Annotated in this window: 49 protein-coding genes and 2 pseudogenes (1 of these 51 cut by a window edge); 34 read left to right on the plus strand and 17 right to left on the minus strand. The window is 59.5% G+C overall.

The window, feature by feature from the left end; translation table 11 throughout:
• A protein-coding gene (locus AC1MDT_RS23415; protein WP_480419159.1) for an AsmA family protein crosses the window boundary here: on the minus strand, positions 1-345 show its start. It extends 1,881 nt beyond the left edge of the window; 345 of the gene's 2,226 nt are visible here — the first part of the coding sequence; the start codon lies at positions 343-345; the stop codon falls past the left edge of the window.
• Positions 346-423: 78 nt separating this feature from the next.
• Positions 424-828 (minus strand): acetyl-CoA sensor PanZ family protein, encoded by a 405-nt coding sequence (locus AC1MDT_RS23420; protein ID WP_480419160.1) that lies wholly within the window; start codon positions 826-828, stop codon positions 424-426.
• A 269-nt stretch (positions 829-1,097) separates the two neighbouring features.
• On the opposite strand from AC1MDT_RS23420, the gene AC1MDT_RS23425 reads away from it, so the two are divergent.
• From AC1MDT_RS23425 to AC1MDT_RS23455, 7 genes are all read left to right on the plus strand, one after another.
• Positions 1,098-2,762 carry an OFA family MFS transporter gene (locus AC1MDT_RS23425; RefSeq protein WP_480419161.1) on the plus strand — a complete coding sequence of 555 codons (1,665 nt, stop codon included), beginning with the start codon at positions 1,098-1,100 and terminating at the stop codon, positions 2,760-2,762.
• A gap of 271 nt (positions 2,763-3,033) precedes the next feature.
• Positions 3,034-3,627, plus strand: coding sequence for an imidazoleglycerol-phosphate dehydratase HisB (gene hisB / locus AC1MDT_RS23430; protein ID WP_129439274.1), 594 nt, complete (start codon positions 3,034-3,036; stop codon positions 3,625-3,627).
• A complete protein-coding gene (gene hisH, locus AC1MDT_RS23435) occupies positions 3,627-4,265 on the plus strand; it encodes an imidazole glycerol phosphate synthase subunit HisH (RefSeq protein WP_480419162.1) in 639 nt (212 codons plus the stop codon). The genes hisB and hisH overlap by 1 nt, the downstream gene beginning before the upstream one ends.
• Positions 4,266-4,523: a DUF2164 domain-containing protein gene (locus tag AC1MDT_RS23440; RefSeq protein WP_008024930.1), complete on the plus strand. Its 258-nt coding sequence runs from the start codon at positions 4,266-4,268 to the stop codon at positions 4,521-4,523.
• Positions 4,524-4,565: 42 nt separating this feature from the next.
• Positions 4,566-5,303, plus strand: coding sequence for a 1-(5-phosphoribosyl)-5-[(5-phosphoribosylamino)methylideneamino]imidazole-4-carboxamide isomerase (gene hisA, locus AC1MDT_RS23445; protein ID WP_008149420.1), 738 nt, complete (start codon positions 4,566-4,568; stop codon positions 5,301-5,303).
• 9 nt (positions 5,304-5,312) lie between these two features.
• Positions 5,313-6,083 carry an imidazole glycerol phosphate synthase subunit HisF gene (gene hisF / locus AC1MDT_RS23450; protein WP_007949037.1) on the plus strand — a complete coding sequence of 257 codons (771 nt, stop codon included), beginning with the start codon at positions 5,313-5,315 and terminating at the stop codon, positions 6,081-6,083.
• Between the two features lie 168 nt (positions 6,084-6,251).
• Positions 6,252-7,007: a substrate-binding periplasmic protein gene (locus tag AC1MDT_RS23455; protein WP_480419163.1), complete on the plus strand. Its 756-nt coding sequence runs from the start codon at positions 6,252-6,254 to the stop codon at positions 7,005-7,007.
• Here the strand turns inward: AC1MDT_RS23455 and AC1MDT_RS23460 are convergent.
• The 5 genes from AC1MDT_RS23460 to gpmI form a co-directional block, all read right to left on the minus strand.
• The gene (locus AC1MDT_RS23460) at positions 6,988-8,250 is read right to left on the minus strand and encodes a trypsin-like peptidase domain-containing protein (protein ID WP_480419164.1); all 1,263 of its coding nucleotides are present in this window, start codon (positions 8,248-8,250) and stop codon (positions 6,988-6,990) included. The genes AC1MDT_RS23455 and AC1MDT_RS23460 overlap by 20 nt on opposite strands.
• A gap of 104 nt (positions 8,251-8,354) precedes the next feature.
• The gene (locus tag AC1MDT_RS23465) at positions 8,355-9,146 is read right to left on the minus strand and encodes a divergent polysaccharide deacetylase family protein (RefSeq protein ID WP_480419165.1); all 792 of its coding nucleotides are present in this window, start codon (positions 9,144-9,146) and stop codon (positions 8,355-8,357) included.
• Between the two features lies 1 nt (position 9,147).
• Positions 9,148-10,467, minus strand: a complete 1,320-nt coding sequence (locus AC1MDT_RS23470) for a S41 family peptidase (RefSeq protein ID WP_480419166.1) — start codon at positions 10,465-10,467, stop codon at positions 9,148-9,150.
• A gap of 34 nt (positions 10,468-10,501) precedes the next feature.
• Positions 10,502-11,797 (minus strand): murein hydrolase activator EnvC family protein, encoded by a 1,296-nt coding sequence (locus tag AC1MDT_RS23475; protein ID WP_480419167.1) that lies wholly within the window; start codon positions 11,795-11,797, stop codon positions 10,502-10,504.
• Between the two features lie 227 nt (positions 11,798-12,024).
• Positions 12,025-13,554 (minus strand): 2,3-bisphosphoglycerate-independent phosphoglycerate mutase, encoded by a 1,530-nt coding sequence (gene gpmI / locus AC1MDT_RS23480; protein ID WP_480419168.1) that lies wholly within the window; start codon positions 13,552-13,554, stop codon positions 12,025-12,027.
• A gap of 153 nt (positions 13,555-13,707) precedes the next feature.
• On the opposite strand from gpmI, the gene AC1MDT_RS23485 reads away from it, so the two are divergent.
• From AC1MDT_RS23485 to secB, 3 genes are read left to right on the plus strand one after another with little or no spacing between them, the layout of a single operon-like run.
• Complete coding sequence (locus tag AC1MDT_RS23485; protein ID WP_480419169.1) at positions 13,708-14,121, plus strand: rhodanese-like domain-containing protein; 414 nt, start codon at positions 13,708-13,710, stop codon at positions 14,119-14,121.
• A gap of 1 nt (position 14,122) precedes the next feature.
• The gene (grxC, locus tag AC1MDT_RS23490) at positions 14,123-14,377 is read left to right on the plus strand and encodes a glutaredoxin 3 (RefSeq protein ID WP_414908979.1); all 255 of its coding nucleotides are present in this window, start codon (positions 14,123-14,125) and stop codon (positions 14,375-14,377) included.
• Between the two features lie 40 nt (positions 14,378-14,417).
• On the plus strand, positions 14,418-14,903 hold the full coding sequence (gene secB, locus AC1MDT_RS23495; RefSeq protein ID WP_480419170.1) for a protein-export chaperone SecB: 486 nt from the start codon (positions 14,418-14,420) through the stop codon (positions 14,901-14,903).
• Between the two features lie 131 nt (positions 14,904-15,034).
• On the opposite strand, the gene AC1MDT_RS23500 is transcribed toward secB, so the two are convergent.
• Positions 15,035-15,490, minus strand: a complete 456-nt coding sequence (locus AC1MDT_RS23500) for a tRNA (cytidine(34)-2'-O)-methyltransferase (RefSeq protein ID WP_007949025.1) — start codon at positions 15,488-15,490, stop codon at positions 15,035-15,037.
• Between AC1MDT_RS23500 and AC1MDT_RS23505 the strand changes: the two genes are divergently transcribed.
• Complete coding sequence (locus AC1MDT_RS23505) at positions 15,489-15,929, plus strand: hypothetical protein (protein ID WP_480419171.1); 441 nt, start codon at positions 15,489-15,491, stop codon at positions 15,927-15,929. The two genes, AC1MDT_RS23500 and AC1MDT_RS23505, sit on opposite strands and share 2 nt — an antisense overlap.
• 603 nt (positions 15,930-16,532) lie before the next feature.
• Here AC1MDT_RS23505 and ntrC read toward each other — a convergent pair.
• From ntrC to glnA, 5 genes and pseudogenes are all read right to left on the minus strand, one after another.
• On the minus strand, positions 16,533-17,969 hold the full coding sequence (gene ntrC / locus AC1MDT_RS23510; protein ID WP_480419172.1) for a nitrogen regulation protein NR(I): 1,437 nt from the start codon (positions 17,967-17,969) through the stop codon (positions 16,533-16,535).
• On the minus strand, positions 17,966-19,051 hold the full coding sequence (gene glnL, locus AC1MDT_RS23515; protein WP_480419173.1) for a nitrogen regulation protein NR(II): 1,086 nt from the start codon (positions 19,049-19,051) through the stop codon (positions 17,966-17,968). The genes ntrC and glnL overlap by 4 nt, the downstream gene beginning before the upstream one ends.
• A gap of 232 nt (positions 19,052-19,283) precedes the next feature.
• A pseudogene (locus AC1MDT_RS23520) lies at positions 19,284-19,899 on the minus strand (DUF4124 domain-containing protein); the annotation flags it as partial.
• Positions 19,896-20,405: a DUF4124 domain-containing protein gene (locus tag AC1MDT_RS23525; RefSeq protein WP_480419174.1), complete on the minus strand. Its 510-nt coding sequence runs from the start codon at positions 20,403-20,405 to the stop codon at positions 19,896-19,898. The gene AC1MDT_RS23525 and the pseudogene AC1MDT_RS23520, both read right to left, overlap by 4 nt.
• Before the next feature lie 295 nt (positions 20,406-20,700).
• Positions 20,701-22,107, minus strand: coding sequence for a glutamate--ammonia ligase (gene glnA / locus AC1MDT_RS23530; protein ID WP_201115331.1), 1,407 nt, complete (start codon positions 22,105-22,107; stop codon positions 20,701-20,703).
• A gap of 330 nt (positions 22,108-22,437) precedes the next feature.
• Between glnA and thiI the strand changes: the two genes are divergently transcribed.
• A complete protein-coding gene (gene thiI / locus AC1MDT_RS23535; protein ID WP_480419175.1) occupies positions 22,438-23,892 on the plus strand; it encodes a tRNA uracil 4-sulfurtransferase ThiI in 1,455 nt (484 codons plus the stop codon).
• A 139-nt stretch (positions 23,893-24,031) separates the two neighbouring features.
• A complete protein-coding gene (gene typA, locus AC1MDT_RS23540; protein WP_480419176.1) occupies positions 24,032-25,852 on the plus strand; it encodes a translational GTPase TypA in 1,821 nt (606 codons plus the stop codon).
• A 245-nt stretch (positions 25,853-26,097) separates the two neighbouring features.
• On the opposite strand, the gene AC1MDT_RS23545 is transcribed toward typA, so the two are convergent.
• A complete protein-coding gene (locus AC1MDT_RS23545) occupies positions 26,098-26,538 on the minus strand; it encodes a YkgJ family cysteine cluster protein (protein ID WP_480422856.1) in 441 nt (146 codons plus the stop codon).
• Positions 26,539-26,797: 259 nt separating this feature from the next.
• Between AC1MDT_RS23545 and AC1MDT_RS23550 the strand changes: the two genes are divergently transcribed.
• From AC1MDT_RS23550 to AC1MDT_RS23570, 5 genes are all read left to right on the plus strand, one after another.
• Entirely contained in the window at positions 26,798-29,248 is a 2,451-nt protein-coding gene (locus AC1MDT_RS23550) for a glycogen/starch/alpha-glucan phosphorylase (RefSeq protein WP_480419177.1), read from the plus strand.
• 268 nt (positions 29,249-29,516) lie between these two features.
• Positions 29,517-33,104, plus strand: a complete 3,588-nt coding sequence (locus tag AC1MDT_RS23555; protein ID WP_480419178.1) for a DUF2339 domain-containing protein — start codon at positions 29,517-29,519, stop codon at positions 33,102-33,104.
• Positions 33,101-34,474 (plus strand): DUF3999 domain-containing protein, encoded by a 1,374-nt coding sequence (locus AC1MDT_RS23560; protein WP_480419179.1) that lies wholly within the window; start codon positions 33,101-33,103, stop codon positions 34,472-34,474. Before AC1MDT_RS23555 ends, AC1MDT_RS23560 begins: the two co-directional genes overlap by 4 nt.
• A gap of 239 nt (positions 34,475-34,713) precedes the next feature.
• Positions 34,714-35,724, plus strand: coding sequence for a class 1 fructose-bisphosphatase (locus AC1MDT_RS23565; protein ID WP_480419180.1), 1,011 nt, complete (start codon positions 34,714-34,716; stop codon positions 35,722-35,724).
• 3 nt (positions 35,725-35,727) lie between these two features.
• Positions 35,728-36,330, plus strand: coding sequence for a DUF924 family protein (locus tag AC1MDT_RS23570; protein ID WP_480419181.1), 603 nt, complete (start codon positions 35,728-35,730; stop codon positions 36,328-36,330).
• Positions 36,331-36,447: 117 nt separating this feature from the next.
• Here the strand turns inward: AC1MDT_RS23570 and AC1MDT_RS23575 are convergent, their stop codons facing one another.
• Together AC1MDT_RS23575 and AC1MDT_RS23580 are read right to left on the minus strand one after the other, a co-directional pair.
• Positions 36,448-37,212, minus strand: a complete 765-nt coding sequence (locus tag AC1MDT_RS23575) for a methyl-accepting chemotaxis protein (protein ID WP_414909658.1) — start codon at positions 37,210-37,212, stop codon at positions 36,448-36,450.
• A 93-nt stretch (positions 37,213-37,305) separates the two neighbouring features.
• Positions 37,306-38,646: pseudogene (locus tag AC1MDT_RS23580) on the minus strand (HAMP domain-containing protein); the annotation flags it as partial.
• A 30-nt stretch (positions 38,647-38,676) separates the two neighbouring features.
• Between AC1MDT_RS23580 and AC1MDT_RS23585 the strand changes: the two are divergent.
• Together AC1MDT_RS23585 and AC1MDT_RS23590 are read left to right on the plus strand one after the other, a co-directional pair.
• Positions 38,677-38,931, plus strand: coding sequence for a hypothetical protein (locus AC1MDT_RS23585; RefSeq protein WP_480419182.1), 255 nt, complete (start codon positions 38,677-38,679; stop codon positions 38,929-38,931).
• Between the two features lie 31 nt (positions 38,932-38,962).
• Positions 38,963-39,532, plus strand: coding sequence for a lipocalin family protein (locus AC1MDT_RS23590; RefSeq protein WP_480419183.1), 570 nt, complete (start codon positions 38,963-38,965; stop codon positions 39,530-39,532).
• 115 nt (positions 39,533-39,647) lie between these two features.
• Here AC1MDT_RS23590 and AC1MDT_RS23595 read toward each other — a convergent pair whose 3' ends face one another.
• Positions 39,648-41,012: a formimidoylglutamate deiminase gene (locus tag AC1MDT_RS23595; protein WP_480419184.1), complete on the minus strand. Its 1,365-nt coding sequence runs from the start codon at positions 41,010-41,012 to the stop codon at positions 39,648-39,650.
• A 146-nt stretch (positions 41,013-41,158) separates the two neighbouring features.
• On the opposite strand from AC1MDT_RS23595, the gene hutC reads away from it, so the two are divergent.
• The 14 genes from hutC (at position 41,159) to dtd (ending at position 57,574) form a co-directional block, all read left to right on the plus strand.
• A complete protein-coding gene (gene hutC, locus AC1MDT_RS23600) occupies positions 41,159-41,869 on the plus strand; it encodes a histidine utilization repressor (RefSeq protein ID WP_480422857.1) in 711 nt (236 codons plus the stop codon).
• A gap of 10 nt (positions 41,870-41,879) precedes the next feature.
• Entirely contained in the window at positions 41,880-42,449 is a 570-nt protein-coding gene (locus AC1MDT_RS23605; protein ID WP_480419185.1) for a HutD/Ves family protein, read from the plus strand.
• A 515-nt stretch (positions 42,450-42,964) separates the two neighbouring features.
• Positions 42,965-44,647, plus strand: a complete 1,683-nt coding sequence (hutU, locus tag AC1MDT_RS23610; RefSeq protein WP_480419186.1) for a urocanate hydratase — start codon at positions 42,965-42,967, stop codon at positions 44,645-44,647.
• A 164-nt stretch (positions 44,648-44,811) separates the two neighbouring features.
• Positions 44,812-46,284 (plus strand): purine-cytosine permease family protein, encoded by a 1,473-nt coding sequence (locus AC1MDT_RS23615; protein WP_480419187.1) that lies wholly within the window; start codon positions 44,812-44,814, stop codon positions 46,282-46,284.
• Between the two features lie 68 nt (positions 46,285-46,352).
• Complete coding sequence (locus AC1MDT_RS23620; RefSeq protein WP_480419188.1) at positions 46,353-47,321, plus strand: ABC transporter substrate-binding protein; 969 nt, start codon at positions 46,353-46,355, stop codon at positions 47,319-47,321.
• 70 nt (positions 47,322-47,391) lie between these two features.
• Positions 47,392-48,243 (plus strand): ABC transporter permease, encoded by an 852-nt coding sequence (locus AC1MDT_RS23625; protein ID WP_480419189.1) that lies wholly within the window; start codon positions 47,392-47,394, stop codon positions 48,241-48,243.
• A complete protein-coding gene (locus tag AC1MDT_RS23630; RefSeq protein WP_480419190.1) occupies positions 48,240-49,070 on the plus strand; it encodes a quaternary amine ABC transporter ATP-binding protein in 831 nt (276 codons plus the stop codon). The genes AC1MDT_RS23625 and AC1MDT_RS23630 overlap by 4 nt, the downstream gene beginning before the upstream one ends.
• Before the next feature lie 142 nt (positions 49,071-49,212).
• Positions 49,213-50,736, plus strand: a complete 1,524-nt coding sequence (hutH, locus tag AC1MDT_RS23635; RefSeq protein WP_480419191.1) for a histidine ammonia-lyase — start codon at positions 49,213-49,215, stop codon at positions 50,734-50,736.
• A gap of 118 nt (positions 50,737-50,854) precedes the next feature.
• Positions 50,855-52,387: a histidine ammonia-lyase gene (gene hutH / locus AC1MDT_RS23640; protein WP_480419192.1), complete on the plus strand. Its 1,533-nt coding sequence runs from the start codon at positions 50,855-50,857 to the stop codon at positions 52,385-52,387.
• A 109-nt stretch (positions 52,388-52,496) separates the two neighbouring features.
• Positions 52,497-53,903: an amino acid permease gene (locus tag AC1MDT_RS23645; protein ID WP_414905919.1), complete on the plus strand. Its 1,407-nt coding sequence runs from the start codon at positions 52,497-52,499 to the stop codon at positions 53,901-53,903.
• Between the two features lie 20 nt (positions 53,904-53,923).
• A complete protein-coding gene (gene hutI / locus AC1MDT_RS23650) occupies positions 53,924-55,129 on the plus strand; it encodes an imidazolonepropionase (protein ID WP_480419193.1) in 1,206 nt (401 codons plus the stop codon).
• A 10-nt stretch (positions 55,130-55,139) separates the two neighbouring features.
• Positions 55,140-55,943, plus strand: a complete 804-nt coding sequence (gene hutG, locus AC1MDT_RS23655) for an N-formylglutamate deformylase (protein ID WP_480419194.1) — start codon at positions 55,140-55,142, stop codon at positions 55,941-55,943.
• A 225-nt stretch (positions 55,944-56,168) separates the two neighbouring features.
• The gene (gene pip / locus AC1MDT_RS23660) at positions 56,169-57,140 is read left to right on the plus strand and encodes a prolyl aminopeptidase (protein ID WP_480419195.1); all 972 of its coding nucleotides are present in this window, start codon (positions 56,169-56,171) and stop codon (positions 57,138-57,140) included.
• Entirely contained in the window at positions 57,137-57,574 is a 438-nt protein-coding gene (dtd, locus tag AC1MDT_RS23665; protein WP_480419196.1) for a D-aminoacyl-tRNA deacylase, read from the plus strand. The genes pip and dtd overlap by 4 nt, the downstream gene beginning before the upstream one ends.
• The last annotated feature ends 97 nt before the right edge of the window (positions 57,575-57,671 follow it).

Genomic DNA, 57,671 nt, shown 5'->3' on the forward strand with positions numbered 1-57,671 from the left:
GTTCAAGCCTTCGACGCGCACATCGCTCATTTGTACTTCACGGCGCAGCAGCGGCAGCACACGTACGGAGAGGCCGAGCATCTGCAAATCTGCGAACGGCTCGGTGGGTTTGACCAGGGTCGCGACACTGGCTTCGTGCAATTCCAGGCCCAGCCATGGGAACAGGCTCCAGCCGATATCGCCATTGAGCGTCAGCTCGATGTGGGCCTTGTCGCGGGCAATCTGGCGAATCTCGTCTTTATAGTCGTTGGGATCGAAGAGGTGCGTCAGGGCAAAGCCCAGCGCCACAATGATCAGCAACAGCCCGAGAAGTACCAGACCCAGGATTTTGCCGAACGCTTTCATGGGCGAGTCCTTGTAGTTAAACGAATTCGAAATATAGCCGGGGAGTATAGCGCTCCAAAACGGACGACCGGTCAGCGATCACGTCGGCAGTACATCCAGCGGCACTTTCAGTTTTGCCGCAAGTGCCTGAGCTTCAAGGTGCCCGGCAGGGGCCAGCAAGCGCAAGGTTGCACACGATTGCAACGCCATGTTCTGCGCTTCGCTCACCAGGCGCTCGGCGACGCCACGGCGACGGGTGATTTTTCTTACACATAGGTGGGACAGATGCCATACGTCCTGGTGCCGTTGCAGGCGTGCCGCGCCCAACAGGCGATCGTTGAAACGACCGCCAATCAGCGAACCATCGCGCAAGCAGGCTTCGATCAACTGCACATCCCCGGCAAATGGGGCGAACAGCCAGTCCGGCGCATCGCGGTAGATCTTCTGCAGATCCTGCTGATCCTGGTAAGTGGCTTCGTTCAGCGGCTCGACAATGATAGGCATGGTGATTTCCGTGAGTTTTACGCGGTTCGCACACCGTAGGCTGCCGATGGCAGCTTCTACAGGTGGGACATCAGATAACGTACAAAAGGTGACATCAGTTTGGTTTTTCTGTCACGTGCAAATGGTAACCTCTGCCCGTTCGTCCGTCCTTGTGTGACGTGATGTCGCACGGAAATGAAGCTTCATCCAGAAAACAGTCATGCCTGCGTGCATAAAGGCTGGGAATGAGGAGCGACTGGCGAGCCCTACTAATAATTGGGGGATACACAATGACCACGAGCATCTCGGCGGACGGCTTCAATGCCGCCCCGCCCGCGTTCCTGTCCAAGGAACGCATTATCGCCAAGCCCGGTTTTAACCGTTGGCTGGTACCGCCGGCCGCGCTGGCAATCCACCTGTGCATTGGCATGGCGTACGGCTTCTCGGTGTTCTGGCTGCCACTGTCCAAAGCCTTGGGTGTCACCAAGTCTGTAACCTGTGCCCCGGACATGAGCTTCATTTCGCAAATCTTCTCGTCGCAATGCGATTGGCCGATCTCGATGCTCGGCTGGATCTACACCCTTTTCTTCATCTTCCTTGGCTGCTCGGCCGCAATCTGGGGTGGCTGGCTGGAGCACGCCGGTCCGCGCAAGGCTGGTGTCGTATCGGCACTGTGCTGGTGCGGTGGTCTGCTGATTTCGGCGCTGGGGATTTATACCCACCAGATCTGGCTGATGTGGGTCGGTTCCGGGGTCATTGGCGGTATCGGCCTGGGCCTGGGGTACATCTCGCCTGTCTCGACCCTGATCAAGTGGTTCCCGGACAAGCGTGGCATGGCGACCGGCATGGCGATCATGGGTTTCGGGGGTGGCGCGATGGTGGGTGCTCCACTGGCAGCAGCGCTGATGGGCCACTTCGCATCGGCAGACAGCGTAGGCGTGTGGCAGAGCTTTCTGGTGATGGCCGCGATTTACTTTGTGTTCATGATCGGCGGCGCGTTGTCCTACCGCGTTCCGCCAACCGGATGGAAGCCTGAGGGCTGGACCGCTCCGGCGAAAAAAGCGTCGAACGCAATGATTACGCACCGTCACGTCCATGTGAACGTGGCATGGAAGACTCCGCAATTCCGTCTGGTGTGGCTGGTGTTGTGCCTGAACGTGTCCGCCGGGATCGGCATCCTCGGCATGGCGTCACCACTGTTGCAGGAAGTGTTCGCCGGTAAATTACTCGGTAACGACCTGACGTTCGGTCAGCTGGACGCGTCGCAGCTGGCCTCGATTGCGGCGATTGCGGCCGGTTTCACCGGTTTACTGAGTCTGTTCAACATCGGCGGCCGCTTTTTCTGGGCTTCGTTCTCGGATTATCTGGGCCGCAAAAATACTTATTTCGTGTTCTTCGCCCTGGGTTTTGCACTGTATGCGCTGATCCCGAACCTGGGTCACCTGGGCAATGTTGCACTGTTCGTGGCAGCGTTCTGCATCATCCTGTCGATGTACGGCGGTGGTTTTGCGACCGTTCCGGCCTATCTTGCGGACCTGTTCGGCACACAAATGGTCGGCGCGATCCATGGCCGTCTGCTGACTGCCTGGGCAGCCGCGGGCGTGTTGGGTCCGGTGTTGGTGAACTACCTGCGCGAATATCAGTTGAGCATCGGCGTGGAGCGCGCAGCGGCTTACGACATCACGCTGTACATCCTGGCGGGCCTGCTGGTGCTGGGTTTCATCTGTAACCTGCTGGTGCGTCCGGTGGCCGACAAGTACTTCATGACCGACGCTGAACTGGCCGCCGAACAGGCGCTGGGCCACGATAAAGGGGCTGACAACAGCACCGTGCTGGAGTGGAAAGCGGCGGCGGGCACCAAGCCGTTGGCGGTGGCTGCCTGGCTGGTGGTGGGTATTCCGTTGGCGTGGGGTGTTTGGGTGACCTTGCAGAAGACGGCGGTCCTGTTCCACTAACGCAAAAAACCTGTAGGAGCGAGCTTGCTCGCGAATGACGTTAACGATAATGCGTTCTTCCTGAACAAACGCGTTGCGCTCACGTCCTTCGCGAGCAAGCTCGCTCCTACATTTGATCCGCTCAAGGCGCAGAATCTGGCTTGTACTGACATGTATATCGCTGACAGCGCCGGATTCACTCCGTCAGTGATATCACCTCTCGTGTTTCTGTTTCCCGTCCGCGCCCCTATAATGGCTGCCTTTTTCGCCCAATGATTTTGCGGAGCTGGTGATGGCCGAACGTAAGGCGTCTGTCGAGCGCGACACTCTGGAAACCCAGATCAAAGCCTCGATCAACCTGGATGGCACCGGAAAGGCCCGATTTGATATCGGTGTACCTTTTCTTGAGCACATGCTGGACCAGATCGCCCGTCACGGGCTGATCGACCTGGATATTGTCAGCAAGGGTGACTTGCATATCGACGACCACCACACCGTGGAAGACGTCGGTATCACCTTGGGTCAAGCTTTCACCAAAGCCATCGGCGACAAGAAAGGCATCCGTCGTTACGGCCACGCCTACGTGCCGCTCGATGAAGCGCTGTCGCGCGTGGTGATCGACTTCTCCGGCCGTCCTGGCCTGCAGATGCATGTTCCTTACACCCGCGCCACCGTCGGCGGTTTTGACGTTGACCTGTTCCAGGAGTTTTTCCAGGGCTTCGTCAATCACGCCAACGTGAGCTTGCACATCGACAATCTGCGTGGGCACAACACCCACCACCAGATCGAGACCGTGTTCAAGGCTTTCGGCCGTGCACTGCGCATGGCGGTAGAGCTCGATGACCGCATGGCCGGTCAGATGCCATCGACCAAAGGCGTTCTGTAATGCAGACGGTCGCGGTTATCGATTACGGCATGGGCAACCTGCACTCGGTGGCCAAGGCCCTTGAGCACGTCGGTGCCGGCAAGGTCTTGATCACCAGCGATGCGGACGTGATTCGCGAAGCCGACCGGGTGGTTTTCCCCGGCGTCGGCGCGATTCGCGACTGCATGGCGGAAATTCGTCGCCTGGGCTTCGATTCGCTGGTACGTGAAGTCAGCCAGGACCGCCCGTTCCTCGGCATCTGCGTGGGCATGCAAGCCTTGCTCGACAGCAGTGAAGAGAACGACGGCGTCGACTGCATCGGCCTGTTTCCGGGTGCGGTGAAGTTCTTCGGCAAAGACCTGCATGAAGACGGCGAACACCTGAAAGTCCCGCACATGGGCTGGAACGAAGTGAAGCAGATGGTGAGTCACCCGCTCTGGCACAACATTCCGGACCTGGCGCGTTTCTATTTCGTGCACAGCTACTACATCGCGGCCGGCAACGCCCGGCAGGTGGTGGGTGGCGGTCACTACGGTGTTGATTTTGCCGCGGCGCTGGCCGATGGCTCGCGTTTCGCCGTGCAATTCCACCCGGAGAAAAGCCATACCCATGGCCTGCAATTGCTGCAGAACTTCGCGGCGTGGGATGGTCGCTGGTAAATGGCCGTCAAGAAGAAGCCGCCGATCCTGACCCTCACTCCCGAACAGGAGAACGAGGCCAATCACAAGATCAAACGCTTCATGGAAGACCGCTTCGAACTGGACCTGGGTTCGTTCGAAGCGGCCGAAATCCTTGAGCTGTTTACCCGTGAAATTGCGCCGCACTATTACAACAGGGCGATTTTCGATGTGCAGACGCACCTTAAAGAAAGGTTCGAAAGCATCGAAAGCGACTTGTGGGCGCTCGAGAAAAACTGATTTCCGAGCGAAGCTGAACACTCGAATTTGAAGGTTTGCCAGATGCTGATTATTCCCGCTATCGATCTCAAAGACGGTGCCTGTGTTCGTCTGCGCCAGGGCCGCATGGAAGATTCCACAGTGTTCTCCGATGACCCGGTGAGCATGGCTGCCAAGTGGGTGGAGGGCGGTTGCCGTCGTCTGCATCTGGTCGACCTGAATGGCGCCTTCGAAGGCCAGCCAGTCAATGGCGAAGTCGTCACGGCCATCGCCAAACGCTACCCGAACCTGCCGATCCAGATCGGTGGCGGTATTCGCTCGCTGGAAACCATCGAGCACTACGTGAAGGCGGGCGTGAGCTACGTGATCATCGGTACCAAAGCGGTGAAAGATCCGGCCTTCGTTGCTGAAGCCTGCCGCGCGTTCCCGGGCAAGGTTATTGTCGGCCTGGACGCCAAGGATGGATTCGTTGCCACCGACGGCTGGGCTGAAATCAGCACCATTCAGGTGATCGACCTGGCCAGGCAATTCGAAGCCGACGGCGTGTCCGCGATCGTTTATACCGACATCGCCAAAGACGGCATGATGCAAGGCTGCAACGTACCGTTTACCGCTGCTCTGGCCGCCGCGACGAAGATTCCGGTGATCGCTTCCGGCGGTATTCACAACCTCGGTGACATCAAGTCGCTGCTCGACGCCAAGGCGCCAGGCATCATCGGCGCGATCACCGGCCGGGCGATCTATGAAGGCACCCTCGACGTCGCTGAAGCGCAAGCTTTCTGCGATTCGTACAAAGGCTGAGGACTGACCATGGCGCTGGCCAAACGCATCATCCCTTGCCTGGACGTGGATAACGGCCGGGTCGTTAAAGGTGTGAAGTTCGAGAACATTCGTGACGCCGGCGACCCGGTGGAAATCGCCCGTCGTTACGACGAGCAGGGCGCCGACGAGATTACCTTTCTCGACATCACCGCCAGCGTCGACGGCCGCGACACCACGCTGCACACCGTCGAGCGCATGGCCAGCCAGGTGTTCATCCCGCTGACCGTGGGCGGTGGCGTGCGCACCGTGCAGGACATTCGCAACTTGCTGAATGCCGGCGCGGACAAGGTATCGATCAACACCGCAGCCGTGTTCAACCCGGAATTCGTTGGCGAAGCGGCGCAACATTTCGGTTCGCAGTGCATCGTCGTCGCTATCGACGCGAAGAAAGTTTCACTGCCGGGCGAAACCCCGCGCTGGGAAATTTTCACTCACGGTGGTCGCAAGCCGACGGGGCTCGACGCCGTTGAATGGGCGAAGAAGATGGAAGGCCTCGGTGCCGGTGAAATCCTGCTGACCAGCATGGACCAGGACGGCATGAAAAACGGCTTCGACCTGGGTGTTACCCGCGCCATCAGCGATGCTTTGGGTATTCCGGTGATTGCTTCCGGCGGTGTGGGCAATTTGCAGCACTTGGCCGATGGCATTCTCGAAGGCCACGCCAGCGCGGTATTGGCGGCGAGTATTTTCCACTTCGGCGAATACACCGTGCAGGAAGCCAAGGCCTACATGGCGCATCGCGGCATCGTGATGCGTTAGGCGTCTGCGAAAACTGCCTTCGCGACGCTCATGCGGTGTTGGAAGGCGGGCCCGCCTGATCGCCGCTCGGCGAGTTTTCGTACAGCGTTTCACAAACGATACAGGCCAGTGGACATCATGGCGGGCTCAAGGCACTCTTGGGTACGCCATGGATTTCGGTAGCCAGACATGCTCAAACGCCTTTTTCTTGTCCTTGCCAGCGTTTCTCTATTGCTCATCAATGGGGCGCATGCTGCAGAAAACCCCGGCCCCGACCTGGTGTTGCTGACGGAAAACTTCCCTCCGTACAACATGGCAAAGAACGGCAAAAACTTCGCTCAGGACGAGAACATCAACGGCATTGCCGTCGACATCGTCCGCGAGATGTTCAAGCGCGCCGAAATCACCTACAGCCTGACGCTGCGTTTTCCTTGGGAGCGGATCTACAAAATCGCCCTCGAGAAACCCGGTTACGGCGTATTCGTGATGGCGCGGCTGCCGGACCGCGAGAATCTGTTCAAGTGGGTCGGCCCTATCGGCCCGGACGATTGGATCATGCTGGCCAAGGCGGATAGCAAGATCAATCTGGAAACCCTGGACGATGCGCGCAAATACAAGATCGGCGCGTACAAGGGCGATGCGATTGCCGAGACATTGGCCAAGCAGGGTCTCAGCCCCGTCGTTGTGCTACGCGATCAAGATAACGCGAAGAAGCTGGTGAGCGGGCAGATTGATCTGTGGGCTACCGGCGACCCGGCCGGGCGCTATCTGGCGCGCCAGGACGGGATCACCGGGCTCAAAACGGTGCTTCGTTTCAACAGCGCCGAGTTGTACCTGGCGCTGAACAAGGAGGTGCCGGACGAAATCGTCACCAAGTTGCAGGCTGCGCTGGATCAGTTGCGCAAGGAAGGTGTGGTCGACGAGATCATGGGGCGGTATCTGTAGGTATTGATCTTGGCATTGCCTGTGGCGAACTGTTCGGAGTCGCGCTTAAGGACACGGCCATGGTGAATGCGTTATTCAATGTTGCCCGTGTCAGGCCTTGATCCGCCGCGCGAACGCCGATCACACAGAGTGCATGCACGCCGTTATGTGGCCCGATTGGCGTGTTGATATAGGCATCTTCAGTGCTGATGGCTTCGCTGTATTGAGCGGGTGTCTTGCAGTCTTCGGCGTCACGAACAATTTTGAATCGATAATAGGGCGTCTCGAGGGAAAACCTGAAGTCCCACCTGGGCAACTCTATTTGTCCGGTCGCACCGTGCGCTCTATAAACGTATGACTTGATATTCCAGGGTTCCATCACGGTCAAGTTGACCGTTTCCAGGGAGCAGTCCGCGCCATTGCTGGTAAAGATGCCATCGATGAAACAGTGATGCAGGAAGTTGACGGAGTAGCTGTAGTTGAAACGTGCCGCTTGGCACGAGGACGAGCGTTCGCAACCGGAAGCTGTAGGCGTGTGACGGGAAGCTTCAACTTTACTGACGATGCCGGTGATTGCATTGGTGCGTCGGTCCAGCATCGGGCTGCCGGAACCGCCTGCGTAAAGATCGCAACGGTTTCTCATGGCCAGGGGAAACACGCCAGGATGGTCAATAAACGTTCCGGCGGTTTGTTCATCGCAAACGCTTAATCGAAGTCCGTTTTCACTGAAGCCGCCAGGCGCGCCCACGTTGAGTACATCATGACTCTCTCGGGTTAGATGGGACGCCAGCTTGAGCGGATTGATCCCGGCTTGAATCAGCGAGGCCAGCGTGGCGTCCACTTCAAGCACTGCCAGATCAGTCCCCACCAGGCTGCTCCACCTGGCGCTGCGTACTGCGTAACGGCGATGGCGCTGGGGCGTGTCATGAAAGTAGTGGAAGGTTACGCTTGCCTCCATGGGCAGATCGGTCCGTGAAGAACCGAACTCGAACAGTACGCAATGCCCACTGGTGAGCAGGTAAGCAGGACCGGTGGCCAGGCCTTGTCTGTTTCGCGTGTTGAGGAGAACGGCAGTGCAGCGTTCTCCCGATTGAAGAGTGAGCCGTCCGATGCCGCTCCAGAGTTCGTAAGTGCGTTCGCTGTTTTGCAGGGCTCTCGACATTGAGCCGTTGGCGGCACCTTCTCCGAGGTCACGGGCGTGTGCGGCGGTATTTGGCAGAAGGCTGATGAGGGCGGTCAGGTAAACGTAGCTGAAGCATTTCATGTCCATTCCTTGGTGATGAAATTCAGGTGTGCCCCAGCGTGGCACGGCGCTGACTACCAAGAGACATACATAGTTATCGAACGACGGATTGGAGGGGGGATCAATTATCGCGGGGCCGGGAGGCGATACTGCCCATCCTTGCCGTGTGCAGCCGTTGCGCGATTGCCGCGCACGCTGATCATCATTTTGATATCGATCCAGTCGATTCCCTGCGCTTTGAGCTTGGGCAGTTCCCGCTCGAGAACGGCCAGCGTCTGCGGATACGGATGCCCGATCATCACGGCTGAACCCTGCTTGTGTGCCAGGTTTATCGCCGTCTGCAGCTGAGTGAAGATCGCCGCTTCAGTGCGCTCATCATCGAGAAACACATCCCGCGAAACGCTTGCCAACCCAATTTTCTGCGCCTCGGCCGCCGCGACTGTCTGCGCGCTGGTGCGGCTGTCGACGAAGAACTTGTTCCGGCGCTGCAAGTCCGCCATCAGCCAGGTCATGGCGGCCGGCTGAGCGGTCATGCGGCTGCCCATGTGATTGTTGATGCCCGCCGTAAAGGGCACGGCCTTGAACGCCGCGTTCAGGCGTTTTTCCAATTCATCGATGGGCAAGTCGGGATGCCAGGCAAATGGCCCGGTGGCCGGGTCCATGGGCATGTGCAGGATGACAATCTTGCCGGCGCGATGGGCTTCGCGGGCGAATTCACTGGCGTGGGGCGTGTCGGGCATGATCGCTGTGGTTACCGGGCCGGGCAAGGCCAGCACGCGGCGATCCCGGGGCAGGTCCTGCCCCAGATCATCGATGATCAGACTTAGATAGGCCTTTGGAGGCGCCGTCGCGACGGGCGCTGCATGAGCAACACCCGCCAGACAGCACAGCAGGCCGAGGATCAACCGCAGAGGCATCTCAGCGGCCGGAGGTGATGCTCAGCCCTTTGAGCAGACTCAGCGCCTGGGCCAATTGGTAATCATCATCCTGTGGCATCGGTTTGGCCTTGCCGCTGGAACCGGTCGGTTTGTCGGCGCCGCCGTTGCCATTGCCCAAGTGACCTTGCAGATCGGCTTCCTTGAAGTACTCGCCGTCCTGTTCGCTGGTGATCTTGGCCTTGCGCACTTCGATGTCCGGGACGATGCCCTGTGCCTGAATCGAGCGGCCGTTCGGCGTGAAGTACAGCGCCGTGGTGATCTTCAATGCGCGGTCGTTGTTCAACGGCAACACGGTTTGCACCGAGCCTTTGCCGAAACTGGTAGTGCCCATGACCACTGCGCGTTTTTGATCCTGCAAGGCACCCGCGACAATTTCCGAGGCCGAGGCGCTGCCGCCGTTGATCAGAACGACCATTGGCACGCCCTCGCTTTCGTCTTTGCCGGTGGCAGAGAAGCGCAGTTCGGAGTTGGCGATGCGGCCCTTGGTGTAGACGATCAAGCCCTTGGTGATGAAGTCGTCAACCACTTCCACCGCCGCTTGCAGCACGCCGCCGGGGTTGTTACGCAGGTCGAGGATGATACCTTTGAGTTTCTTGCCGTTTTCCTTGCGCAGCTTGGCCAGGGCCTTGGAGACCTCTTCGCCGGTCTTGACCTGGAACTGGGTGATCCGGATGTAGGCGTAACCCGACTCCAGCAGCTGGGCCTTCACGCTCTTCACTTGAATGACGGCGCGGGCCAGTGTTACGTCGAACGGCGTGCCGCCATCGCGTACCAGGGTCAGGGTGATTTTCTGGCCGATCTTGCCGCGCATTTTGTCGACGGCTTCGGTCATGCTTTGGCCGCGAGTCGGTTGGCCATTGATTTTGACGATGAAGTCGCCCGCCTGGATGCCCGCTTTGGAGGCCGGGGTGTCATCGATCGGCGAAACCACCTTGATGAAACCGTCTTCGGCGCCCACTTCGATGCCCAGGCCGCCAAACTCGCCGCTGGTGCTCTCCTGCAACTCGGCGAAGTCTTCCGGGCCCAGGTAGGCGGAGTGCGGGTCGAGGTTGCTGAGCATGCCCTTGATGGCGTTTTCCAGCAGGGTCTTGTCGTCTACCGGTTCGACATAGGCGGCCTTGATCCGGTCCATGACCTCGGCAAAGGTGCGCAACTCTTCCAGAGGCAACGGCGCCTTGGTGGTCGCGGCGGTGCCCGCAGGCGCGACAGCCGGGGCCGGTTGAGCGGCAAACGCCAGAGGCGCGCCGATCACCAGGGCGATCGTCAGGGCCAGCGAGGTAAGGCGAGACAAATGCAGCATGTCGAACGAACTCCTAATGTAGGTGACTCAACGCCTATCCCTGCGCGCGGCACCATTGCGCCGGATCACTCGGGTGACCCTGCTGACGAATAGCGAAATACAGCGCTGGTGTGTCCTGCCCGCCACTGTTGCCGACAGTGGAGATGGACTCACCGGCTTTTACCACGTCACCCGCAGACTTGAGCAGCGTCTGGTTGTGACCATACAGACTCAAAAAACCGTTGCCGTGGTCGAGAATCACCAGCAGTCCGGCACCGCGCAACCAGTCGGCAAACACCACGCGACCGCCATGTACGGCATGCACCTGACTGCCTGCCGCCGCGCTGATCATCACGCCGTCCCACTTGGTGCGGGCGTCGTCGCCTCGGGTTTCGCCAAAGCGTGCCAGCAGTCGACCATCAACGGGCCACGGAAGTTTTCCCCGGGTTGAAGCAAACGGGCCGCCAAAGGTCTCGCCTGAACTTGAAACCAGCGCGCCGGGTGTCGGTTTAGCGGGTTTGCGTGGGGCGTCAGTGGCAGCGTCTGCTTCAGCCTGAGCCTCACGTAAACGCTTTTTTTCAGCTTCCTGCTGGGCGATCAGCGCTTTTTGTCGCGCTTCTTCTGCCTCACGGGCCTGGCGGGCCAAGGTTTCTTCAATGGTTTTAAGGACTTTAGACAGGTCTGCCTGATCCTGCTCGCGAACGGCCAGTTTCTGATCGCGAGCCTTCACGTCTTCATTCAGCTTGGCCAGAACTTGCTGGCGCTCCTGGCGGACTTTGTCGAGTTCGTCGCGCTGGCTGTCGAGGCTGCTTTTTTGCACCAGCAATTGGGCCTGCTGCAGGGCGATGTCTTTTTCGACATTGGCCAGTTGGCGCAGGGTTTCGTTGAAGTTCTTCAGCTGCTCCAGGCGGGCCTGGCTCAGGTAGTCGTAATAAGTGAGGGTGCGGGCGAATTTTTCCGGGTTTTGCTGGTTAAGCAACAGCTTCAAATACTCCTGACGGCCGTTCTGATAGGCCGCACGGGCCTGAATGGCGATCAGTCGTTGCTGTTCAATGCGCGCGCTCTGGAGTTTTTTTTTCTCGGTATCGAGTCGCTGCAGCTCGGATTCGCTTTTCTTCAGCTCTTTTTGCAGGGCGTCGACCTGCTTCTCGAGCTTGCCCATCTCGGTCTCGGTGCCTTTAAGGTCTTTCTGCACGCCGGACTTTTCTTGTTGCAGCTTGCCCAGCAGTTTCTTCAGCTCGGCAATATCCTGACGCGTGGCGTCCAACTGTTGTTGGGTTTGCGCGCGCTCGTCAGCAAAGGCCGGTTGGAGCAGGCAAGTCAGAGCAAGGGCTATCAGGACGCGAAGCATAAAGGCGGGCGACACCAGGGAAAGGGACGGCCTAGTATGCCCGCCATGCGCCGCAAAAAAAACGCCCAATTGGGGTTGTGTGATAACTGGACGAAAAAACGCCGCAAACCAGTGTGGGAGCGAGCCTGCTCGCGATTGCATCAGTCCATTCAACAAACAGGTTGGTGTCAGATTGCTATCGCGAGCAGGCTCGCTCCCACAGGGTTTTGCGGCGTTTGTAAGACTGATTACACCAATATCGAAGTGCCTGTCATCTCGGCCGGTTTCTCAAGGCCCAGCAGCTTCAGCATGGTCGGCGCAACATCCGCCAGCACGCCGCCATCACGCACCTTGAGGTCACGCTTGCCGACATAAATGAACGGCACCGGCTCGGTCGTGTGGGCGGTGTGGGCTTGGCCGGTGGAGGCGTCGGACATTTGCTCGACATTGCCGTGGTCGGCGGTGATCAGGGCTTCGCCGCCGACTTTTTCCAGTGCATCGACGATGCGGCCGACGCACAGGTCCAGGCATTCAACGGCTTTCACCGCTGCGTCGAACACACCGCTGTGGCCGACCATGTCGCCGTTGGCGTAGTTAACGACGATCACGTCGTAACGCTGGTGTTCGATGGCGTCGACGATGCGGTCGGTCACTTCCGGGGCGCTCATCTCGGGCTGCAAGTCATAGGTGGCGACTTGTGGCGACGGGATCAGGATGCGCTCTTCGCCCGGGAACGGTTCTTCACGACCGCCAGAGAAGAAGAAGGTGACGTGGGCGTATTTCTCGGTTTCGGCGATGCGTAGCTGGGTTTTGCCGTTTTTCGCCAGGTAATCGCCCAGCACGTTTTCCAGGCTGCCGGCTGCGAACGCCGAGGGCGCGGGAATGCTGGCGGCGTATTGAGTCAGCATGACGAAGCCGGCCAGTTTCGGCTGGCGAGCACGTTCGAATTCCTTGAAATCGTTCTCGACAAAGACGCGGGTCAGTTCACGCGCACGGTCGGCGCGGAAGTTCATGAACACCACGGCGTCGCCGTCTTCGACTTTCACCGGCTCGCCAATGGACGTGGCTTTGACGAACTCGTCGCTCTCGCCACGTTCGTAAGCGGCTTGCAGGCCTTCCTGCGCAGTGGCGGCGTGGAATTCGCCTTTGCCATCGACAATCAGGTTGTAGGCCTGGGACACGCGGTCCCAACGGTTGTCACGGTCCATAGCGAAGTAACGGCCGATGATACTGGCGATCCGGCCTTTGCCGAGGGCCTGGAAGGCCGCGTCGAGCAATTCGATGGACGACTGCGCACTTTTCGGCGGCGTGTCGCGGCCATCGAGGAAGGCGTGCAGGTAGATTTTCTCGGCACCGCGCTTGTAGGCCAGTTCGGCCATGGCGACCAGGTGGTCCTGGTGGCTGTGAACGCCGCCATCGGACAGCAGGCCCATGAAGTGTACGGCTTTGCCGGCAGCAACGGCTTTATCCACAGCGGCGCAGATAGTGGGGTTTTCGAAGAACTCGCCGTCGCGGATCGATTTGGTCACACGCGTGAAGTCCTGATACACCACGCGGCCGGCACCAAGGTTCATGTGGCCGACTTCGGAGTTGCCCATTTGGCCGTCCGGCAGGCCGACGTCCATGCCGCTGCCCGAGATCAGGCCGTTCGGCACAGTAGCCCACAAGCGGTCCAGTACGGGCTTCTTGGCCGCAAATACGGCGTTGGATTCAGGGCTGTCACTGTGACCGAAGCCGTCGAGAATAATCAGGACCAAAGGTTTTGGCGTGGTAGTCATGGATTCCACTCGTGGCTGAGTTAAAAGGGGGCGATGGAAAAGGGAGTGGCAGTTTAAAGCGAAGTTCCGGCCACGTCACCGCCGGACGGGGTTTGGCCCACCATAGTGGCTGTGTATACTGGCCGACATTTTAACGCCCTGGAACCTCCTTCGATGGCTGCTCACCTGATTGAATTTGCCACTAACCACTATCTGCTCGTCGCTATCTTCGTCGTACTGCTGGCGTTGCTGATCGCTTATCAGATGCAAGGCGGCGGCCGCAGCCTGAGCACCGGTGAACTGACCGGGATGGTCAACAAGGAAGAGGGCGTAGTGGTCGACATTCGCTCGACCAAGGACTTCGCCGCCGGCCACATCGTTGGCGCGTTGAACATTCCTCACGACAAACTGACCGCTCGCGTCGGCGAACTGGAGAAGCACAAGGCCAAGACCATCATTCTGGTCGACGCCATGGGCCAGACTGCCGGCACTCATGCCCGCGAACTGATGAAATCCGGCTTCACCGCCGCGAAGCTTTCCGGCGGGATCTCCAGCTGGAAAGGCGACAACCTGCCGCTGGTGAAGTGATATGAGTAACGTCGTCGTCTATTCCAGCGATTACTGCCCTTATTGCTCGCGAGCCAAGTATTTGCTCGAGAACAAAGGCGTAGCCTTCGAAGAGATCAAGGTCGATGGCAAGCCGCAGGTGCGCGCCGCCATGGCTCAGAAAGCCGGACGTACGTCCGTGCCGCAGATCTGGATCGGCAGCACCCACGTGGGTGGTTGTGATGATTTGTTTGCCCTTGACCGCGCCGGCAAGCTCGACGCGCTGCTCAAGGCCTGATGCATTCCCTATAAGACCCCAAGATCAGAAAGGATCTGAGATGACTGACCAACAGAACACTGCAGCTAGCGAAGAAGAAACCGCACCGCAATTCTCCTTGCAGCGCATCTACGTACGTGACTTGTCCTTCGAAGCCCCGAAAAGCCCGGCGATCTTCCGCCAGCAATGGGAACCGAGCGTCGGTCTGGATCTGAATACCCGTCAAAAGGCTCTGGAAGGCGACTTCCACGAAGTCGTGCTGACCTTGTCCGTGACCGTGAAAAACGGTGACGAAGTGGCGTTCATCGCTGAAGTGCAACAGGCCGGGATCTTCCTGATCAAGAACCTGGACGATGCTTCGATGAGCCACACCCTCGGCGCGTTCTGCCCGAACATCCTGTTCCCGTACGCTCGCGAAGCCCTGGACAGCCTGGTTACCCGTGGTTCGTTCCCGGCCCTGATGCTGGCCCCGGTGAACTTCGACGCGCTGTACGCACAAGAACTGCAACGCATGCAGGCGGCTGGCGAGACTCAGACCGTTCAGTAAGCGGTTCCAAGCGCTGAAGCAATTCAATGTGGGAGCGAGCCTGCTCGCGAATAGGGAGTGTCAGATGACATCAATGTCGCCTGACACACCGCTTTCGCGAGCAGGCTCGCTCCCACATTTGTTATGGCGTGTTATTTGAAGCCGAGCTGACGCCAGCCTTCGTACACCGCGACGGCGACGGTGTTCGACAGGTTCAGGCTACGGCAACCTTCGCGCATCGGCAGGCGCAGGCGTTGTTCGCCGGGCAAGGCATCGAGCACTTCCGCCGGAAGCCCTCGGCTTTCCGGGCCGAACAGGAACGCATCGCCCTCGGCGAAACTGGCGTCGTGGAACGGTCGCGAACCCTTGGTGGTGAAGGCGAACAGTCGAGGATGACCCAGGCTTTCCAGGCAGCTGGCGAGGTCGGCGTGGCGTTGCAGGGTGGCGTACTCGTGGTAATCGAGGCCGGCCCGGCGCAGACGCTTGTCGTCCATCTCGAAGCCCAGCGGCTCGATCAAATGCAGGTGGCAGCCACTGTTGGCGCACAGCCTGATAACGTTGCCGGTATTCGGCGGAATTTCTGGTTGAAAAAGGATGACGTGAAACATGCACGGCTCCGAAGGTAGAGATGACGGGCATTCTACGCCGCCAGTCGACCCGCGTTCGAGACTATTCCCGCGGGTGATCGGTTCGCTGGCGATTGTCGGCATGATGGTGGGGTTGATGATCGGTCGCCTGACCACGCCTGACCCCAGCGAATTGCAGCAGGTCGACGTGACAAGCGATGGCCTGGTGGTGTGGTTCAACAACGAACCCAAGACCCACGGCGAGATCGTCGACGGCACTGTCGCGCTGTTGTTCGAGGCGCAAGGCAAGGCGCAGAAAGGTCAGCTCAAGCTCAACGACAAGGGCGTGAACTGGAGCGTACGTTTGAGTGATGGGGGGTTGTTGCTGACGGTAGTAGCGGCCCGGCCACTGCAAGGCGAGTGGGCCGGTAGCGAGGTCGATGACCGCTGGCGGCTGGAGATCCATCTCCGAGAGCAATAAAAGAGGGAATCCCCGGCCTGCCTGTACCAAGGTTCCCAAAACGGGAGGGCTCGCGCATGGCGTCGTGAGCCCGGTGTAAAGAAGGAACCCCTGACCTGCCTGTATCAAGGGCCCCAAAACGGGGTGGGCTCGTCGCTTATGCGGTGTGAGCCCGGTGTAAAGAGGGGAATCCCCGGCCTGCCTGTACCAAGGCCCCCGAAACTGGGTAGTGAACTGAATCACTGAATGGACTATTGCAGGGGGCGTGCCAGGTTTTAACAGGTTGAAACAATAAGTCGCTTCTAAACGCCGAAAGCCCCGTATTACGGGGCTTTCGTGTTTTTTCGATAGGGGTTCGATTGCGAACTCAGGTGAGTTTTCTGATCAGTTGCCGTGCGCGATTGCGGTTCACGGTGCATTGCGGCGGTGCACGGAGTACTAAGTGTGGGAGCGGGCTTGTTGGCGAAAGCGGTGTTTTATTTAGCATTGATGTGGAATGCGATGGCCCCTTCGCGAGCAGGCTCGCTCCCACAGTTGACCGCGTTCTTGCTGAACAACTCGGTTAACTGTGGGAGCGAGCCTGCTCGCGAAGGGATTTAGAGATCAGCGAAGAACCAAGGCTACTTAGCCCTCATCCCCCTCATCATCGTCCCCACCATCAACCTTCATGCCCAATTCCTTGATCTTGCGAGTGAGGGTATTTCGCCCCCAGCCTAGCAAGACAGCGGCATCTCGGCGGCGACCGGCGGTATGTTTAAGGGCGGTTTCGATCATGATCCGTTCGAAGGCGGGTACGGCGCTGTCGAGCAGGCTCGATTGGCCACGTGCCAGGGCCTGATCGGCCCATTGGCGCAGCGCTTGCTCCCAGTTGGTCACCGGCGCCGAATCCTGCGGCAGGCTCAGCAGCTCTGGCGGCAAGTCGCTGATGTGCACTTCACGACCCGAAGCCATCACCGTGATCCAGCGGCAGGTGTTCTCCAGCTGACGTACGTTGCCGCCCCACGGCAGGTTCTTCAGGTATTCCTCAGTCTCGCTTTTCAGCAGCTTTGGCTCGACCGCCAGTTCCTGCGCGGCGCGGCTGAGGAAGTGCTTGGCCAGGGTCGGGATGTCTTCGCGACGGTCGGACAGGCGTGGGATGTGGATGCGGATGACATTCAGGCGATGGAACAAGTCTTCGCGGAATTTCCCGGCCTGCACCAAGGTTTCCAGGTTCTGGTGAGTCGCGGCAATGATGCGCACATCGACTTTCACCGGCACATGGCCGCCAACCCGGTAGAACTCGCCGTCCGCCAGCACCCGCAGCAAACGGGTTTGGGTGTCCGCCGGCATGTCGCCGATTTCGTCGAGGAACAACGTGCCGCCGTCTGCCTGTTCAAAGCGACCGCGACGCAGGTTGGCGGCGCCAGTGAACGCGCCTTTTTCATGGCCGAATAGTTCGGACTCCATCAGGTCTTTCGGGATGGCCGCCATGTTCAACGCAATGAACGGCGACGACGCGCGAGGGCTGTGACGGTGCAGGGCGTGAGCGACCAGCTCTTTACCGGTCCCGGATTCGCCATTGATCAGCACGGTGATGTTGGAGTGGCTCAAGCGCCCGATGGCGCGAAACACTTCCTGCATCGCGGGTGCTTCACCGATGATTTCCGGGGTGCGGGTCAGCGTTGGGGCGACTTCCAGGCCTTGCTGTTCCTGAGCGTGCTGGTTGGCGCGCTTGACCAGCGACACCGCTTCATCGACATCGAACGGTTTGGGCAGGTATTCAAATGCGCCGCCCTGATAGGACGCGACAGCGCTGTCCAGATCCGAGTGAGCGGTCATGATGATGACCGGCAGCCGTGGGTGCTGTTCGCGAATCCGCGCCAGTAGGTCCAGACCGCTGGCGCCCGGCATACGGATGTCAGAGATGATCACGTCTGGCTGCTGGCGCGCCAGGCGACTCATCACGCCATCGGCGCTGTCGAAGCTTTGCGTGGTCATGCCTTCTTGTTGCAAGGCTTTTTCCAGGACCCAACGGATAGAACGGTCGTCATCGACGATCCACACGGTTTCACTACGGCTCATGTCGATGTGGCTCCTTGTTCCAGTGGCAGAAAGATCGAGAAGGTGGTGTGGCCTGGGTGGCTGTCACATTCGATCAAACCCTGGTGCTGGCTGATGATGTTCTGGGTAATGGCCAGGCCCAGCCCGGTACCGTCCGGGCGACCGCTGACCATGGGAAAGAAGATGGTTTCCTGCAGTTCCGCAGGAATGCCCGGACCGTTGTCGATGATCTCGATCTTGGTCACCAGGCGATGGCGCACGTGGCCAATGGTGAACTGGCGCAAGGCGCGGGTGCGCAAACTGATGCGGCCAAGGCGCAGCTCGTTCTGGCTGCTGATCGCCTGCATCGCGTTACGCACGATGTTCAGGACCGCTTGAATCATTTGCTCGCGGTCGATCAATACATCGGGAATGCTCGGGTCGTAGTCGCGCACCAATGTGATGCAACCCTGGCTTTCGGCCTCCACCAGATGGCAGACGCGCTCCAGCACTTCGTGAACATTGCACATGGCCAGCGACGGCAACTTGTTGGAACCGAGCATGCGATCCACCAGATTGCGCAGGCGGTCGGCTTCTTCAATGATGACATTGGTGTAGTCGCGCAGGTTTTCATCCGGCAGCTCGCGCGCCAGCAGTTGTGCGGCACCGCGAATCCCGCCGAGCGGATTCTTGATTTCATGAGCAAGACCGCGAACCAGCATCTTGCTGGTTTCCTGTTTCGACAACTGCGCCTCTTCCTTGGTGATCCGCAGCAAGCGGTCCCGAGGGTGGACTTCCAGCAGTAGCATGGTCGCGCCGTTGGCCAGGATGGGCGTTACCGCATAGTCGACGGTCAGCGTCTGGCCGGTGAGTGCGGTGAGCATGGCTTCGCGTTTGGTAAACGGATGGGCCTGCTCCACTGCCTGGCGCAAGGAATTCAGCGCCTCAGCGGATTCGGTGAACAACTCGCTGATGAACTGCCCATGGCTACGCTGACCGCTGATGGCCAGAAGCATCTCCGCCGCCGGGTTCATGTACTCGAGGCGCAGTTCGGCATCGAGCAAAATGGTTGCGGTGGTCAGGTTGTCGAGTAGCAAGCGGTGTAGTGCGTCGCTAATGGTCATCAGGACCTCTTTTGGAGCGGAGCGTGCGCAAAAAAAACGCGCTGATACAAGGAAAATGCAAAAACCAAACCAAGGCTCCGAAAAGAAGCGTTTAAGGCCTGAAACGGGCGTTTGACGCTCGTTTGCGTGGCGTTCTGCCAGCTTTTACGGGTACTTTCGAACCAAAATGGGTTGGTATGTGGGAACGGTGCAGCTTATTGCACCAATATAGAGCGCAAACCTGAACGAGGTTAAAAAAACGCAGGGAGGGTTTTTTAATCTTTGGGTTTGTCTTTGAGAGGGCATTCCGGCCGTTGGCCGTCATCGCCGAGGGTGCAGGGTTTGACCTGGCGTTTCTGCGCGAGGGATATGCGCAGCATGTGAAAAGGCTGATTGGCGGTGTGTTCGACGGTGCGGTCCTGTTCGTCGAGGATTTCCACGGACAGGTGATGGCTGCCTCGGTCGATATTGCTCAGGGCGAACACCGGGCTTGGGCCAGGATCTGCAGTCGGTTGGCCGTCGAGCAACAAGCGGTAACGATGCCCGCGTTGCAGGCCTGGTTCGCTGGTGACGCTGACGATCAACTCGCCGGCGTTACTGCGAACTGTGGCGTCGGGCGCTGGCACCAACACGCTCAGCAGGTCGTAGTGGAACAGTGGTTTTGTTTCAGTTTTTTTCCCGGCAATTTCCGGCGGTACACCGCTCGGGTTGGCGGGCATGCGATTGCCGGGGGGCGTCGGCACACGCTTGGCGTTGCCGGCGCCGGGTTGGTCGGTAAAGACTCGGTTGCCCTGGGCATCAACGTAAGTGAAGACTTCGGCGATGGCGGGCACGGTGATGAAGCACACGAGCAGCGGCCACAGCCTCATGGCTTATGCACCCGTTGTACGGTGAAGGTCACGGTCGGACTCTGCTGGACGATGTTTTCCCCGTCGATCACCTGTACCGCGAGGCTGTGTTCACCACGATCAATGTCGACCAGCTGCAGGATCGGCACGTTACTCGGCTGACCGTAAGGTTGATCGTCCAGCAATAGCCTGAATAAGTGCGGGCCTTGCAGGCGGGGTTTGATCAGTACGTTGACGGTGAAGGTGCCGTTGTTGGCGCGCAGGGCTCCGCTGGTGGGCAAGTTGCTCGGCTCCAGTAGCTCGTAGGCTTTTGAAGGCTGTTCGCTGCTGCTGGCATCGGTGGGTGGCGCAGGAGAGGGCTGGCGTTCAATGCTATTGAGCGGCGGCAACTCGACCGGTTGTGCCTTCACCCCGTCAGGTGGTTGATCGCTGTAGGCCATGCTGCCTTCGGCGTCGGTGTACTTATAAATCTGCGCCGCGGCGGGCAGGGCGATGAACAGCCACATCAATAGACAACCACGACCCATAAAATCAACCGGAAGCGAGAGCGTTGGGTTGCAGCATAGGTCAGGGAGGAGGGTTAGCCCAAGGCGTTAACATTTGGGCATGATTTACTGATCTCTATCTGGCACCGCTGTCCCTGTGGGAGCGAGCTTGCTCGCGATGGCGGTGGATCAGCCGACATCCATGTTGAATGAGCAAATGCTATCGCGAGCAAGCTCGCTCCCACAGTGTTTTTGCCAGTCTCTAAATCGGGCGCATAAAAAAGGCCTCCCGAAGGAGGCCTCTTTTTGTCACGCCGCTTGCGCAGGCGCTACCGGATTAGCAGCTGTAGTACAGCTCGTATTCCAGTGGGTGTACGAAGGTGCGTACTTTGATTTCTTCTTCGCTTTTCAGGGCGATGTAAGCGTCGATGAAGTCGTCGCTGAAAACGCCGCCTTTGGTCAGGAACGCACGACCTTTGTCCAGCTCTTCCAGGGCTTCTTTCAGGCTGCCGCAAACTTGTGGGATCTCTTTCGCCTCTTCAGGCGGCAGGTCGTACAGGTTTTTGTCAGCTGCATCGCCAGGGTGGGTCTTGTTCTGGATGCCGTCCAGGCCGGCCATTACCAGGGCAGCGAAGGCCAGGTACGGGTTGGCTGCCGGATCCGGGAAGCGGGCTTCGATACGGCGAGCGCGAGGGCTGGACACGTAAGGAATACGGATCGAAGCGGAACGGTTACGAGCCGAGTAGGCCAGCATTACCGGTGCTTCGAAACCTGGGACCAGACGCTTGTAGGAGTTGGTCGACGGGTTGGTGAAGCCGTTCAGGGCCTTACCGTGCTTGATGATGCCGCCGATGAAGAACAGGGCGGTGTCGGACAGGCCGGCATAGCCTTCGCCAGCGAAGGTGTTCTTGCCATCTTTAGCGATGGACAGGTGAACGTGCATACCCGAACCGTTGTCGCCGTACAGAGGCTTAGGCATGAAGGTCGCGGTGCGGCCGTATGCATCAGCAACGTTGTGTACGCAGTACTTCAGAGTCTGTACTTCGTCAGCCTTGGCTACCAGGGTGTTGAACTTCACACCGATTTCGTTCTGGCCGGCAGTGGCCACTTCGTGGTGGTGAACTTCGATGACCAGGCCCATTTCTTCCATGGCGTTGCACATGGAAGTACGGATTTCGTGGTCGTGGTCGAACGGCGGAACAGGGAAGTAGCCGCCTTTGACGCCTGGACGGTGGCCACGGTTGCCGCCTTCCACGTCCTGGTCGGACATCCACGAACCTTGTTCGGAGTAGATTTTGAACATCGAGCCGGAGATGTCGGACTTGAACTTCACTTCGTCGAAGATGAAGAATTCTGGCTCTGGACCTACGAATACGGTGTCGCCGATACCGGTCGACTTCAGGTATTCCTCGGCACGCTTGGCGATCGCACGTGGGTCACGGTCGTAGCCTTGCATGGTCGAAGGCTCGATCACGTCGCAAACCAGAATCAGGGTTGGCTCTTCGGTGAACGGGTCGAGGACGGCAGTGCTGTCGTCCGGCATCAGGATCATGTCGGAGGCTTCAATGCCTTTCCAGCCAGCAATGGAGGAACCGTCGAACATTTTGCCTTCTTCGAAGAAAGCGTCATCCAGCGCGTCGCGAGCCGGCATGGTCACGTGGTGCTGAGTGCCTTTGGTGTCAGTGAAGCGCAGATCAATCCACTTGACGTCATGATCTTTGATGAGTTGAACCGACTTCGACATAGTGTCCTCCGGGTGGCTTCGGGCTTAGTAGTGGATGCCCTTAGAATGTGGGTGATGCCGGCGCGAATACTCTGCCAAGGCAACCTGCCTCACAAGGGAGCAAATTGCATGCCAGTGCCCCGCCATGGGTTTTCTGCCCCAATATCACGCTTATAAAGGCAGTCGGCGTCTTAAAGCGAGAAATATCGCCCTACAATGTTGCGTTAAATTTCATAAATGACCTGTTTTGGTGCGCGCGAAACCTTCTGCACATTAACTGGTTAAACCTTGAGCAATTTCCGCTATAATCCGCGCCCCCCTTTTTCGGCTGGCCCAGCGCGCGCTGTTTTCATGAAACTAATCGTAAAAGTCTTCCCCGAGATCACCATCAAGAGCCGCCCGGTACGGATGCGTTTCATCCGCCAGTTGGCCAAAAACATCCGCACGGTGCTCCGCGACCTGGACCCGGCCGTGGTGGTGAACGGTGTGTGGGACAATCTCGAGCTGGAAACCCGCGTCAGCGAGCCCAAAGCCCTGAAGGAGATGACCGAGCGCCTGAGCTGCATGCCGGGCATCGCGCATTTTCTGCAGGTCGATGAATACCCGTTGGGTGACTTCGACGACATCGTCGCCAAGTGCAAGCAGCACTTCGGCGATTCGTTGGCCGGGAAGATTTTTTCGGTGCGCTGCAAGCGTGCCGGCAAGCATGAATTCAGCTCGATGGACGTCGAGAAATACGTCGGCAGCCAACTGCGTCGTCAGTGCGGCGCCGCCGGAATCTCGCTCAAAACGCCGGAAATCGAAGTTCGCATCGAAATTCGCGACAAACGGTTGTTCGTGATCCACAGCCAGCACAACAGCATCGGCGGTTATCCGCTGGGCGCCCTGGAACAGACGCTTGTGCTGATGTCCGGCGGCTTCGATTCCACCGTGGCGGCCTACCAGATCATGCGCCGCGGCCTGATGAGCCATTTCTGCTTCTTTAATCTGGGCGGACGTGCCCATGAACTGGGCGTCATGGAAGTCGCGCATTTCATCTGGAAGAAGTACGGCAGCTCCCAACGCGTGTTATTTGTCAGTGTGCCGTTCGAGGAAGTACTGGGAGAAATTCTCGGGAAAGTCGATAACAGTCATATGGGTGTAGTTTTGAAGCGTATGATGTTGCGCGCTGCTTCCCGTATTGCCGATCGACTCGACATCGAGGCGCTGGTCACCGGTGAAGCGATTTCCCAGGTTTCCAGCCAAACGCTGCCGAACCTGTCCGTGATCGACTGCGTGACCGACAAGCTGGTTCTGCGTCCGCTGATCGCCAGTCACAAGCAGGACATCATCGACCTGGCCAACGAAATCGGCACCGCCGACTTCGCGAAGCACATGCCGGAGTACTGCGGGGTCATCTCGGTGAATCCCAAGACCCACGCCAAGCGTCCGCGCGTGGAGCATGAAGAGAAAGAATTCGACATGGCGGTACTCGAGCGTGCGCTTGAGAACGCCAAACTGGTACCGATCGATCGGGTCATCGACGAATTGGGCCAGGATGTGCAGATTGAAGAAGTCAGCGAAGCGCTGGCCGGTCAGATCATCATCGACATCCGTCACCCGGATGCCGCTGAAGACGACCCGCTGAGCCTGGCTGGTATCGAGGTACAAACGATGCCCTTCTATGCATTGAACGCTCGTTTCAAGGAACTGGACCCTACTCGCCAGTACCTGCTGTATTGCGACAAAGGCGTGATGAGTCGCCTGCATGCCCACCATTTGCTCAGTGAGGGGCATGCCAATGTGCGCGTTTATCGACCGAGCTAAGTGCCCGGGGCTGTTTGCCTGTGGCCTGCGTCACCGGCCCCCCGACGCCGCCGTCAAGCTGTAACGGCTTTGCCGGACTCTACTGTTAATCGCTGCCAAGACTTGTCAGCACACCGAATCCTCTGATCGAGATACACAAGTGATCGAAAATCTACGCAACATCGCCATCATTGCTCACGTTGACCATGGTAAAACCACCCTGGTAGACAAACTCTTGCGTCAATCCGGCACCCTGGAGCGCAACGAGCTCAACGACGAGCGCGTGATGGACTCCAACGACCAGGAGAAAGAGCGCGGTATTACCATTCTGGCGAAAAACACCGCCATCAACTGGAACGGCTACCACATCAACATCGTGGACACCCCGGGCCACGCCGACTTCGGCGGCGAAGTTGAACGCGTAATGTCGATGGTTGACTCCGTTCTGCTGCTGGTTGACGCTCAAGACGGCCCTATGCCGCAAACCCGTTTCGTGACCAAGAAGGCTTTCGAAGCCGGCCTGCGTCCAATCGTGGTCATCAACAAGGTTGACCGTCCAGGCGCACGTCCGGACTGGGTTCTGGACCAGATCTTCGACCTGTTCGACAACCTCGGTGCTACCGAAGAACAGCTGGACTTCAAAGTTGTCTACGCCTCGGCCCTGAACGGCATTGCCGGTCTGGATCACACCGACATGGCTGAAGACATGACCCCGCTGTACCAGTCGATCGTCGACAACGTACCAGCACCGAAAGTTGACCGTGACGGCCCGTTCCAGATGCAAATCTCGGCACTGGACTACAACAGCTTCCTGGGTATCATCGGCGTTGGCCGTATCGCTCGTGGTCGCGTCAAGCCGAACACCCAGGTTGTGGCGATCGATGCCGACGGCAAGCGCCGTAACGGCCGTATCCTGAAGCTGATGGGTCACCACGGTCTGCACCGTGTCGACGTTGACGAAGCAGCTGCCGGCGACATCGTCTGCATCAGCGGCTTCGATTCGCTGTTCATCTCCGACACTCTGTGCGACCCACTGAACGTTGAAGCGATGAAGCCGCTGACCGTTGACGAACCAACCGTTTCGATGACCTTCCAGGTTAACGACTCGCCGTTCTGCGGCCGTGAAGGCAAGTTCGTCACCAGCCGTAACATCAAGGAACGTCTGGACAAAGAACTGCTCTACAACGTTGCCCTGCGCGTTGAAGAAGGCGACACCGCCGACAAGTTCAAAGTGTCTGGCCGTGGTGAGCTGCACTTGTCCGTACTGATCGAAACCATGCGTCGCGAAGGCTTCGAAATGGGTGTTGGTCGTCCGGAAGTGATCATCCGCATGGTTGACGGCGTCAAGCACGAACCGTACGAAAACGTGACCATCGACCTGCCGGAAGAATCGCAAGGTTCGATCATGGAACAGATCGGTATCCGTAAAGGCGACCTGACCAACATGGTTCCGGATGGCAAGGGCCGTGTGCGCCTTGAGTACAACATCCCGGCTCGTGGCTTGATCGGTTTCCGTAACGAGTTCCTGACCCTGACCTCCGGTGCAGGCATCCTGACCTCGATCTTCGACCGTTACGACGTGATGAAGTCCGGCGACATGTCCGGCCGTCAGAACGGCGTGCTGGTTTCGGTGGCTACCGGTAAGGCACTGACTTACTCGCTGGAAACCCTGCAAGCTCGCGGCAAACTGTTCCTGGGTCACGGTGAAGACGTGTACGAAGGTCAAATCGTCGGCATCAACAGCCGCGACAACGACCTGGGCGTCAACCCAACCAAAGGCAAGAAGCTCGACAACATGCGTGCTTCGGGTAAAGACGAAACCATCGCTCTGGTTCCGCCTATCCGCTTCACCCTGGAGCAGGCTCTGGAATTCGTTCAAGAAGACGAATTGTGCGAAGTCACTCCTAAGTCCATCCGTCTTCGTAAGAAGATCCTGGGCGAAAGCGAGCGTACCCGCGCTGCCAAGAAGTCCGGTAACTAAGTTATTTAGTTAGCTGGCAAAAAAACGCCCCCGACCGCAAGGTCGGGGGCGTTTTTGTTTGTCTGGCTGTAGCAGCTGCCGAGCTTGCGAGGCTGCGTTCGGCTGCGCAGCAGTCGTAAAATCAAACGTCTCGGTGCATCATTTCGACCTTACTTCCCGGACTGCGACTGCTTCGTCCGAACGCGGCCCGAGCCGAACGCAGCCTCGCTGGGGCTCGACAGCTGCTACGGGGGATTAAGGCGTGTTTAAAATTTATCGAGGGTCCGACGGCTCTCGCTGGTCTCACGCGCCACTTCTTTGGGCTTGTAAGCGCAATACCCCGGCCGTGGGCCGATTTTCGGGTGGTTACGGCAGGTATCCGGGCGCTTTTCATAAATAGTGCACAGACGGCTCTTACGATCCAGGTACAGGCAATCGTTGTTGCTCATGCGCTGGAGGGTGAAGATCTCGGATTTCTGGTTGTAACGTTCGACGATCCCTTCCTTCTGCAAACGCTTGGCGATGTTCTTCGGCGGCTCGCCGCGCTCGAATTCATCGACGATGCCGATACGGATCAGATCCTTGATCTTGACCTCGACCGGCAAGGTGCAGCAGCTGGACACGCAGGAGCCGCACATCGGGGCGGAGTACTTGGCCCAGGTGTCGAGGCGATCGATCTCTGCGGCAGCGATCAGGTTGGGCTTCATCATCGGTTGTTACCAGCGTGTGCATCAGGGCGCGCGATCATACCGGGACTGGTGGATTTTTGAACAACCTTTCGCCAGATTTTTTCGAGTATCGCCCAGAAATACCCGTATTGCGGCACGAGGCCTGCATTCTTTACAGTGCGCGACAAGGTAATGTCGACCTAACTCACACTAACGGGAAAAACTGCCGAACCAGACTCCCAATGGCCTGTCAGACCGTCTAGGCTGAACTACTTCACGCTCGCTCGAGGTCCTATCGATGACTCAAGAACCACTTGTTCGCGAAGCAGAGGTGGCCGCATTTCGCGACGCCGTCTTGACCAAACTCACCTACGCGGTGGGTAAAGACCCGGATCACGCCTTCGACCACGACTGGTTCGAAGCCATTGCCCTGGCCGCGCGGGATCATATGGTCGAGCACTGGATGGATCACACCCGGCAGATTTACCGCAAAGGTCAGAAGCGCGTTTACTACCTCTCGCTGGAATTTCTCATTGGCCGGCTGCTCTACGACAGCCTCAGCAACCTGGGCCTGCTCGATGTGGCCCGCGAGGCCCTGACCGAACTCGGTGTCGATCTTGAACGCATTCGCCTGCTGGAGCCCGACGCGGCGCTGGGTAACGGCGGCCTTGGCCGCTTGGCCGCATGCTTCATGGAAAGCATGTCGACCCTCGGCATTGCCGGCCACGGTTACGGCATTCGTTATGAGCATGGCTTGTTTCGTCAGGCCATCGTCGACGGCTGGCAGCAGGAACAAACCGAACACTGGCTGGACTTTGGTAACCCTTGGGAGTTTGAGCGCCCAGAGGTCGTTTACCCGATAGGCTTTGGCGGCAGCGTTGAAACCGTCACTGACGAAGCCGGCAAGTCCAGGCAAGTCTGGACCCCGGCGGAAACCGTGCGTGCGATTGCTTACGACACGCCGGTGGTCGGTTGGCGTGGGGCGAGCGTCAACACGCTACGTCTGTGGCGGGCACGGGCCATGGAAGATCTGCACCTGGAGCGTTTCAACGCCGGCGACCACTTGGGTGCCGTGGCGGAAGTGGCCCGGGCCGAAAGTATCTCCCGCGTGCTTTACCCGGCCGACAGCACCGAAGCCGGCCAGGAACTGCGCCTGCGTCAGGAATACTTCTTCGTCGCCGCGTCCTTGCAGGACTTGCTGCGCCGTCATCGCAACATGCACACCTCGGTCCTGACCCTGGGCGATCACGCGGCCATCCAGCTCAACGACACTCACCCCTCGATTGCCGTGGCCGAACTGATGCGCCAGCTGGTCGACGTTTATGACGTGGCGTGGGACGCGGCGTGGCAGGTCACCGTCGACACGCTGTCCTACACCAACCACACACTGCTGCCGGAAGCGCTTGAAACCTGGCCGGTCGGTTTGATGGAGCGGATGCTGCCGCGGCACATGCAGATCATTTACCTGATCAACGCGCAGCACATCGACTCCCTGCGGGCCAAGGGCATTCACGATTTCGACGTGCTGCGCGCCGTCTCGCTGATCGAAGAAGACAACGGTCGTCGCGTGCGCATGGGCAACCTCGCGTTCCTCGGCTCCCACAGCGTCAACGGCGTGTCCGGGCTGCACACGCAGCTGATGCGCAAAACCGTGTTCTCCGAGCTGCACAAGCTCTATCCGGAGCGGATCAACAATAAGACCAACGGCATCACGTTCCGCCGCTGGCTCTACCAGGCCAACCCCGAGCTGACCTCCTTGATGGTCGATGCCCTCGGGCCGGATCTGCTGGACAACGCCGAAACGCGCTTGCTCGAATTGGAGCCGTTCGCCGAGAAGCCTGCCTTCCGCAAGCTGTTTGCCGAGCAGCGACTGCACAGCAAGAAGGCGTTGGCCTATCTGATTCACGAACGATTGGGGATTGCCGTCAACCCGGCGGCGATGTTCGATGTACAGGTCAAGCGGATCCACGAGTACAAACGGCAACTGCTTAACCTGATGCACACCGTCGCGTTGTATCAAGCCATTCGCGCCGAGCCGGAAATCGACTGGGTGCCGCGGGTGAAGATCTTCGCCGGCAAGGCTGCAGCCAGTTATCACCAGGCCAAGCTGATCATCAAACTGGCCAACGACGTCGCTCGGGTGGTGAACAACGACCCGACCGTGCGCGGTTTGTTGAAAGTGGTGTTCCTGCCCAACTACAACGTCAGCCTGGCGGAGAGCATCATTCCGGCGGCGGATTTGTCCGAGCAGATTTCCACCGCAGGCTTTGAAGCGTCGGGCACCAGCAATATGAAGTTCGGCCTCAACGGCGCACTGACCATCGGCACCCTGGATGGGGCCAACGTGGAGATGTGCGAGCGTATCGGTGCCGAGCACATGTTTATCTTTGGCCTCACTGCTCAGCAGGTTGAAGCGCGCAAGCAAAACCATGAGTTCAATGCGACACCGGACATTGCCGCCTCCCATCGCCTCAACGACGTGCTGCAAGCGATTCGCGGCGGGGTGTTCTCGCCGGACGAACCCTCCCGTTACGTGGGCTTGATCGATTCCCTGATCGACTACGACCGCTTCCTGGTCTGCGCCGATTTTGATTCCTACTGGGAAGCGCAAATGCGCGTTGAAGCGCATTGGCACGATGCTCAAGCGTGGTGGCGTTCGGCAGTGTTGAACACAGCGCGGATGGGCTGGTTCTCCTCTGACCGGACCATACGTGAGTACGCCACTGATATCTGGAAGGCGCTGGAGTAACTTTTAGCAATAGTTGCGCGCAAGGCCCGACGGTTGTTGGGGCTGGCCGATATACTAAGCACCGGCCACATCGGTGGCGCGTTGGCAATTCATTGTGGGAGCGAGCCTGCTCGCGATAGCGGACTGACATTCAACATTGATGTTGAATGTAATGGCCCCATCGCGAGCAGGCTCGCTCCCACAAGTTTGTGTGGTTTCACACTAAACTCAGCCAGAGGCTGCTTTGCCGGGGCTCACCCCATCGCGGGGCTACTTAGGGATATCGACCATGCAATGGATGTTCATGCTGATTGGACTGGTGCTCGGCTGGGTACTCGATGAGTCGATCAGCGATGCATTGCTGGGTGCGCTGCTCGGATTGGGCATCGGCCAGGCTATTCGCATTGGCCGCTTGAGTTCGCAATCGGCCGAGCAGCGCCTTCTGCTTGAACAGGCGCAGATAGCGCTGAATGCGCTGCAGCAACGCCTGGCGTTGTTGGAGGTGACCGGCGTTAAAACGCCAGCCGCCAGTCAACCTGATGTCAGCGAAACCTTCGTGACCCCCGAATTCATCCTCGACGAAATCCCTGCCGAAACGCCGGAACTGGTCTGGGAACTCCCGCCTGAACTCGAACCGATCACTACTGCGGCCAGCGAAACCAGTCGCCCACTGCCCGTCGATGCCTGGAAGCCGGAACCGGTTGCCCGTGAAGCGCAACAACCCGCGACCCCGCGCGGCCCCAACGTCATCGAACGCGCCATCGGCGGCGCTCGCGCCTGGCTGTTTGGCGGTAATACGGTGTTGCGGGTCGGCGTGGTGCTGTTGTTCCTCGGTCTGGCGTTCCTGCTGCGTTACGCCACTGAAGGCATGGTGGTGCCCATCGAATTGCGTTATGCCGGGGTTGCGGCGGCGGCATTGGGCCTTCTGGGACTGGGGTGGTGGCTCAGAACACGCAATAGCAATTACGCGTTGATGCTGCAAGGCACGGGCATCGCTGTGTTGTACCTGACCGTGTTTGCAGCGATGCGCCTGCACCCGTTGCTCGACCCGACCGCCGCCCTGGGCTTGTTGGTGGTCGTGACCGTGTTTTCCGCCATTCTGGCCATTACTCAGGATTCCCTGGCCTTGGCCTGCGCAGCCGCGTTAGGCGGGTTCGCCGCCCCCATCCTGACCTCCACCGGCGCTGGCAACCACGTCGCACTGTTCAGCTACTTCGCCATGCTCAACGCCGGCATCCTCGCGATTGCATGGTTCAAGGCCTGGCGTCTGCTGAACCTGATCGGTTTTGTCGGCACCTTCGGCATCGGTTTCGCCTGGGGCCTGAACGCCTACACGCCGGAACTGCTGTGGAGCACCGAGCCGTTCCTGATCGTGTTCTTCCTGATGTACCTGGCCATCGGCCTGCTGTTTGCCCGACGCAAGTTGCTGGAAATGAGCGACGCGCCCGAGGATGACAGCCGCGATGCGTTGCTGCGCTGGTCGGCGGGCAAAGGGGATTACGTCGACGGCACGATGCTGTTTGGTCCGCCGCTGGTGGGCTTCGGTTTGCAGTTTGCGCTGGTCCAGCATCTGGAGTTCGCGACGGCCTTCAGTGCGCTGGCGCTGGGCATTATCTACATGGGGCTGGCGCGACTGTTGATGGGCGGTCGAGCGTTGCTGGTGGCGGAGACCTGTCTGGCGCTGGGCGTGATCTTCGCGAGCCTGGCGATCCCGTTGGGACTCGATGCGCGATGGACCGCTGCTGCCTGGGCCGTGGAAGGCGCGGGGATTTTCTGGCTTGGGCTGCGTCAACAACGACCGCTGGCCCGAGCCTTTGCCTTGCTGCTGCAACTGGGTTCGGCGCTGGCGTTTCTCAGTCAGTTGCGGATCGGCGAAAACAGCCTGCTGGACGGCGCGCCGCTGGGGGCGCTGATGCTCGGCGTGGCGTTGCTGTTCAGCTTCTATCAATTGCGCAAAGCGTTGTCCGGGCAGGCCTTGGAGTGGGAGCGCAAAGGGCTGCCGGTGTTGGCCTGCCTCGGTCTGACGTTCCTTTATCTGCTGGCGCCGTTGTTCTTCTTGACTCAGGGCACGACGATCAGTTGGGCGTTGGCGGGGTTGGTGACGCTATTCGGCGGTCTGCGCCTGCAATCGCGTACGTTCCTGTTCACCGCGTTTGCCGTGCAGTTGTTGGGCGGGGCGTTGTTCCTGCTGCGGCTGCAAGGTTCGAGCGCAGAGTCTGCGGCCGTGTTCAGTGCGGGGTGGAGTGGGCTGTTGAGCGCGTCGCTGATCGGTCTGGCGTTGATCGCCGGCATGCTGTTGGCGGCTCGCGATGAGATGGTGCGCAGTGACATTCGACTGTTGCGCGGCTTGTCGGTGGTGTTGCTCGCCGGTCTGGTGCTGATCAATTTGGCGGTGCTGTTCGTCTTGCCTTGGCAAACTGCGAGCGCGGTGTGGGCAGCCAGTGGTTTGTTCATCATCTGGCTAAGCCTGTATTTGAAGCAGCGTGTGAGTTTTGTCTTCGGCCTGTTGTTGCAGGTGATTGGCGGCGCTGCGTTCATGCTGGCCGGCCCGGATCTGTTAGGCCCGTTGGCCAGCGAAGGTTTGAAACCGCTGGCGCACAGCGGGTTCTGGACACCGTTGGTGCTGGGCCTGGCCGCGCTAATTGGGGCCTGGCGCTTGCAGCTCGGCAATCACGCGTCGGCCTTCGATGCGCTGAGCTTGCAGCGTTTGTCCGAAGTGCTGCTGGTGTGGGGCGCGGGTTGGTGGGCGTTGGCGTGGGTCAGTGAAGTGCTGCGGTTTGCGCCGGTGGATCTGCACGCGACGTTGTTGCTGGTGGCTGCGGCCGTCAGCGTGACGCTGTGGACCGTGTTGGCCTTGCGCCTGAAATGGTCGTCACTCGGCTTGCTTTGCACTTTGCTGATTCCAGCGGCCGGCGTGGTATTAGTCGCTGCCTGGCACTCGCGTTATCACCCGGCCGCCCATTTCGGTTGGTTGGCCTGGGCGGCGGTGTTCGTCGTGCATTTCATTTCTTTGCGACGGCTGGCGCCGATGTTGCCGGAGCGTGCGCTAAGCGCCGCTCATGTGCTGGGTTGCTGGCTGTTGATGGGGGTGTTGGCGCTGGAGCTGCGATACGGCCTGCTGTTGCTGTCCGAGCAATACAACGCTTGGCGCTGGTTGGGGTGGGCGATCCTGCCAAGTCTTTATCTGGTGCTGATGGCTGCGCCGCGCAACTGGCCGTGGCCGGTGTCAGCCTATTCGCGCGAGTACCGGCTGTACGCCGCCGCGCCTCTGGCATTGCTGATGCTCGGCTGGTTCTGGCTGGCAAACATCGTCAGCGATGGCACCGCCGAGCCGTTGCCTTACGTGCCGTTGATCAATCCAATGGAGTTGGGCCTGCTGTTCGCACTGTTCGGCGTCTACATCTGGTCCCGCAGTGCTGTCACGCACCTGTCGATCCCCAAGATCTACGCCGAACGCGCCACGCAACTGATTGCCGGCATTTCGCTGTTCGTCTTTTTCACCGCGCTGGTGATGCGCACGGCTCACCATTGGGGCGGCGTGCCCTTCGAGCTACCAGCATTGCTCGAGTCCATGCGGGTACAGGCCGGTCTGTCGATCGTCTGGACCTTGATGGCTCTGGGTCTGATGATCGGTGGCCACCTGCGCCATCGCCGCGAGGTCTGGCTGATCGGCGCGGCGTTGATTGGCGTGGTGGTGGCCAAACTGTTCTTTGTCGAATTGAGTAACCGCGGTGGGCTGGCGCGGATCGTGTCGTTTATCGGCGTGGGTGTGTTGTTACTGGTGGTGGGCTATTTCGCTCCGTTGCCGCCCAAGCGCGCCGATGCTACGCCGGATCCTGAAAAACCGGCCTCGGAAACCGAAGGAGTGTCGTCTTGAGTCAGAAGTTGAACCTGGGATGGTTGGGTGCTGTGGCGTTGGGCGTGGCGTTGTCGGCCGGCGCTCAGGAAAAACCGGCGGACTTCGCCACACAAGTGCCTTTGACCGTCAGCGGTGAAGGCCCTTGGTATCGCCTTGAATTGCCTTTGAGTGTGCAACTGACGGCGCGGCAGACCGACCTGAGTGATGTCCGTGTGTTCAACGCAGCCGGCGAGGCCCAGGCTTATGCGCTGGCCCGAGAGCCGGCGCCAACCGACGAAAATCGCACCCTGACCGATGTGAAGTGGTTTGCGTTGTTTAATTCGGCGGACTCCACTGAACGCGCGCCCAGCGTTCGAGTGCAATCGAGCGCTAATGGCACGCTGGTGGAGGTGCAGCCATCCAGTCAGCTGGAGGCGGGAGAGGAGGTTCTGCGTGGCTGGTTGCTTGATGCCAGCAGCATCAAGGCGCCTTTGCGGCAGCTGATCCTCGACTGGACCAGCGAGCGCGACGGCTTCCAGCGTTTCACCATTGAAGCCAGCGACGACTTGCAGCATTGGCAATCATGGGGCGAAGGCCAGGTGGCGCGGTTGTCGTTCGCCGACGAACGGGTCGAGCAACATGAAGTCAGCCTGCCGGGGCAATCGGCGCGCTATGTGCGATTGCTGTGGACCACACCGCAATCGGCGCCGACACTGACCTCGGCGCAGCTGGAAAGCGCCAGCCCCCACAGCCTGCCGCTGCCGTTGGTCTGGTCGCAGCCATTGGCCGGCAATCGCGTGAAGGCCGGTGAATACACCTGGCAGTTGCCGATGGGGCTGAACGTCCAGCGCTTGCAGGTCGAGCTGAGTCAGCCCAACAGTCTGGCGCCGGTGACGTTGTCCGGTCGTCGAGAAAGCAGCTTGCCGTGGCAGCCGCTGAGCAGCGGGTTGCTCTATCGCCTGACCCAGAATGGCCAGGACGTGGTGCAGAACGAATTGCCGCTGTCGGGGCAAACCGTGCAGCAGTTGAAACTGACGGTGGATGATCGCGGCGGTGGCCTGGGTGCCGAGGCACCGACGATTCGGTTTGCTGTGCGTTCGACCCAAGTGGTGTTCCTGGCGCGTGGCGCCGGGCCTTACACGCTGGCGCTGGGGAGTGCGACGGTGAAGGCGGCGAGCCTGCCGTTGTCGACGTTGATTCCCGATTACAGCGCTGCCAGGCTAGCAACATTGGGCAAGGCGACGGTCGAGGGTGGCGCGGTAGTGACACCGGCCTTGCCGGCGACTTCGACAGCGATGTCTGATACGAACTGGAAGAAGTTCGGGTTGTGGGCGGTGCTGTTGCTGAGCGTTTTGTGCCTGGCGGCGATGGCGCTGAGCTTGCTGCGCAAACCCCCGGCCAAATCCTGAAAATGGCTGGCGCTGCGCACCATTCGCGAGCAGGCTCGCTCCCACAGGATATGCATTTCATTGTGGGAGCGAGCCTGCTCGCGAAAGCGGTCTATCGGTCGGTAAAATTGTCCGTTTCGAACTACGCTCAACCCGGCGCATGAACTCTATTGTGTGTATCACGTCTGATAGGAGGAAATGCGCCTCGACTCGCGTTAAACTGCGCGGGTTTTTAGCCCCCCATTCCTCCGGAGCCTTCCATGTCCCGCGTTACCCTGAGTCGCTATTTGATTGAGCAGACCCGTAGCAACAACACCCCTGCCGATCTGCGTTTCCTGATCGAAGTGGTGGCGCGTGCTTGCAAGGAAATCAGCCACGCCGTCTCCAAAGGCGCCCTGGGCGGTGTTCTGGGCAGCATGGGCACCGAAAACGTCCAAGGTGAAGTGCAGAAAAAACTCGACGTGATCTCCAACGAGATCCTGCTCGAAGCCAACGAATGGGGCGGTCACCTGGCCGGCATGGCGTCCGAAGAAATGGACAATGCCTACCAGATCCCGGGCAAATACCCGAAAGGCGCGTACCTGCTGGTATTCGATCCGCTGGACGGTTCGTCGAACATCGATATCAACGCGCCGGTCGGCACTATTTTCTCCGTGCTGCGTTGCCCGAACGAATACCTGAGCCAGAACGAGCCTTTGAACGAGAAGGCCTTCCTGCAGCCAGGCACCCAGCAGGTCGCTGCCGGTTATGCCATCTACGGCCCGCAGACCATGCTGGTGCTGACCTTGGGCGACGGCGTAAAAGGCTTCACCCTGGACCGCGAAATGGGCAGCTTCGTGTTGACCCACGAAGACATCAGGATCCCGGCCTCCACTCAGGAATTCGCGATCAACGCATCCAATCAGCGGCACTGGGAAGCTCCGGTACAACGCTACGTCAGCGAATTGCTGGCTGGCGAAGAAGGCCCGCTGAAAAAGAACTACAACATGCGCTGGGTCGCCGCGATGGTCGCGGACGTGCACCGCATCCTGACCCGTGGCGGTCTGTTCATGTACCCACGCGACAGCCGCGAACCCTCCAAGCCGGGCAAGCTGCGTCTGATGTACGAAGCCAACCCGATGTCGTTCCTGGTTGAACAGGCTGGCGGCGCTTCCACCGATGGCCATCAGCGCATCCTCGACATCAAGCCTGACGGCTTGCACCAGCGTGTCGCCGTGTTCCTGGGTTCGAAAGAAGAAGTCGAACGCGTCACGGCTTACCACAAGGCATAAACCATGACTGCGCCCTGGCAGCCGTTGCTTGAGTGGTGGTTCGGTAAAGCCCAAGCACCGAACGAAGTAGCGGCTGACAAGGGCAGGTTATGGTTCGGCAAGCGCGACAGCCAGGACCTTGAGGCGCAAACGCGTTTCGGGGACTGGGTCGAGCAGGCACTGGCCGGCGGATTGACTGACTGGGCGCAACGCCCCGAAGGTTGGCTGGCTCTGGTACTGCTGCTCGATCAACTGCCGCGAATGATCTACCGCGATACACCCCAATCCTTTTCCGGCGATTCCAGGGCTCAGGCACTGGTGGCGCAAGGCATTGCTGCGGATCTCGATCGGCAATTGCGGCCTATCCAGCGAGTGTTTATCTACCTGGTGTTCGAGCATTGCGAGAACCTGGCGGTGCAGAATGAAGCCGTTTCGCGGTTTATCGACTTGGTGGCGCAGCAGCCGGAAGCTGATCGGGCCGTGTTTGCCGATAACCTGGATTATGCCGAGCGGCATCGAGCAGTGATTGCGCGGTTTGGACGGTTTCCGCATCGCAATGCGGTATTGGGGCGGGTGTCTACGGCTGAGGAATTGGCGTTTCTATCGAAGCCTGGGTCGCGGTTTTAGCGCTTGGGTGTAGCTGATGCCGCCATCGCGAGCAGGCTCGCTCCCACATGGGATCTTCGTCGCACTGGAGATCCACTGTGGGAGCGAGCCTGCTCGCGAAGGGGCTCGAGAGATCACTTAGATCCTGAAGCTACCGACCAACTGCTTCAACCGCGCCGCCTGCTGTTCAAGATCGGCACACGCACGCAAGGTCGACTGCAAGTTCTCCACACCTTCCTGGTTCAGCGTGTTGATCTCGGTGATGTCGACGTTGATCGACTCCACCACAGCGGTCTGCTCTTCAGTCGCTGTCGCCACGGACTGGTTCATCCCGTCGATCTCACCGATACGCTGCGTCACGCTGCCCAGGCGTTCGCCGGCCTGATTGGCAATGCCCACGCTGCTTTCGCTCTGGCGCTGGCTGTCGGTCATGGTGCTGACCGCTTCGCGTGCGCCCACTTGCAGTTCTTCGATCATCTTCTGCACTTGCTGCGCCGAATCCTGCGTGCGGTGGGCAAGGTTGCGAACTTCATCGGCAACCACCGCGAAACCGCGTCCGGCTTCACCGGCACGGGCCGCTTCAATGGCGGCGTTCAGGGCCAACAGGTTGGTCTGTTGCGAGATGCTGGTGATCACTTCCAGAATCTGCCCGATGTTCACCGTGTTGCTGTTAAGCGTCTCGATGTTGCCGCACGAGTCGCTGATTTTCGCCGAGAGCTGCTGCATCGCTGCGATGGTTTTATCCACCACCTGCTGACCGTCTTCGGCCAGGCTGCGGGCATCGCTTGAGTGCTGGGAGGCGAGGGCGGCGTTCTGGGCGATTTCCTGGGCGGCGGCGCCCAGCTCGTTGATGGCTGCGGCGACGCTGCTGGTGCGCGAGGCTTGCTGGTCGGAATTGAACATCGACGAATTCGACGCGGCAACCACGCGCAACGCGACTTCGTTGACCTGGCCGGTGGCCGAGGCCACTTCCCGAATCGACGTATGAATGCGTTCCACAAAGCGGTTGAACGAAGTGCCCAGCGCACCGAATTCGTCCTGGCCGTGAATGGTCAGGCGTTTAGTCAGGTCGCCTTCACCTTCGGCGATGTCATGCATGGCGCGGCCCATGGTCAGCAGCGGTTGCATCAGGAAGCTGATCAGCATGCCCAGCAGGGCGATGATGATCACCACGGCAATGATCATGGCGATGATGGCCGAGGTGCGGAATTGGCTGAGCATCGAGAACGCGGCGTCTTGATCCAGGACCAGTGCCACGTACCAGTCCGCCGACGGCACGCCGTTGATGTGGGTGAAGGAGATGAACTGCGACTTGCCGTCGACCTCGACTTCTTTCATGCCCGGGCTGACCTTCGGCACACCATTGGGGTAAGCGTCGGCGAGGCTCTTGAGCACCAGTTTGCTGTCGGGGTGAATCAGGATCTTGCCGTCGGCGCTGACGATGAACGCATGGCCGTGACCGCCGAAGTTCAGGGAGTTGATGATCGCGCTGACGCTGGACAGATCGATGTCTGCACCCGCAACGCCAATCATTTGGCCCTGGCGTTGTACCGGCGTAGCGACCGTGATCACCAGTTTGCCGGAGGACGCGGCGATGTAGGGTTCGGTGACGATGGTCTGTTGCGCGCTGTTGGCCGCTTTGTACCAGCCTCGTGTGCGAGGGTCGTAATCGGCGGCACGATTGCCCGCCGGGACCGAGAACATGACGCCGTCAGTGCCGCCGAAATAGCTCAGCTGGAAGTTGCTGGTATAAGCCGGCAGGTCGATGGCGCGTTTGAGGTTGGCCTGGGCACTGCCGTCCACGGCGATTTGCTGGGACAGCGATTGCAGTAGCTGGATGCGGCCTTCCAGCCAGGTCTGAATGTTGCTGGTGGTCAGGCTGCCGAGTTCCTGCATCGAGGATTCGGTATTGCCGCGCAATGTCTGGCGCTGACGATAGTCGTTGAACAGGATGAAACAAGCGAATGCAACGGCCACCACGAGGGCGGCAGCCAACAAGATCTTGTGGCTGAACTTCATGTTTCTGGTCATTAAATGAGCTACCGCGGAGGGGACTGGTGTAGGAACGTGCTTGCTCGCGATGGATTTCAGAGCACCGCGTAACGTCAGCGAGTGCGCGTTATCGTTGACGCCCATCGCGAGCGAGCTCGCTCCTACTTGTGTCGACTGACCGGCGCCAAAGATTAGGCAGCTTTCTGCGAAAAACCATGAAATTTTCGACAGCACAAAAAAGTGGCTGATTTTTCGAACAAAGACAGACGAGCGGCCGGATAAATAGCCGGGCGGTGAGGGAACCAGATAGGGCTTTTCTCTTCTAAGCTTCTGCTTGGCAGCCATGCCATTCCCCTTCGCCCCTGGAGTTACACCATGTCGCTGCGCTCTATCGCCTTGCTTTCGTTTTGCGTGTTGTTGGCCGCATGCAGCAAGGTCAATCAGGAAAATTATTCAAAATTATCGTCCGGCATGCCCAAGGCCGAGGTTGAAAAGCTGCTAGGCAAACCGGCTGACTGCTCGGGCGCGCTCGGCATGTCCAGTTGCACCTGGGGCGACAAGAACAGCTTTATCAGCGTGCAGTACGCCGGTGACAAAGTGCTGATGTTTTCCGGCCAAGGCCTGAAGTAAGCCGGGGCGATGCGCCCACGGGAGAAAAACAATGATGCGGTTATTGATAGTTCTTTTTGCCGGCCTGGTACTGGCTGGCTGTGCCACTTCCGGCACTGATCCATTGGCGCCCAAGACCGCCAACAGCGTCAACCTCAAGCGCTACCAAGGGACCTGGTACGAGTTGGCCCGTTTGCCGATGTACTTCCAGCGCGATTGCGCGCAATCCGAAGCCCGTTACACGCTCTTGCCTGAAGGTAACGTCGCCGTGTTGAACCGCTGCCTGACGGCAGAGTGGCAATGGGAAGAAGTCAGGGGCAAGGCTTATCCACAGGTGCCGGGCAAGACCGACAAATTGTGGGTCGAGTTCGATACCTGGTTTTCGCGGTTGATTCCGGGTGTGTCAAAGGGTGAGTACTGGGTGTTGTATGTCAGCGATGACTACAAGACGGCTATCGTGGGTGACCCAAGCCGCAAGTATCTGTGGCTGTTGTCCCGGACCCCGACCGTCAATGATGTCGTGCGTGAAGAACTCTTGAGCAAGGCGCGTCAGCAGGGCTATGACACGACGCGGCTGATCTGGCGTGCGTCGGATACGCAGATGGCCAAGACCTCGAATTGATCACGGAAATCCTGTAGGAGCGAGCTTGCTCGCGATGGTGGGTCAGCCACATTGATGTCGACTGACACTCCATCGCGAGCAAGCTCGCTCCTACACCTACAGAGGTTTTGCGGTGTTAGCCCAGGAGATCGCGCAGGACTTGGGTGAACGCCCGGTTACTGTCTTCCTCACCGGCATGACGTCCGTCACGCACAACCCACTGGCCGTTGACCAGTACATCCCGCACCTGGCGATCGCCACCAGCAAACAACCAACGGTTCAAAATCCCGTCGCCACTGGCCGTCGCCAGGTACGGATCGTTGCCGTCCAACACCAGCCAATCCGCACGCTTGCCCACTTCCAGCGCACCGATCGGCTGCCCCAGCGCCTGAGCGCCGCCATCCAGTGCCGCGTCGTATAGCGTGCGACCAACCATCGGCTGATCCGCGCCATACAAGCGGTTACGTCGTTGATCGCGCAGGCGTTGGCCATATTCCAGCCAGCGTAATTCTTCCACCACGCTCAACGACACATGGCTGTCGGAACCAATGCCCATGCGCCCGCCCTGAGCGAGGAAATCCACCGCCGGGAAAATCCCGTCGCCGAGGTTCGCTTCAGTGGTCAGGCACAGACCGGCGATGGCGCGACTCTTGGCCATCAGCGTGACTTCTTCCGGGTTGGCGTGGGTGGCATGGACCAGGCACCAGCGCTGATCGACGTCGGTATTTTCGTACAACCATTGCAGCGGACGGCGACCGCTCCAGCTCAGGCAGTCGTCGACTTCCTTTTGCTGTTCGGCGATGTGAATGTGCACCGGGCATTGCTTGTCGCTGGCGGCGAGCACTTCGCTGATCTGCTGCGGAGTGACCGCGCGCAACGAGTGGAAACACAAACCCAGCGACTGCGCCGGTTGTTGCGCAAGGATCGGCTGCAAACGCGATTGAAGCTTGAGGTAGTTCTCGGTGCTGTTGATAAAGCGGCGCTGGCCGTCGTTCGGCGTCTGGCCGCCAAAGCCGGAATGACTGTAGAGCACCGGCAACAGCGTCAGGCCGATACCGGCGGAACGGGCGGCCTGGCTGATGCGCAGCGCCAGTTCGGCCGGGTCGGCGTACGGTTGGCCGCTGGTGTCATGGTGCACGTAATGAAATTCCGCCACCGAGGTGTAACCGGCCTTGAGCATTTCGATGTACAGCTGACGGGCGATGACGCCAAGTTGGTCCGGAGTGATTTTTCCGACGAGGCGATACATCAAATCGCGCCAGGTCCAAAAACTATCGTTCGGATTGCCGGCCACTTCCGCCAGCCCGGCCATGGCTCGCTGGAAGGCGTGGGAGTGCAGATTCGGCATGCCGGGCAGCAGCGGACCGCTCAGTCGTTCGGCGCCTTCTGCGTGAGAATCGGCCTGGATATGGGTCAAGACGCCGTCGGCGCTGACCTCAAGACGTACATTGTTGGCCCATCCACTAGGCAGCAGCGCGCGTTCGGCAAAGAAGGCGGACATGGTTCAGCACCCCATCGTGTGTTATTTGTATATACATATACAGACGTTTGCCTGCTGGGTAAACTCCGGCAAGCTAGCAACTTCCTACAGACGAACAAGGATTAACCGTGCCGACTCCGCCCCTAGCGTCACCGTTGGCCGCACACATGGGCGACAGTCCGGCGCCCTTGTACGCCCGCGTCAAACAGATGATCACTCAGCAAATCGACAGTGGAAACTGGCCGCCGCACTACCGCGTTCCGTCGGAAAGTGAGCTGGTCAACCAACTGGGTTTCAGCCGCATGACCATCAACCGTGCTCTGCGCGAGATGACCGCGGACGGTCTGTTGGTGCGTATGCAAGGCGTCGGCACGTTCGTCGCCGAACCGAAAAGCCAGTCCGCGCTGTTTGAAGTTCACAACATCGCCGACGAAATCGCCTCCCGTGGTCATCGCCACACCTGCAAGGTGATCACCCTGGAAGAAGAGGCGGCCGGTTCCGAGCGCGCCCTGGCCCTGGACATGCGCGAAGGCCAGAGGGTTTTCCACTCGTTGATCGTGCATTTCGAAAACGACATTCCGGTGCAAATCGAGGATCGTTTCGTCAACGCGCTAGTGGCGCCGGACTACCTCAAGCAAGACTTCACCCAGCAAACGCCTTATGCCTATCTGAATCAGGTCGCTCCGCTGACCGAAGGCGAGCACGTGGTCGAGGCGATTCTGGCCGAGGCCAGCGAGTGCAAATTGCTGCAGATTGAAAAAGGCGAGCCGTGCCTGCTGATTCGCCGCCGCACCTGGTCTGGCCGTCAACCGGTGACCGCGGCCCGTTTGATCCACCCTGGTTCACGTCATCGTCTGGAAGGCCGGTTTCATAAGTAGAGAGCCATAAATGAATGAGTTGAAGGTTTTACGCGCAATAGACTACCCGCGCATGCCGTGGAAAAACGGCGGCGGCAGCACCGAAGAAATCACTCGTGATGCAGGCACAGGCCTTGATGGTTTTGGCTGGCGTCTGTCGATTGCCGACATCGGCGAGTCGGGTGGTTTTTCGACCTTCGTCGGTTACGAGCGGGTGATCACCGTGTTGCAAGGCGACGGCATGACCTTGAGCGTCGATGGCCAGAACACGCGTCCACTGTTACCGCTGGACCCATTTGCTTTTAGCGGTGAGAGCCAAGTCTCCTGCACATTGCTCGGCGGGCCGATTCGCGACTTCAATCTGATTTATGCGCCACAGCGTTACCGCGCGCGGTTGCAATGGCTGGAGGGCGAGCAGCGGTTTTTCAGTTCGGCCAGTACCGTGCTCGTCTTCAGTATCACCGAAGCGCTTGAAGTGAAGGTCGGTAACACTGACGCGCAACTGGGTCGCCATGATTGCCTGCAACTCGACGGTAACGCGGGTCTGCTGGAAGTCTCCGTCAACGGCCAATGCTGTGTGATTGAACTGACTGCACACTGATCCAGAATCCTTTCCTGTAGGAGCGAGCTTGCTCGCGAAAAACCCAAGGACACCGCAGGGCGCCCTGGTTTTACGCGTTATCGTTGACGACCATCGTCGGAACGCCGCCCGGAGCAAGCTCGCTCCTACAGAGGGGGGATGTTTGCCCACGATGTCGTTTCCCTCCCCAAATCCGTTTCCCAGCGCACCACCTTGTTACCGAACGCCTCAACGTGGCGCAAAAACACGCTCAGGTAACAGCGCTCACGTCCTGTGAAAATTTCCCCCGAAAAATTCCATCTCCACCAGAACCCTTGCTTCATGGGCTTTCCAGCGCTTCCAAAATTTTTCTTCAGCACCCATCCAACAAGTTGGCCGCTTGATTGCATATGCTTGTATGTACAAGTAAAGACGTATGTGTATGAGTCACGAGGACTCGACCATCGTCCACTGATTCGCCGGCGTGCACATTTGCTCGCTGGCTTGCTCGCCCACTGCCTGGGCTGGTTTGGATTGATTGCTGAGGAGTCTTTTTCGTGACTGACATTAAACCTACTAAGTTTCGTGACGTTGAAATCCGCGCTGCCCGCGGTAACAAGCTGACCGCCAAGAGCTGGTTGACCGAAGCGCCGCTGCGCATGTTGATGAACAACCTCGACCCGGAAGTCGCCGAGAACCCTAAAGAACTGGTGGTTTACGGTGGCATCGGTCGTGCGGCGCGTAACTGGGAGTGCTACGACAAGATCGTCGAAAGCCTGACCAACCTGAATGACGACGAGACCCTGCTGGTGCAATCCGGCAAGCCGGTCGGCGTGTTCAAGACCCACAGCAACGCCCCGCGCGTACTGATCGCCAACTCCAACCTGGTGCCGCACTGGGCGAGCTGGGAACACTTCAACGAACTCGACGCCAAAGGCCTGGCCATGTACGGCCAGATGACCGCCGGCAGCTGGATCTACATCGGCAGCCAGGGCATCGTTCAAGGCACCTACGAGACCTTCGTCGAAGCCGGTCGCCAACACTACAACGATGACCTGAAGGGTCGTTGGGTCCTGACCGCCGGCCTGGGCGGCATGGGCGGCGCGCAACCACTGGCCGCGACCCTGGCCGGCGCGTGCTCGCTGAACATCGAATGCCAGCAGGTCAGCATCGATTTCCGCCTGAAAAGCCGTTATGTCGATGAGCAAGCCAAAGACCTCGACGACGCGCTGGCGCGCATCGCCAAATACACCGCCGAAGGCAAAGCGATCTCCATCGCCCTGCTGGGCAACGCGGCAGAAATCCTGCCGGAACTGGTTCGTCGCGGCGTGCGCCCGGACATGGTCACCGACCAGACCAGCGCCCACGACCCGCTCAACGGTTACCTGCCGGCCGGCTGGACCTGGGACCAGTACCGCGCGCGCGCCAAGACTGAACCGGCCGCCGTAATCAAAGCCGCCAAGCAATCGATGGCCGTGCACGTTAAAGCGATGTTGGACTTCCAGAAAATGGGCGTGCCGACGTTTGACTACGGCAACAACATCCGTCAGATGGCCCAGGAAGAAGGCGTGGAAAACGCATTCGACTTCCCAGGCTTCGTCCCGGCGTACATCCGTCCATTGTTCTGCCGTGGCATCGGCCCGTTCCGTTGGGCGGCACTGTCGGGCAACGCTGAAGACATCTACAAAACCGACGCCAAGGTCAAGGAACTGATCCCGGACGACGCCCACCTGCACAACTGGCTGGACATGGCGCGCGAGCGCATCAGCTTCCAGGGTCTGCCGGCGCGTATCTGCTGGGTGGGCCTGGGCCTGCGCGCCAAGCTGGGTCTGGCGTTCAACGAAATGGTGCGCAGCGGCGAGCTGTCGGCACCGATCGTGATCGGTCGCGACCACCTGGACTCCGGTTCGGTGGCCAGCCCGAACCGCGAAACCGAATCGATGCAGGACGGTTCCGACGCCGTGTCCGACTGGCCACTGCTCAACGCCCTGCTCAACACCGCGAGCGGCGCGACCTGGGTTTCCCTGCACCACGGCGGCGGCGTCGGCATGGGCTTCTCCCAGCATTCGGGCATGGTGATTGTCTGCGACGGGACTGACGAAGCGGCCGAGCGTATTGCTCGCGTGCTGCACAACGACCCGGCGACTGGCGTTATGCGTCATGCCGATGCGGGTTACCAGATCGCGATCGATTGCGCCAAGGAACAGGGCCTGAACCTGCCGATGATTACCGGTAAGTAACGCACTATTTGTGAAAACTGCTTTTGTGGGAGCGAGCTTGCTCGCGATAGCGATGTATCAGCCAACACAAGTGTTGAATGTATTGGCCTCATCGCGAGCAAGCTCGCTCCCACAGGACAAGCATAACCATACGATTTTCCAGAACAATCCACAGAGGTTGAACCATGGCTGTTAGCAGCGAACGTGCAGGTAGTAAACCGTTGATCGAGAAACGCTCGATCGACTACATCCCGGAAGCGGAAAGACACGGTCGTCTATTAAGCCAATTCACCCTGTGGCTGGGGGCCAACCTGCAAATCACCGCGATTGTCACCGGTGCATTGGCGGTGGTGCTCGGTGGGGATGTGTTCTGGTCGTTGATCGGTTTGCTGGTCGGGCAACTGCTCGGGGGCGGCGTCATGGCGTTGCACGCAGCGCAGGGTCCGCAGCTGGGCTTGCCACAGATGATCTCCAGCCGCGTGCAGTTTGGCGTGTATGGGGCGGTGATTCCCCTGGTGTTGGTGTGCTTGATGTACATCGGCTTCTCGGCCAGTGGTTCGCTGCTGGCGGGGCAAGCCGTGGCACAGTTACTCCACGTTGAAGACTGGGTCGGCATCGTGCTGTTCGCGGGCAGCATCATGGTCTTCACCATCTTCGGCTACCGGGTGATTCACGGCATCGGCCGGATCGCCAGCGTGCTGGGCGTGATCGCCTTCGTTTACCTGTTTTACAAACTGTTGGCCGGCAACGACATCATGGCGTTGCTCGGTAACAAGCATTTCTCCCTGGCGAGTTTCCTGTTGGCGATATCGCTGTCGGCCTCCTGGCAGATCGCGTTCGGCCCTTACGTGGCGGACTACTCGCGTTACCTGCCGCGCAGCACCTCGGCCGTGAAAACCTTCTGGGCCGTGGGCCTGGGTTCAGTGCTCGGGGCGCAGGCGTCCATGGTGTTCGGTGTGTTTGCCGCCGCCCTGGCCGGTTCGCAGTTTGCCCATCACGAAGTGTCGTTCATCGTCAGCCTCGGTGGCACCGGCATCGTTGCCGCGTTGCTGTACTTCGCGGTGGCGTTCGGCAAGGTCACGGTGACCACGCTCAATGCCTACGGCAGTTTCATGTCGATCGCGACGATCATCAGCGGCTTCCGTGGCAGCCGACACATTCCGAGTGCGGTGCGTCTGCTGTACATCTTCATCATGGTGTCGTTGGCCACAGCGCTGGCGTTGCTCGGCAAGGACTCGTTCCTCAAGGAATTCTCCGCGTTCATCCTGTTCCTGCTGGCGTTCTTCACGCCATGGAGCGCGATCAACCTGGTGGACTTCTACTGTGTTACCAAAGAGCGTTATGACATCCCGGCACTGTCCAACCCGAACGGTCGTTACGGTCGGTGGAATGTCATGGGCATCTCGATTTACGTGTTCGGTGTGTTGATTCAAATGCCGTTCATTTCCACCCACTTCTACACCGGCCCTCTGGTGGCGAGCCTCGGTGATACCGACATCTCGTGGATCATCGGCCTGGTGGTGCCTGCCGCGATGTACTACTTCGCGGCCAAGAAGTGGCATGGAGCAGTACCTGATCGGTTGATCCTGCCGCTCGAGCAGGACAACGTTGCAGTATCTGGAACAAAAGGGGCTGGCCGCGCTGTTGCGCAGGCCTGATTGGACGTGGACAGGGTTGGATGCCTCTTGACTGCCGTAAGCCAATTCTCGATTAGGAGCGTCGCATAATGAAATCAAATAAGACACTGCTGACCACATTGCTTTCCATGGGCCTGCTAGCCAGTGCCGGCGCCACCCAGGCAGCCGGTTGGTGCGAGTCGGGTAAACCGGTGAAATTTGCCGGCCTGAACTGGGAAAGCGCCATGCTCCTGACCGACGTACTGCAAGTCGTGTTGGAGAAAGGCTACGACTGCAAGACCGACAGCCTGCCGGGCAACTCCATCACCATGGAAAACGCCCTGAGCAGCAACGACATTCAAGTGTTTGCCGAAGAGTGGGTCGGCCGCAGCGAGGTCTGGAACAAGGCCGAGAAGGCCGGCAAAGTCGTCGGCGTCGGCGCGCCTGTCGTAGGCGCGGTTGAAGGCTGGTACGTGCCGCGTTACGTGATTGAAGGCGACGCCAAGCGCAAGCTGGAAGCCAAGGCACCGGACCTGAAAAACATTGCTGACCTGGCCAAGTACTCCGCCGTGTTCAAGGATCAGGAAGAGCCTTCCAAGGGCCGTTTCTACAACTGCCCGGCCGGCTGGACCTGTGAACTGGACAACAGCGAAATGCTGAAAAGCTACGGCCTGGAAAGCACCTACACCAACTTCCGCCCAGGCACCGGCCCGGCGCTGGATGCGGCCGTGCTGTCGAGCTACAAGCGTGGCGAGCCGATCCTGTTCTACTACTGGTCGCCAACGCCGCTGATGGGTCAGATCGACGCGGTCAAGCTCGAAGAGAAACCCGGCGTGGACAAGACCGTGAACATCAAGGTCGGCCTGTCCAAGACCTTCCACGACGAAGCCCCGGAATTGGTGGCCGTACTGGAAAAGGTCAACTTGCCAATCGACCTGCTGAACCAGAACCTTGGGCGCATGACCAAAGAGCGGATCGAGTCGCCAAAACTGGCCAAGATCTTCTTGAAGGAACATCCTGAAGTCTGGCACGCATGGGTGAGCGAAGACGCAGCCAAGAAAATCGACGCGGCCTTGTAGGTTGAGACTCTCCGACTTCCGGTGACGGCAGTCGGACGCTTGATCACAACCCCTTGATTGAGAGCTTCTTATGTTTCCTGAAAGCTTTACCTTTTCCATCGCCAACTGGGTCAACAGTTGGGTCGATTCGCTGGTGACCAACTACGGCGACGTGTTCCGGCACATCTCCGACACGCTGTTGTGGGCCATCGTCAATCTTGAGGGCCTGCTGCGTGCGGCCCCTTGGTGGCTGATGCTGGCCATCGTGGCGGGCATTGCCTGGCACGCGACCCGCAAAGTCGTGACCACCGCCGTGATCGTCGGCTTGCTGTTCCTGGTGGGCGCGGTCGGCCTGTGGGACAAGTTGATGCAGACACTCGCGCTGATGATGGTGGCGACCGTCATTTCGGTGCTGATCGGCATTCCGCTGGGCATTCTCTCGGCGCGCAGCAATCGTCTGCGTTCGGTGCTGATGCCGTTGCTGGACATCATGCAGACCATGCCAAGTTTCGTGTACCTGATCCCGGTACTGATGCTGTTCGGCCTGGGCAAGGTGCCGGCGATTTTCGCCACCGTGATTTACGCTGCGCCACCGCTGATCCGCCTGACCGATCTGGGCATCCGCCAGGTTGACGGTGAAGTAATGGAAGCGATCAACGCCTTCGGTGCCAACCGCTGGCAGCAACTGTTTGGCGTGCAACTGCCGCTGGCCCTGCCGAGCATCATGGCCGGGATCAACCAGACCACCATGATGGCCCTGTCGATGGTCGTGATTGCCTCGATGATCGGTGCCCGAGGCTTGGGCGAAGACGTGTTGGTGGGGATTCAGACCCTCAACGTCGGACGTGGCCTTGAAGCCGGTCTGGCGATCGTGATTCTGGCAGTGGTCATCGATCGCATTACTCAGGCGTATGGTCGGCCACGGCATGAGGTGAGCAAATGAGCAACGCAGCCATCAGCAAAATCGAAGTCAAAAACGTCTTCAAGATTTTCGGCAACCGCTCCAAGGATGCGCTCGCCATGATCGGCCAGGGCAAAACCAAAGACCAGGTGCTGTCTGAAACCGGCTGCGTGGTCGGCGTGAATAACCTGTCGTTGAGCATCGGCACTGGCGAGATCTTCGTGATCATGGGCCTGTCCGGTTCCGGTAAATCGACCCTGGTGCGCCACTTCAATCGCCTGATCGACCCCACTAGCGGCGCGATCCTGGTGGACGGCGTGGACATCCTGCAATACGACATGGAAGCCCTGCGCGAATTTCGTCGGCACAAGATCAGCATGGTATTCCAGAGCTTCGGTTTGCTGCCGCACAAGTCCGTGCTGGATAACGTTGCTTACGGCCTGAAAGTGCGTGGCGAGAGCAAGCAAATGTGCTCCGAGCGCGCGCTGCACTGGATCAACACCGTGGGCCTCAAGGGCTACGAGAATAAATACCCGCATCAGCTTTCGGGCGGTATGCGTCAGCGTGTGGGCCTGGCGCGTGCCTTGGCGGCAGACACCGACATCATCTTGATGGACGAAGCGTTCAGTGCGCTCGACCCGCTGATCCGCGCTGAAATGCAGGACCAATTGCTGGAACTGCAAAAAACCCTGCACAAGACCATTGTCTTTATCACCCACGACCTCGACGAGGCCGTGCGCATCGGCAACCGCATCGCGATCCTCAAGGATGGCCGTCTGATTCAGGTCGGTACGCCGCGAGAAATCCTGCATTCGCCGGCGGATGAGTATGTTGACCGGTTCGTACAGCGACGGGCTGCGGTGGTTTAAGAGATTTGCGGTGTCAGTGCCGGCCTCTTCGCGAGCCGGCTCGCTCCCACAATGGAATGCATATCCCCTGTGGGAGCGAGCCTGCTCGCGAAAGCGGCGGTGCAGCTGCATCAATATTCAAGTTGTACGCACGAGGTCAATAATGTCCCAGGTTGAAAAAATCGTTATCGCCGACGCCCCGTTGCGTTGGCAGGATGTGGTCGCGGTAGCCCGTCATGGCGCACAGCTTGAGCTGTCGACCGAGACCTGGGCGCGGATCGAAAATGCTCAGGCCATCGTCCAGCGCATTGTCGTCAGCGGCGAACGCGCCTATGGCGTCAACACAGGTTTGGGTGCGCTGTGCAACGTATCGCTCAAAGACGAGCAGCTCAGCCAACTGTCGCGCAACACTTTGCTCAGCCACGCCTGTGGCGTTGGTGCGCCATTGGCGGACGAACAGACCCGCGCGATCATGTGCGCGGCGATCCGCAACTATAGCCACGGCAAATCCGGCATTCACCGCCAGGTCGTTGAAGCCTTGCTGGCGCTGCTCAATCGCGGCATCACCCCGCAAGTGCCGTCCCAGGGTTCGGTGGGTTACCTGACGCACATGGCTCACATCAGCATCGCGATGTTGGGTGTCGGCAACGTCAGCTATCGCGGGCAGATCGTTTCCGCGCAGCAGGCCCTGGCCGAAGAAGGCCTGCAACCCGTACAGCTCGGCGCCAAAGACGGCTTGTGCCTGGTCAACGGCACGCCGTGCATGAGCGGCCTCAGCTGCCTCGCGCTCGCTGACGCCACGCATCTGGTGCAGTGGGCCGACGTAATCAGTGCCATGAGTTTTGAAGCCCAGCGCGGCCAGATCGCTGCGTTCGATGCCGAGATCATCGCGCTCAAACCGCATCCGGGAATGCAGCAGGTCGGTATTAACCTGCGGGCGTTGCTCGATGGCAGTGAAGTGATTGCCAGCAGCAAAGGCATTCGTACTCAGGATGCGCTGAGCATCCGCTCGATCCCGCAGGTTCACGGCGCCGCTCGCGATCAGCTTGAGCACGCCAGGAAGCAGATCGAAACCGAACTCAACTCGGTCACCGACAACCCGATGCTGTTGGGCACGCCGGACAACTTTCGAGTGGTGTCCCAGGCCAACCCGCACGGTCAATCCGTGGCGCTGGCGGCAGATTTGCTGGCAATTGCCATGGCTGAAATCGGCTCCATCGCCGAGCGTCGTCTCGACCGGTTGATCAACCCGCACGTCAGCGGTCTGCCAGCGTTTTTGGTGGCCAATCCGGGCGTGAACTCCGGGATGATGATCGTCCAGTATGTCGCGGCGTCGCTGTGTGCAGAAAACCGCCAATTGGCCCAACCGGCCGTGCTCGACAACTACGTGACCTCGGGTCTGCAGGAAGATCACTTGAGCATGGGCACCAACGCCGCGTTGAAACTGCATCGCGCGTTGGAAAACTGCACGCAGATTCTCGCTATCGAGTATCTGCTGGCGGCCCAGGCGTTTGAATTCCTCAAGGAGCAACGTTTTGGCGCTGGCACCGATACCGCATGGCGATTGCTGCGCGAACGTGTTCCGGCCTATGACCAGGACCGCTGGCTGGCACCCGATATCGCTGCCGCCGCTGGCGTCCTGAAAGATCCGGTTTTGCTGAAAAACGCGTTACCCAACCTGAACTGATTTCGACACAAAAACCAGCGTGCCAAGGCGCAGCCCACTACAAGACGGGAAGCGACGGACAACGGATATCTCCGGAGCGTCTGGTTAGTTACCAACAAACTCTCAAAAGGAGCATGAAATGACTGCGCTAAACCTGATTCCCGGCCAACTGAGCCTTGCCCAACTGCGTGATGTTTATCAGCAACCGGTCAAAATCAGCCTCGATCACAGCGCCTCGGCCCAGATCGACGCCAGCGTTGCCTGCGTGGAACAGATCCTCGCCGAAAATCGCACCGCCTACGGTATCAACACCGGTTTTGGCCTGCTGGCCTCCACGCGCATCGCCAGCGAAGACCTGGAAAACCTCCAGCGCTCGCTGGTGCTGTCCCACGCCGCCGGTGTCGGCGAGCCGATCAGCGATGCGCTGGTGCGGTTGATCATGGTGCTCAAGGTCAACAGCCTGAGCCGTGGTTTTTCCGGTATTCGCCGCGTAGTGATCGACGCACTGATCGCGCTGATCAACGCTGAGGTTTACCCGCACATTCCATTGAAAGGTTCAGTCGGTGCCTCCGGCGACCTGGCGCCACTGGCGCACATGTCGCTGGTGCTGCTGGGCGAAGGCAAGGCGCGCTACAAAGGTGAATGGATGGAAGCGACCGAGGCGCTGAAAGTCGCCGGTCTGAAGCCACTGACGCTGGCCGCGAAAGAAGGCCTGGCGCTGCTCAACGGTACTCAGGTGTCCACCGCTTACGCGTTGCGCGGTCTGTTCGAAGGTGAAGACCTGTTCGCCGGTGCCGTGGCGCTGGGTGCCCTGACCGTCGAAGCGGTGCTGGGCTCGCGCTCGCCGTTCGATGCCCGCATTCACGCTGCTCGCGGCCAGAAAGGCCAGATCGACGCGGCGGCCGCTTACCGCGATTTGCTGGGCGAGCGCAGTGAAGTGTCCGACTCGCACCAGAACTGCGAAAAGGTTCAGGACCCGTACTCCCTGCGCTGCCAGCCGCAAGTCATGGGCGCCTGCCTGACCCAGTTCCGCCAGGCCGCCGAAGTGCTCGCCATCGAAGCCAACGCCGTCTCGGACAACCCGTTGGTGTTCGCCGCTGAAGGCGACGTGATTTCCGGCGGTAACTTCCACGCCGAACCGGTGGCCATGGCGGCCGACAACATGGCGTTGGCCATCGCTGAAATCGGTTCCCTGAGCGAGCGCCGTATCTCGCTGATGATGGACAAGCATATGTCGCAACTGCCGCCGTTCCTGGTGGCCAATGGCGGCGTGAACTCCGGTTTCATGATCGCCCAGGTCACCGCGGCGGCACTGGCCAGCGAGAACAAGGCGTTGTCCCATCCGCATTCGGTGGACAGCCTGCCGACCTCCGCGAACCAGGAAGACCATGTGTCGATGGCCCCGGCGGCGGGCAAGCGTCTGTGGGAAATGGCCGAAAACACCCGTGGCGTGCTCGCGGTGGAATGGCTGGCGGCGTGCCAGGGTCTGGATCTGCGTGAAGGTCTGAAAACCTCGGCCAAGCTGGAACAGGCGCGCGGCATTCTGCGGGCTGAAGTGCCGTTCTATGAGAAGGACCGCTTCTTCGCCCCGGACATCAATGCGGCGAGCGAGTTGTTGGCCACCCGCTGCCTGAATGCGCTGGTTACGGCGAAGTTGCTGCCTAGCCTGTAAGGGACCCATCGCGAGCAAGCTCGCTCCCACAGGTTCAGCGCAATCCTTGTGGGAGCGAGCTTGCTCGCGATTCGATTTTGCGTCGAATAAAAAAAACGAAGGACGAAAGATGCAACAACCAGCCAAAGGTTTGAAACGCGGGCTTTCTGCCCGACATATTCGCTTCATGGCACTGGGGTCGGCGATCGGCACCGGGCTGTTTTACGGTTCTGCCTCGGCCATTCAAATGGCCGGGCCTGCGGTACTGCTTGCTTACCTGATCGGTGGCGCTGCCGTGTTCATGGTGATGCGCGCCCTCGGCGAGATGGCGGTGCACAACCCGGTAGCCGGTTCATTCGGCCAGTACGCCAGCACCTATTTAGGGCCGATGGCGGGCTTTATCCTCGGTTGGACCTACGCGTTTGAAATGGTCATCGTCGGAATGGCCGACGTCACCGCGTTCGGCATCTACATGGGGTTCTGGTTTCCGGAAGTCGCCCGCTGGGTCTGGGTGCTCGGCATCGTTTCGGTGGTCGGCGGCTTGAACCTGTGCAATGTCAAAGTCTTCGGGGAAATGGAGTTCTGGTTGTCGCTGCTCAAGGTGGCGGCCATCGTCGCGATGATCCTTGGCGGCTTCGGCATCATGCTGTTTGGCATCAGCAGTGCGCCCGGTGCCCAAGCGACCGACATCAGCAACCTCTGGACCCAGGGCGGCTTCATGCCCCATGGCATGGGCGGTCTGATCGCTTCGTTCGCGGTAGTGATGTTTGCATTTGGCGGCATTGAAATCATTGGTGTTACCGCCGGTGAGGCCAAAGACCCGCAGCACGTGTTGCCTCGGGCGATCAATGCCGTACCGTTGCGCATCTTGCTGTTCTACGTGCTGACGATGGTGGTGCTGATGTCGATCTTCCCATGGCAGCAGATTGGCAGCCAAGGCAGCCCGTTCGTGCAGATTTTCGACAATCTGGGTATCAGCTCGGCGGCGACCATCCTTAACATCGTGGTGATTTCGGCAGCAGTGTCGGCGATCAACAGTGACATCTTCGGCGCGGGCCGCATGATGTATGGCCTGGCTCAGCAAGGGCACGCACCGAAGGGTTTTGCCAGCTTGTCGCGCAACGGCGTGCCGTGGCTGACCGTGGTGGTGATGAGCTGTGCGCTGCTGTTAGGCGTGCTGCTGAACTACCTGATACCGGAAAACGTATTCCTGCTGATCGCCTCCATCGCGACCTTTGCCACGGTATGGGTCTGGCTGATGATTCTGTTCACCCAGGTGGCCATGCGTCGCTCCATGAGTGCCGAGCAAGTCAAACAGTTGAAATTCCCGGTACCGTTCTGGCCTTATGCGCCGATGGCGGCGATTGCCTTCATGCTGTTTGTCTTCGGCGTGCTGGGCTATTTCCCGGACACCCAGGCGGCTCTGATCGTCGGCGTGGTCTGGATCGTGTTGCTGGTGCTGGCCTACCTGACGTGGGTAAAACCGGCGGCAGGGAAGGCGGTACCGGTGGAGCAGGCACCTTCTTTTTCTCATTGATAACCTAACGGAGGCCAAGGATGAAAACTCTCTGGCAACACTGTCACGTCGCAACCATGGCGCAAGGCGTCTACTCGATCATCGAGGATGCGGCCATCGTGACGTCCGGTGCGCACATTGAGTGGGTCGGCCCACGCGCTGAACTGCCGGCTGGCGAATACCCGGCCGTCAACGACTTGAAAGGCGCCTGGGTGACCCCGGGCCTCATCGACTGCCATACCCATACCGTGTTTGGTGGTAACCGCAGTGGTGAGTTCGAACAACGCCTGCAAGGCGTCAGTTATGCAGAAATAGCGGCGGCGGGTGGCGGCATCGCCAGCACCGTGCGTGCCACTCGCGCGGCCACCGAAGATGAATTGTTCGCCAGCGCCGCCAAGCGTCTGAAAAGCTTGATTCGCGACGGCGTGACCACGGTCGAGATGAAGTCCGGCTACGGCCTCGACCTGGCCAGCGAACGCAAGATCCTGCGGGTCGTGCGCCGTCTCGGCGCCGAACTGCCGGTCAGCGTACGCAGCACTTGCCTGGCCGCGCACGCCTTGCCGCCGGAATATGCCGATCGCGCTGACGACTACATTGATCACATCTGCGCTGAAATGCTTCCGGCCCTGGCTGCCGAGGGGTTGGTGGATGCGGTAGACGCGTTTTGCGAATACCTGGCGTTTTCGCCAGCGCAGGTCGAGCGCGTATTTATCACCGCGCAGAAACTCGGCTTGCCGGTGAAGCTGCACGCCGAGCAATTGTCGTCGCTGCACGGTTCGAGTCTGGCGGCGCGTTACCACGCGCTGTCGGCCGATCATCTGGAATTCATGACCGAAGACGATGCCATCGCGATGGCCGAGGCCGGCACTGTCGCGGTATTGCTCCCGGGCGCATTCTATTTCCTGCGGGAAACCCAATTGCCGCCAATGGATGCCCTGCGCAAACACGGGGTGAAAATCGCCATCGCCAGCGATCTCAATCCTGGCACCTCGCCGGCGCTGTCGTTGCGCTTGATGCTGAACATGGCCTGCACCTGCTTCCGCATGACCCCGGAAGAAGCCTTGGCGGGCGCGACCCTACATGCTGCCACCGCGCTGGGCATGGCTGATACCCACGGTTCGCTGGAAGCCGGTAAGGTCGCAGATTTTGTGGCCTGGCAAATCGATCGTCCCGCCGACCTGTCGTACTGGTTGGGCGGTGACCTGGAAAAACGCGTCGTGCGTCACGGCGTCGAAACGAGCGTTTAGGAGAACAGTTGTGGATAAGGTTCTGAACTTCAAACAAGGCCGCGTGCCACTGCTGATCAGCATGCCCCACGCCGGTCTGCGTCTGACCCCCGCGGTCGACGCCGGGTTAATCCCCGATGCCCGCAGTCTGCCGGACACCGACTGGCACATCCCCACGCTTTATGAGTTCGCCGCCGAACTGGGTGCCAGTACGCTGGCTGCCGAGTATTCGCGTTTCGTCATCGATCTGAACCGACCGTCCGACGATAAGCCTCTGTATGTCGGCGCTACCACCGGCCTGTACCCGGCGACGTTGTTCGACGGCATTCCGTTGTTCCGTGAGGGCATGGAACCGTCGGCGGAGGAACGCGCGACGTATCTGGAGCAAGTCTGGACGCCGTACCACAGCACGTTGCAGAACGAGCTGGCGCGACTGAAAGCCGAGTTCGGCTATGCGCTGCTGTTCGATGCGCACTCGATCCGTTCGATCATTCCACATCTGTTCGACGGCAAACTGCCGGACTTCAACCTCGGCACCTTCAACGGCGCCAGTTGCGATCCTCAGTTGGCGACTCAACTGGAAGCGATTTGCGCACGTCACGGCGATTACACCCACGTGCTGAACGGTCGCTTCAAGGGCGGCCATATCACCCGGCATTACGGCAACCCGGCCGAAAACATCCATGCAGTGCAACTGGAGTTGGGTCAGTGCACGTACATGGAAGAGTTCGAGCCGTTCCGTTATCGCCCGGACCTGGCAGCGCCGACGCAGGTGGTGCTTAAGGAATTGCTGCAAGGACTGTTGGCCTGGGGTGAAAAGCACTACGGACATTAAGGCTACGCGCGATCACTGTAGGAGCGAGCTTGCTCGCGATAAGCCGGAGAACGCTGCGGGGTGTCAGACTTGACGCATTAGCGTTGACGACCTTCGCGAGCAATCGAGCGTCGACCGGCTGCTCCTACAAGGCATGCTCATTGACGTAATTCGGGTTTATGATGCCCAACGGCAGAATAATAGAAGTCCCCCCAGGGATGACCTCGACCCCTTACGGAGCGCGCAATGCAGACTTTGTACCCGCAGATCAAACCTCACGCCCGGCACGATCTGGCCGTCGATGAAACCCACACGCTGTACGTCGACGAAAGCGGTTCCCCGGAAGGTTTGCCCGTCGTATTCATCCACGGCGGCCCCGGCGCCGGGTGTGATGCACAAAGCCGTCGTTATTTCGATCCCAACCTGTACCGCATCGTCACTTTCGACCAGCGTGGCTGTGGTCGCTCCACGCCCCACGCCAATCTGGAAAACAACACCACCTGGGATCTGGTCGCCGACCTTGAGCGCATTCGTAAGCACCTGGGTATCGAAAAGTGGGTGTTGTTTGGCGGTTCCTGGGGGTCAACCCTGGCCCTTGCCTACGCGCAAACCCATCCGGAGCGCGTGCACGGTCTGATTTTGCGCGGGATTTTTCTCTGTCGTCCGCAGGAAATCGAATGGTTCTACCAGGCCGGCGCCAGCCGTCTGTTCCCCGATTACTGGCAGGACTACATCGCGCCGATCCCGCTGGACGAGCGCGACGACTTGCTCAGCGCTTTCCACAAGCGCCTGGTCGGCAACGATCAAATCGCCCAGATGCACGCGGCCAAGGCCTGGTCTACCTGGGAAGGCCGGACCGCCACCCTGCGCCCGAACCCGATGGTGGTCGATCGCTTCTCTGAGCCACAGCGCGCGTTGTCCATCGCTCGCATCGAATGCCACTACTTCACCAACAATGCGTTCCTTGAGCCGAACCAGCTGATCCGCGACATGGGCAAGATCGCCCATTTGCCCGGCGTGATCGTACATGGTCGCTACGACGTGATCTGCCCGCTGGATAACGCCTGGGAACTGCACCAGAACTGGCCGAACAGTGAATTGCAGGTGATCCGTGACGCCGGCCATGCCGCCTCCGAACCCGGCATTACGGATGCACTGGTTCGCGCCGCCGATCAGATGGCTCATCGTCTGCTCGACCTGGCCCCTGAAGAAGCATGAAGGGTCTGCTGCAACGCGTGCGTGGCGCGCGAGTCGAGGTAGCGGGGGAGGTGGTTGGCGCAGTTGACCAGGGTTTGTTGGTATTGGTGGCGGTCGAACCTGACGACTCTCGGGCGAGCGCCGACAAACTTCTGCATAAGCTGCTTAACTATCGAGTATTCAGCGACGCCGAGGGCAAGATGAATCTGTCCCTGGCGGATGTAGGCGGTGGGTTGCTGCTGGTCTCACAGTTCACCCTGGCCGCCGACACTAAAAGCGGGTTGCGCCCGAGTTTTTCGACCGCTGCCCCACCGGCCCTGGGCGAGGAGCTTTTCGACTATCTATTAAGTAAGGCGAAACAGGTGCATGGCACTGTGGCATCAGGTAGATTCGGCGCGGATATGCAGGTGCACCTGGTCAATGATGGCCCGGTAACCTTCCTGTTACAAACCTGAAAGGGCTTAAAACGTCTTTTTAAGCCCTTTTCGACTGTAAACAGGGGGTTTTCGCGATAAATACTTTGTTGCGCCTGATGCGTTGTAACGCGGCCTA

This window comes from Pseudomonas sp. ASL7 (assembly GCF_056680375.1).

Bases quoted from the DNA above. Each gene is read 5' to 3' on its own strand.
- AC1MDT_RS23505 (WP_480419171.1), top strand. From the start codon at position 15,489: ATGCACGGCTCCGAAGGTAGAGATGACGGGCATTCTACGCCGCCAGTC.
- AC1MDT_RS23485 (WP_480419169.1), top strand. From the start codon at position 13,708: ATGGCTGCTCACCTGATTGAATTTGCCACTAACCACTATCTGCTCGTC.
- AC1MDT_RS23590 (WP_480419183.1), top strand. From the start codon at position 38,963: ATGATGCGGTTATTGATAGTTCTTTTTGCCGGCCTGGTACTGGCTGGC.
- AC1MDT_RS23475 (WP_480419167.1), bottom strand. From the start codon at position 11,797: ATGCTTCGCGTCCTGATAGCCCTTGCTCTGACTTGCCTGCTCCAACCG.
- AC1MDT_RS23645 (WP_414905919.1), top strand. From the start codon at position 52,497: ATGCAACAACCAGCCAAAGGTTTGAAACGCGGGCTTTCTGCCCGACAT.
- grxC (WP_414908979.1), top strand. From the start codon at position 14,123: ATGAGTAACGTCGTCGTCTATTCCAGCGATTACTGCCCTTATTGCTCG.
- AC1MDT_RS23465 (WP_480419165.1), bottom strand. From the start codon at position 9,146: ATGCCTCTGCGGTTGATCCTCGGCCTGCTGTGCTGTCTGGCGGGTGTT.
- AC1MDT_RS23565 (WP_480419180.1), top strand. From the start codon at position 34,714: ATGTCCCGCGTTACCCTGAGTCGCTATTTGATTGAGCAGACCCGTAGC.
- AC1MDT_RS23525 (WP_480419174.1), bottom strand. From the start codon at position 20,405: ATGGGTCGTGGTTGTCTATTGATGTGGCTGTTCATCGCCCTGCCCGCC.
- pip (WP_480419195.1), top strand. From the start codon at position 56,169: ATGCAGACTTTGTACCCGCAGATCAAACCTCACGCCCGGCACGATCTG.
- AC1MDT_RS23625 (WP_480419189.1), top strand. From the start codon at position 47,392: ATGTTTCCTGAAAGCTTTACCTTTTCCATCGCCAACTGGGTCAACAGT.
- glnL (WP_480419173.1), bottom strand. From the start codon at position 19,051: ATGACCATTAGCGACGCACTACACCGCTTGCTACTCGACAACCTGACC.
- hisH (WP_480419162.1), top strand. From the start codon at position 3,627: ATGCAGACGGTCGCGGTTATCGATTACGGCATGGGCAACCTGCACTCG.
- hutC (WP_480422857.1), top strand. From the start codon at position 41,159: ATGGGCGACAGTCCGGCGCCCTTGTACGCCCGCGTCAAACAGATGATC.
- thiI (WP_480419175.1), top strand. From the start codon at position 22,438: ATGAAACTAATCGTAAAAGTCTTCCCCGAGATCACCATCAAGAGCCGC.
- AC1MDT_RS23570 (WP_480419181.1), top strand. From the start codon at position 35,728: ATGACTGCGCCCTGGCAGCCGTTGCTTGAGTGGTGGTTCGGTAAAGCC.
- AC1MDT_RS23440 (WP_008024930.1), top strand. From the start codon at position 4,266: ATGGCCGTCAAGAAGAAGCCGCCGATCCTGACCCTCACTCCCGAACAG.
- AC1MDT_RS23455 (WP_480419163.1), top strand. From the start codon at position 6,252: ATGCTCAAACGCCTTTTTCTTGTCCTTGCCAGCGTTTCTCTATTGCTC.
- hutH (WP_480419191.1), top strand. From the start codon at position 49,213: ATGTCCCAGGTTGAAAAAATCGTTATCGCCGACGCCCCGTTGCGTTGG.
- AC1MDT_RS23460 (WP_480419164.1), bottom strand. From the start codon at position 8,250: ATGAAATGCTTCAGCTACGTTTACCTGACCGCCCTCATCAGCCTTCTG.
- hisB (WP_129439274.1), top strand. From the start codon at position 3,034: ATGGCCGAACGTAAGGCGTCTGTCGAGCGCGACACTCTGGAAACCCAG.
- AC1MDT_RS23500 (WP_007949025.1), bottom strand. From the start codon at position 15,490: ATGTTTCACGTCATCCTTTTTCAACCAGAAATTCCGCCGAATACCGGC.
- AC1MDT_RS23470 (WP_480419166.1), bottom strand. From the start codon at position 10,467: ATGCTGCATTTGTCTCGCCTTACCTCGCTGGCCCTGACGATCGCCCTG.
- AC1MDT_RS23550 (WP_480419177.1), top strand. From the start codon at position 26,798: ATGACTCAAGAACCACTTGTTCGCGAAGCAGAGGTGGCCGCATTTCGC.
- AC1MDT_RS23620 (WP_480419188.1), top strand. From the start codon at position 46,353: ATGAAATCAAATAAGACACTGCTGACCACATTGCTTTCCATGGGCCTG.
- AC1MDT_RS23605 (WP_480419185.1), top strand. From the start codon at position 41,880: ATGAATGAGTTGAAGGTTTTACGCGCAATAGACTACCCGCGCATGCCG.
- AC1MDT_RS23615 (WP_480419187.1), top strand. From the start codon at position 44,812: ATGGCTGTTAGCAGCGAACGTGCAGGTAGTAAACCGTTGATCGAGAAA.
- AC1MDT_RS23585 (WP_480419182.1), top strand. From the start codon at position 38,677: ATGTCGCTGCGCTCTATCGCCTTGCTTTCGTTTTGCGTGTTGTTGGCC.
- ntrC (WP_480419172.1), bottom strand. From the start codon at position 17,969: ATGAGCCGTAGTGAAACCGTGTGGATCGTCGATGACGACCGTTCTATC.
- AC1MDT_RS23420 (WP_480419160.1), bottom strand. From the start codon at position 828: ATGCCTATCATTGTCGAGCCGCTGAACGAAGCCACTTACCAGGATCAG.
- hutH (WP_480419192.1), top strand. From the start codon at position 50,855: ATGACTGCGCTAAACCTGATTCCCGGCCAACTGAGCCTTGCCCAACTG.
- AC1MDT_RS23425 (WP_480419161.1), top strand. From the start codon at position 1,098: ATGACCACGAGCATCTCGGCGGACGGCTTCAATGCCGCCCCGCCCGCG.
- hutI (WP_480419193.1), top strand. From the start codon at position 53,924: ATGAAAACTCTCTGGCAACACTGTCACGTCGCAACCATGGCGCAAGGC.
- gpmI (WP_480419168.1), bottom strand. From the start codon at position 13,554: ATGACTACCACGCCAAAACCTTTGGTCCTGATTATTCTCGACGGCTTC.
- glnA (WP_201115331.1), bottom strand. From the start codon at position 22,107: ATGTCGAAGTCGGTTCAACTCATCAAAGATCATGACGTCAAGTGGATT.
- AC1MDT_RS23545 (WP_480422856.1), bottom strand. From the start codon at position 26,538: ATGAAGCCCAACCTGATCGCTGCCGCAGAGATCGATCGCCTCGACACC.
- AC1MDT_RS23595 (WP_480419184.1), bottom strand. From the start codon at position 41,012: ATGTCCGCCTTCTTTGCCGAACGCGCGCTGCTGCCTAGTGGATGGGCC.
- hisA (WP_008149420.1), top strand. From the start codon at position 4,566: ATGCTGATTATTCCCGCTATCGATCTCAAAGACGGTGCCTGTGTTCGT.
- secB (WP_480419170.1), top strand. From the start codon at position 14,418: ATGACTGACCAACAGAACACTGCAGCTAGCGAAGAAGAAACCGCACCG.
- dtd (WP_480419196.1), top strand. From the start codon at position 57,137: ATGAAGGGTCTGCTGCAACGCGTGCGTGGCGCGCGAGTCGAGGTAGCG.
- AC1MDT_RS23630 (WP_480419190.1), top strand. From the start codon at position 48,240: ATGAGCAACGCAGCCATCAGCAAAATCGAAGTCAAAAACGTCTTCAAG.
- AC1MDT_RS23555 (WP_480419178.1), top strand. From the start codon at position 29,517: ATGCAATGGATGTTCATGCTGATTGGACTGGTGCTCGGCTGGGTACTC.
- hisF (WP_007949037.1), top strand. From the start codon at position 5,313: ATGGCGCTGGCCAAACGCATCATCCCTTGCCTGGACGTGGATAACGGC.
- AC1MDT_RS23575 (WP_414909658.1), bottom strand. From the start codon at position 37,212: ATGTTCAATTCCGACCAGCAAGCCTCGCGCACCAGCAGCGTCGCCGCA.